The organism is Trinickia sp. LjRoot230, assembly GCF_964253315.1.
Lineage (GTDB): Bacteria > Pseudomonadota > Gammaproteobacteria > Burkholderiales > Burkholderiaceae > Trinickia.
In genome coordinates this window covers 3,646,067-3,703,126 of the sequence record NZ_CAXUQX020000001.1, presented here as the reverse complement: position 1 = coordinate 3,703,126, position 57,060 = coordinate 3,646,067, and the positions used below count along the sequence as shown (strand labels likewise).

The 57,060-nt window shown below is 63.5% G+C and carries 49 protein-coding genes (1 of these 49 running past the window's edge); 23 read left to right on the top strand and 26 right to left on the bottom strand.

Going from position 1 to position 57,060, the window contains the following annotated elements:
- Together ACSQ20_RS16905 and ACSQ20_RS16900 are read right to left on the bottom strand one after the other, a co-directional pair.
- On the bottom strand, window positions 1-647 hold the 5' portion of the coding sequence (locus ACSQ20_RS16905) for an aminoglycoside phosphotransferase family protein (RefSeq protein WP_436021931.1). It extends 391 nt beyond the left edge of the window; the window shows 647 of its 1,038 coding nt (coding positions 1-647); the start codon lies at window positions 645-647; the stop codon falls past the left edge of the window.
- An 82-nt stretch (window positions 648-729) separates the two neighbouring features.
- Window positions 730-918 (bottom strand): hypothetical protein, encoded by a 189-nt coding sequence (locus ACSQ20_RS16900; RefSeq protein WP_436023252.1) that lies wholly within the window; start codon window positions 916-918, stop codon window positions 730-732.
- Here ACSQ20_RS16900 and ACSQ20_RS16895 point away from each other — a divergent pair.
- From ACSQ20_RS16895 to rsmA, 4 genes are all read left to right on the top strand, one after another.
- Window positions 882-3,248, top strand: a complete 2,367-nt coding sequence (locus tag ACSQ20_RS16895) for an LPS-assembly protein LptD (RefSeq protein ID WP_436021929.1) — start codon at window positions 882-884, stop codon at window positions 3,246-3,248. The two genes, ACSQ20_RS16900 and ACSQ20_RS16895, sit on opposite strands and share 37 nt — an antisense overlap.
- 81 nt (window positions 3,249-3,329) lie before the next feature.
- Window positions 3,330-4,727, top strand: a complete 1,398-nt coding sequence (locus ACSQ20_RS16890) for a peptidylprolyl isomerase (RefSeq protein ID WP_436021927.1) — start codon at window positions 3,330-3,332, stop codon at window positions 4,725-4,727.
- 11 nt (window positions 4,728-4,738) lie between these two features.
- Window positions 4,739-5,767 (top strand): 4-hydroxythreonine-4-phosphate dehydrogenase PdxA, encoded by a 1,029-nt coding sequence (gene pdxA / locus ACSQ20_RS16885; protein WP_436021925.1) that lies wholly within the window; start codon window positions 4,739-4,741, stop codon window positions 5,765-5,767.
- A 92-nt stretch (window positions 5,768-5,859) separates the two neighbouring features.
- A complete protein-coding gene (rsmA, locus tag ACSQ20_RS16880) occupies window positions 5,860-6,687 on the top strand; it encodes a 16S rRNA (adenine(1518)-N(6)/adenine(1519)-N(6))-dimethyltransferase RsmA (RefSeq protein ID WP_436021923.1) in 828 nt (275 codons plus the stop codon).
- Window positions 6,688-6,713: 26 nt separating this feature from the next.
- On the opposite strand, the gene ACSQ20_RS16875 is transcribed toward rsmA, so the two are convergent.
- A complete protein-coding gene (locus tag ACSQ20_RS16875; RefSeq protein ID WP_436021921.1) occupies window positions 6,714-7,667 on the bottom strand; it encodes a DMT family transporter in 954 nt (317 codons plus the stop codon).
- Window positions 7,668-7,863: 196 nt separating this feature from the next.
- Between ACSQ20_RS16875 and gloA the strand changes: the two genes are divergently transcribed.
- A complete protein-coding gene (gloA, locus tag ACSQ20_RS16870) occupies window positions 7,864-8,250 on the top strand; it encodes a lactoylglutathione lyase (RefSeq protein WP_436021919.1) in 387 nt (128 codons plus the stop codon).
- 44 nt (window positions 8,251-8,294) lie between these two features.
- On the opposite strand, the gene ACSQ20_RS16865 is transcribed toward gloA, so the two are convergent.
- The 5 genes from ACSQ20_RS16865 to glyQ form a co-directional block, all read right to left on the bottom strand.
- Window positions 8,295-9,176: a M48 family metallopeptidase gene (locus ACSQ20_RS16865; RefSeq protein ID WP_436021917.1), complete on the bottom strand. Its 882-nt coding sequence runs from the start codon at window positions 9,174-9,176 to the stop codon at window positions 8,295-8,297.
- A 58-nt stretch (window positions 9,177-9,234) separates the two neighbouring features.
- Window positions 9,235-10,038, bottom strand: coding sequence for a lysophospholipid acyltransferase family protein (locus ACSQ20_RS16860; protein WP_436021915.1), 804 nt, complete (start codon window positions 10,036-10,038; stop codon window positions 9,235-9,237).
- 22 nt (window positions 10,039-10,060) lie between these two features.
- Window positions 10,061-10,618 (bottom strand): D-glycero-beta-D-manno-heptose 1,7-bisphosphate 7-phosphatase, encoded by a 558-nt coding sequence (gene gmhB / locus ACSQ20_RS16855; protein ID WP_436021913.1) that lies wholly within the window; start codon window positions 10,616-10,618, stop codon window positions 10,061-10,063.
- A gap of 84 nt (window positions 10,619-10,702) precedes the next feature.
- Window positions 10,703-12,832 (bottom strand): glycine--tRNA ligase subunit beta, encoded by a 2,130-nt coding sequence (gene glyS, locus ACSQ20_RS16850; protein ID WP_436021911.1) that lies wholly within the window; start codon window positions 12,830-12,832, stop codon window positions 10,703-10,705.
- Window positions 12,833-12,846: 14 nt separating this feature from the next.
- The gene (gene glyQ / locus ACSQ20_RS16845) at window positions 12,847-13,854 is read right to left on the bottom strand and encodes a glycine--tRNA ligase subunit alpha (protein ID WP_436021909.1); all 1,008 of its coding nucleotides are present in this window, start codon (window positions 13,852-13,854) and stop codon (window positions 12,847-12,849) included.
- 598 nt (window positions 13,855-14,452) lie between these two features.
- Here glyQ and ACSQ20_RS16840 point away from each other — a divergent pair.
- A complete protein-coding gene (locus ACSQ20_RS16840; protein ID WP_436021907.1) occupies window positions 14,453-16,591 on the top strand; it encodes a ShET2/EspL2 family type III secretion system effector toxin in 2,139 nt (712 codons plus the stop codon).
- 82 nt (window positions 16,592-16,673) lie between these two features.
- Here ACSQ20_RS16840 and lnt read toward each other — a convergent pair whose 3' ends face one another.
- Window positions 16,674-18,353, bottom strand: a complete 1,680-nt coding sequence (gene lnt / locus ACSQ20_RS16835) for an apolipoprotein N-acyltransferase (protein ID WP_436021905.1) — start codon at window positions 18,351-18,353, stop codon at window positions 16,674-16,676.
- A 96-nt stretch (window positions 18,354-18,449) separates the two neighbouring features.
- The gene (locus tag ACSQ20_RS16830; protein WP_436021903.1) at window positions 18,450-19,343 is read right to left on the bottom strand and encodes an HlyC/CorC family transporter; all 894 of its coding nucleotides are present in this window, start codon (window positions 19,341-19,343) and stop codon (window positions 18,450-18,452) included.
- A gap of 170 nt (window positions 19,344-19,513) precedes the next feature.
- Between ACSQ20_RS16830 and ACSQ20_RS16825 the strand changes: the two genes are divergently transcribed.
- Entirely contained in the window at window positions 19,514-20,104 is a 591-nt protein-coding gene (locus tag ACSQ20_RS16825) for a DUF4337 domain-containing protein (RefSeq protein ID WP_436021901.1), read from the top strand.
- A gap of 13 nt (window positions 20,105-20,117) precedes the next feature.
- Here ACSQ20_RS16825 and ACSQ20_RS16820 read toward each other — a convergent pair whose 3' ends face one another.
- From ACSQ20_RS16820 to ACSQ20_RS16800, 5 genes are all read right to left on the bottom strand, one after another.
- Window positions 20,118-20,783: a gamma-glutamylcyclotransferase gene (locus ACSQ20_RS16820; protein WP_436021899.1), complete on the bottom strand. Its 666-nt coding sequence runs from the start codon at window positions 20,781-20,783 to the stop codon at window positions 20,118-20,120.
- A gap of 64 nt (window positions 20,784-20,847) precedes the next feature.
- Complete coding sequence (ybeY, locus tag ACSQ20_RS16815; protein WP_436021897.1) at window positions 20,848-21,312, bottom strand: rRNA maturation RNase YbeY; 465 nt, start codon at window positions 21,310-21,312, stop codon at window positions 20,848-20,850.
- Complete coding sequence (locus ACSQ20_RS16810) at window positions 21,312-22,355, bottom strand: PhoH family protein (RefSeq protein WP_436021895.1); 1,044 nt, start codon at window positions 22,353-22,355, stop codon at window positions 21,312-21,314. Before ACSQ20_RS16810 ends, ybeY begins: the two co-directional genes overlap by 1 nt.
- A 31-nt stretch (window positions 22,356-22,386) precedes the next feature.
- Entirely contained in the window at window positions 22,387-23,748 is a 1,362-nt protein-coding gene (miaB, locus tag ACSQ20_RS16805) for a tRNA (N6-isopentenyl adenosine(37)-C2)-methylthiotransferase MiaB (protein ID WP_436021893.1), read from the bottom strand.
- A gap of 105 nt (window positions 23,749-23,853) precedes the next feature.
- Window positions 23,854-24,843, bottom strand: coding sequence for a LysR family transcriptional regulator (locus tag ACSQ20_RS16800; protein WP_436021891.1), 990 nt, complete (start codon window positions 24,841-24,843; stop codon window positions 23,854-23,856).
- Window positions 24,844-24,950: 107 nt separating this feature from the next.
- Between ACSQ20_RS16800 and ACSQ20_RS16795 the strand changes: the two genes are divergently transcribed.
- Window positions 24,951-26,132: an MFS transporter gene (locus tag ACSQ20_RS16795; protein WP_436021889.1), complete on the top strand. Its 1,182-nt coding sequence runs from the start codon at window positions 24,951-24,953 to the stop codon at window positions 26,130-26,132.
- A 108-nt stretch (window positions 26,133-26,240) separates the two neighbouring features.
- On the opposite strand, the gene ACSQ20_RS16790 is transcribed toward ACSQ20_RS16795, so the two are convergent.
- From ACSQ20_RS16790 to glpD, 3 genes are all read right to left on the bottom strand, one after another.
- On the bottom strand, window positions 26,241-26,948 hold the full coding sequence (locus tag ACSQ20_RS16790) for an MIP/aquaporin family protein (RefSeq protein WP_436021887.1): 708 nt from the start codon (window positions 26,946-26,948) through the stop codon (window positions 26,241-26,243).
- A 129-nt stretch (window positions 26,949-27,077) separates the two neighbouring features.
- A complete protein-coding gene (glpK, locus tag ACSQ20_RS16785) occupies window positions 27,078-28,577 on the bottom strand; it encodes a glycerol kinase GlpK (protein ID WP_436021885.1) in 1,500 nt (499 codons plus the stop codon).
- A 236-nt stretch (window positions 28,578-28,813) separates the two neighbouring features.
- Complete coding sequence (gene glpD / locus ACSQ20_RS16780) at window positions 28,814-30,367, bottom strand: glycerol-3-phosphate dehydrogenase (RefSeq protein ID WP_436021883.1); 1,554 nt, start codon at window positions 30,365-30,367, stop codon at window positions 28,814-28,816.
- Window positions 30,368-30,583: 216 nt separating this feature from the next.
- Here glpD and ACSQ20_RS16775 point away from each other — a divergent pair, with 216 nt between their 5' ends.
- The gene (locus ACSQ20_RS16775; protein ID WP_436023190.1) at window positions 30,584-30,934 is read left to right on the top strand and encodes a hypothetical protein; all 351 of its coding nucleotides are present in this window, start codon (window positions 30,584-30,586) and stop codon (window positions 30,932-30,934) included.
- 68 nt (window positions 30,935-31,002) lie between these two features.
- On the opposite strand, the gene ACSQ20_RS16770 is transcribed toward ACSQ20_RS16775, so the two are convergent.
- Window positions 31,003-31,200 carry a hypothetical protein gene (locus ACSQ20_RS16770; protein WP_436021881.1) on the bottom strand — a complete coding sequence of 66 codons (198 nt, stop codon included), beginning with the start codon at window positions 31,198-31,200 and terminating at the stop codon, window positions 31,003-31,005.
- A 299-nt stretch (window positions 31,201-31,499) separates the two neighbouring features.
- Entirely contained in the window at window positions 31,500-32,309 is an 810-nt protein-coding gene (locus tag ACSQ20_RS16765) for a DeoR/GlpR family DNA-binding transcription regulator (RefSeq protein WP_436021879.1), read from the bottom strand.
- Window positions 32,310-32,409: 100 nt separating this feature from the next.
- Here ACSQ20_RS16765 and ACSQ20_RS16760 point away from each other — a divergent pair, with 100 nt between their 5' ends.
- The 3 genes from ACSQ20_RS16760 (at window position 32,410) to ACSQ20_RS16750 (ending at window position 35,739) form a co-directional block, all read left to right on the top strand.
- Window positions 32,410-34,050, top strand: coding sequence for a gamma-glutamyltransferase family protein (locus tag ACSQ20_RS16760; RefSeq protein ID WP_436021877.1), 1,641 nt, complete (start codon window positions 32,410-32,412; stop codon window positions 34,048-34,050).
- A gap of 270 nt (window positions 34,051-34,320) precedes the next feature.
- Window positions 34,321-35,148, top strand: coding sequence for a ferritin-like domain-containing protein (locus ACSQ20_RS16755; protein WP_436023188.1), 828 nt, complete (start codon window positions 34,321-34,323; stop codon window positions 35,146-35,148).
- A 30-nt stretch (window positions 35,149-35,178) separates the two neighbouring features.
- The gene (locus tag ACSQ20_RS16750; RefSeq protein WP_436021875.1) at window positions 35,179-35,739 is read left to right on the top strand and encodes a hypothetical protein; all 561 of its coding nucleotides are present in this window, start codon (window positions 35,179-35,181) and stop codon (window positions 35,737-35,739) included.
- Window positions 35,740-35,788: 49 nt separating this feature from the next.
- Here the strand turns inward: ACSQ20_RS16750 and ACSQ20_RS16745 are convergent, their stop codons facing one another.
- From ACSQ20_RS16745 to ACSQ20_RS16735, 3 genes are all read right to left on the bottom strand, one after another.
- Window positions 35,789-37,474, bottom strand: a complete 1,686-nt coding sequence (locus ACSQ20_RS16745) for a DEAD/DEAH box helicase (protein WP_436021873.1) — start codon at window positions 37,472-37,474, stop codon at window positions 35,789-35,791.
- Window positions 37,475-37,676: 202 nt separating this feature from the next.
- Window positions 37,677-38,972 (bottom strand): c-type cytochrome, encoded by a 1,296-nt coding sequence (locus tag ACSQ20_RS16740; protein WP_436021870.1) that lies wholly within the window; start codon window positions 38,970-38,972, stop codon window positions 37,677-37,679.
- A 20-nt stretch (window positions 38,973-38,992) separates the two neighbouring features.
- Window positions 38,993-39,730 carry a c-type cytochrome gene (locus ACSQ20_RS16735; RefSeq protein WP_436021868.1) on the bottom strand — a complete coding sequence of 246 codons (738 nt, stop codon included), beginning with the start codon at window positions 39,728-39,730 and terminating at the stop codon, window positions 38,993-38,995.
- Between the two features lie 503 nt (window positions 39,731-40,233).
- Between ACSQ20_RS16735 and ACSQ20_RS16730 the strand changes: the two genes are divergently transcribed.
- Window positions 40,234-41,151 carry a CopD family protein gene (locus tag ACSQ20_RS16730; protein WP_436021866.1) on the top strand — a complete coding sequence of 306 codons (918 nt, stop codon included), beginning with the start codon at window positions 40,234-40,236 and terminating at the stop codon, window positions 41,149-41,151.
- Between the two features lie 199 nt (window positions 41,152-41,350).
- Here the strand turns inward: ACSQ20_RS16730 and ACSQ20_RS16725 are convergent, their stop codons facing one another.
- From ACSQ20_RS16725 to dgoD, 3 genes are all read right to left on the bottom strand, one after another.
- Window positions 41,351-42,454: a trypsin-like serine peptidase gene (locus ACSQ20_RS16725; protein WP_436021864.1), complete on the bottom strand. Its 1,104-nt coding sequence runs from the start codon at window positions 42,452-42,454 to the stop codon at window positions 41,351-41,353.
- Between the two features lie 778 nt (window positions 42,455-43,232).
- A complete protein-coding gene (locus tag ACSQ20_RS16720) occupies window positions 43,233-43,607 on the bottom strand; it encodes a DUF7079 family protein (RefSeq protein WP_436021862.1) in 375 nt (124 codons plus the stop codon).
- 372 nt (window positions 43,608-43,979) lie between these two features.
- A complete protein-coding gene (gene dgoD, locus ACSQ20_RS16715) occupies window positions 43,980-45,128 on the bottom strand; it encodes a galactonate dehydratase (protein WP_436021860.1) in 1,149 nt (382 codons plus the stop codon).
- Between the two features lie 231 nt (window positions 45,129-45,359).
- Here dgoD and ACSQ20_RS16710 point away from each other — a divergent pair, with 231 nt between their 5' ends.
- From ACSQ20_RS16710 to ACSQ20_RS16665, 10 genes are all read left to right on the top strand, one after another.
- On the top strand, window positions 45,360-46,040 hold the full coding sequence (locus ACSQ20_RS16710; RefSeq protein WP_436023186.1) for a FadR/GntR family transcriptional regulator: 681 nt from the start codon (window positions 45,360-45,362) through the stop codon (window positions 46,038-46,040).
- A gap of 165 nt (window positions 46,041-46,205) precedes the next feature.
- Complete coding sequence (locus tag ACSQ20_RS16705; protein ID WP_436021858.1) at window positions 46,206-46,358, top strand: DUF6496 domain-containing protein; 153 nt, start codon at window positions 46,206-46,208, stop codon at window positions 46,356-46,358.
- Between the two features lie 246 nt (window positions 46,359-46,604).
- Window positions 46,605-48,149 (top strand): FGGY-family carbohydrate kinase, encoded by a 1,545-nt coding sequence (locus tag ACSQ20_RS16700; protein ID WP_436021856.1) that lies wholly within the window; start codon window positions 46,605-46,607, stop codon window positions 48,147-48,149.
- Between the two features lie 148 nt (window positions 48,150-48,297).
- A complete protein-coding gene (gene deoC, locus ACSQ20_RS16695) occupies window positions 48,298-49,302 on the top strand; it encodes a deoxyribose-phosphate aldolase (RefSeq protein WP_436021854.1) in 1,005 nt (334 codons plus the stop codon).
- Between the two features lie 15 nt (window positions 49,303-49,317).
- Window positions 49,318-51,717 (top strand): aldehyde dehydrogenase family protein, encoded by a 2,400-nt coding sequence (locus tag ACSQ20_RS16690; protein WP_436021852.1) that lies wholly within the window; start codon window positions 49,318-49,320, stop codon window positions 51,715-51,717.
- 61 nt (window positions 51,718-51,778) lie between these two features.
- On the top strand, window positions 51,779-52,276 hold the full coding sequence (locus tag ACSQ20_RS16685; protein ID WP_436021850.1) for an RbsD/FucU family protein: 498 nt from the start codon (window positions 51,779-51,781) through the stop codon (window positions 52,274-52,276).
- Window positions 52,276-53,229 carry a ribokinase gene (rbsK, locus tag ACSQ20_RS16680; protein WP_436021848.1) on the top strand — a complete coding sequence of 318 codons (954 nt, stop codon included), beginning with the start codon at window positions 52,276-52,278 and terminating at the stop codon, window positions 53,227-53,229. Before ACSQ20_RS16685 ends, rbsK begins: the two co-directional genes overlap by 1 nt.
- A gap of 38 nt (window positions 53,230-53,267) precedes the next feature.
- Window positions 53,268-54,311, top strand: a complete 1,044-nt coding sequence (locus ACSQ20_RS16675) for an ABC transporter permease (RefSeq protein WP_436021846.1) — start codon at window positions 53,268-53,270, stop codon at window positions 54,309-54,311.
- A gap of 116 nt (window positions 54,312-54,427) precedes the next feature.
- The gene (locus tag ACSQ20_RS16670) at window positions 54,428-55,429 is read left to right on the top strand and encodes an autoinducer 2 ABC transporter substrate-binding protein (protein ID WP_436021844.1); all 1,002 of its coding nucleotides are present in this window, start codon (window positions 54,428-54,430) and stop codon (window positions 55,427-55,429) included.
- Window positions 55,430-55,526: 97 nt separating this feature from the next.
- Complete coding sequence (locus ACSQ20_RS16665) at window positions 55,527-57,059, top strand: sugar ABC transporter ATP-binding protein (protein ID WP_436021842.1); 1,533 nt, start codon at window positions 55,527-55,529, stop codon at window positions 57,057-57,059.
- Window position 57,060: the final 1 nt, after the last annotated feature.

Here is a 57,060-nt window from a genome sequence, read left to right as displayed (position 1 = left end):
ACGCCGGGGTTGCGCTCGCAAATCATCAGATTGCGCGGCATGAAGTCGCGCAACATGTAGACCTGCGGCTGCGCCCGCGCGCTCGCAATCAACAGCGCATAAGTGCGATCGAGCACGCCGCGTATGCGCTCGTCGACCTCGCGGCCAAGGTGGCGGCCGATATACCACTCGGGCATCAACTCCATCTCGCGACGCAAGAACGCTTCATCGAACACCGGCAACACGCCTTCGCGCGAACTCGCTTGCCAGCGGATCAACGCATCGAGCGCGTCGCGCATTAGCGCGCGTGCCGCTTGCGGGTCGTTCGCGTCGAGCGAGTCGATGTAAGGCCGCGTGCCGAGATCGGTGAGCAGCATGAAACCGCGCTCGAGATCGCATTCGAGCACGCGGGGCACGTGCACGTCAGCGCGTGCCAGCAACTCGGCAATCTGAACGAACTCGCGGCACTTTTCGGGCGGTGGGGCGTCCACGGCAATCAGCGTTGGCCCGTCCGGGCCGGCACTCGCTAGCCGGAAATAGCGACGAAAGCTGGCGTCGGCCGAAGCGGAGCTAAGCGTGGCAAGGTCTAACGCATGGCGCGCCGCGTGAGTGCGCAGCCATTCGCCGAGCAATTCGAGACGGGCGTCGGCGGGGGAAGTGTTCGTCATAAAGGAGGAAGGCAAAACGTCTTGCCATATAATACCCGACGACTTTTACGATGCGCTCCGTGCCAGCTTTTGCACGGTCCTGTCACGGTCCTTTGGACCGCCCGTCGTCCCGTACGCCGAGTGAGCCGAATACCGTTTGCTCGCGCGCGACGAGACCGCCATGCCGCAAGCGGCGGGTGCACTCCGTGCGACCGGCGCCCGTGCCGGTTGCCGGGCCGATTCGCCAATCGATACATGCCGCCCAGACAGCTTCTTCGAACGATTTCCTCATGCGATTGCGCGCCGCGCGTGAGCCGTCTCGCCGCGGCGCTAATCGCCGTGCCGGGCCTGATGCCGGCGGTTTCGCACGCACAATTGACCGGAGCGGCGGCGCTGCCGCAACAGATCGACGCGCCTTGGGGTTTGCGGCTCGCGCCGCAGATCGAAGCGCATCCGCTCGCGCCGGGCACCGCCGCGGCCACATTCGTGCTCGGCGATCACACGAGCGGCACGACCGAACGCGATCTCGCGGCCAAGGGCGCCGCCGAGGTGCGCCGTAACGTATCGGTTGTCAAAGCCGACGCGCTTCATTACGATCAGGACACGGACACCGCCGACGCCTACGGCAACGTGCGCCTCGTCAATAATGGCGTGCTGTTCGCCGGCCCCGAAGCGCATATCAGAGTCGAAGCGAACCAGGGCTACATGCCCGCGCCGAAATATCACTTTGCGATACGCGGCGGCTCCGGCAGCGCGAAACGCGTCGAGCTGCTCGACAGCGAGCGCTCGGTGTTCACGGACGGTACGTACACGGCGTGCCAGTGCGAGACACACCCTGCCTGGTACATTCGCGGTTCGACGTTCGATTTCGATACGGGAGCGGACGAGGGCGTCGCGCACAACGGCGTGCTGTTCTTTCAGGGCGTGCCGATCTTCGCGAGCCCCTGGTTGTCGTTTCCGTTGAGCGGTGAGCGGCGCAGCGGGCTGTTGCCGCCGGTTTTCTCGATGGGCTCGACCAACGGCATCGAATTCGCGCAGCCGTATTACTTCAACATCGCGCCCAATCGCGATTTGACCGTGACACCACGGTATCTCTCGAAGCGCGGCGTGCAAACGCAAGCGACGTTCCGTTATCTTTCGCCGACTTACGCGGGCACGTTCACGGGCGAGTATCTGCCGAACGATGCCATCAAGCATCGTGACCGTTACGCGATCTATTGGCGACACAGCCAGAATCTCGGCAGCGGGTTTGGCGCTTACATCAACTACAACAAGGTGTCGGACGACACCTACTCGCAGGACCTGGCGTCGAGTACCAGCCAGTTCCTCGTGGGTACGCAAATCGTCTATCAGCAAGAAGCCGGCCTCACCTACACGAACGGTCCGTGGTCGGTGCTCGCGCGTGAGCAGCATTGGCAATCGCTCTCGAGCGCATCGACGCCCTATGGGCGCGAGCCGCAGTTGAACGTCAAATACACGAAGTACAACGTCGGCGGCTTCGACTACGGCGTGGAAGGCGATTTCACCCGCTTTCGTATTACGGCCGACAACGCGACGGAAGGCGATCGGGTGATGTTCAACCCGTACGTTTCGTACGGGCTCATCGGTCCGGGTTACTTCGCGGTGCCCAAAGTGCAGATGCACTTCGCGTCGTACAACTTGTCGAATATCGGCGTTGGTGCGCCTGCCGGGCAGCCCAAGAATTTCACCGAATCCGTTCCGACCGTCAGCTTCGACACCGGGCTGATTTTCGAACGTTCGATACGGCTTTTCGGTGAAGACTATATTCAGACGTTGGAGCCGCGGATCTACTACGTCTATACGCCGTACCGCAATCAGAACGCCGCGCCGCTTTTCGATACGGCGGAGTCCGACTTCGGTTTGGCGGAAATCTTTACGCCGAACACGTTCGTCGGCAACGACCGTATCGCGGACGCGAACCGCATCACCGCCGGGCTCACCACGCGCTTCATCAATCCGTCGACGGGCGATGAGCGGGCGCGTTTCGTGATTGCGCAGCAATACTATTTCCGCGATCAGCGTGTTACGCTCGATTCGACCACCGTGCCGTCGGCGGCGAGCCATTCGGACCTGATTGCCGGCGCGGCCATCAAGCTCGGTGCCGGTTTCGCCTCGGAAACGGCGTTCCAATATAATGCGGACCAGAACCAGCTCGTGCGCTCGAGTATCGGTTTTGGCTTCAGCCCGGACGCGCGCAAGGTCATCAACGTGGCCTATCGCTATACACGGGCCAACCCGACGCTCAGCAACCAGCCGATCAACCAGTTCCTGATTTCAGGGGAATGGCCCATCACGCGGCGGCTTTATGGGGTCGGGCGAGCCAACTACGACATGGTCGGACACCGCCTTGTCGACGGGCTCGTAGGCTTACAATACGATGCCGATTGCTGGACGCTCGGCGTCGGTCTGCAGCGCTATGCGAGCGGTTTGACATCGACGAATCAAGCGCACACCGCCACGCGCGTGCTCGCGCAATTGACGTTAAAGGGGCTGTCGAAGGTCGACAACGGACTGACCGCGGCGTTCAGGGCCAGCGTGGCCGGCTATATGCCGCCGCCGCCGCCCGAACCGCCACTTTCCCAGTTTTCCGATTATCAATGAGACACGGCGGGTATGCGCAGCATGCATCCCGCACAACGGGGCAGGGCAGGCGTTAGACGGCCCGATATGAATGGAGTAGCTGTGGCAATCACGAATATGCAACGCTTGGCAATGCTCGCGGCCGGTATCGGCGCCGCTCTCGTCCTCGTGCCGGCGCAGCCGGCCCTGGCTCAGGCGCTGACCGGGCAAGGTGCGCAAGCCGCGCCGCGCGCCCGCAGCGCGCAGGCGGTGGATTCCGTCGCCGCGGTGGTCAACGACGACGTCATCACCGAGCGCGAGTTGCAAACGCGTGTCGATCTGATCACGCGTCGGCTGCGGCAGCAAAACGCGCCCGTGCCGCCGGCGGATCAGCTGACGCGCCAAGTGCTCGATCAAATGGTGCTCGAGCGCGTTCAATTGCAACGTGCGAAGGAAGACGGCATTACGATCGACGACGCCGCCGTGCAGGCCACGCTACAGCGTCTTGCCCAGGCGAACAACATGCCGATCGAGATGTATCGTGCGCGTCTGGAAGCGCAAGGGGTGCCGTGGTCCGTATTTACGAACGACGCGCGCACCGAGCTGACGCTCTCGAAGCTGCGCGAGCGCGAAGTGGACAGCAAGATCACCGTATCCGATGCGGAAGTCGCGAACTACATCGCCAGCCAGCGCGGGCCGGACGCGAAGGCGCAACAGGACCTGCGCATCGAGCACATTCTCGTCAAGGTGCCGGACGATGCCTCGCAAGACGCGCTCGCGGCTGCGCAGAAAAAGGCCCAGGCGATTCTCGATCGCGCCAAAGGTGGCGCGAAGTTCGAGTCGCTCGCGAAGGACGAATCGCAGGCTGACGACGCCAAAAAAGGCGGCGATCTCGGCTTTTTGTCGCCTTCGAAGCTGCCCGAGGAGTTCGTGAAGGCGTCGTCGCAATTGCGCCCGGGCGAGCTGAGTCCCGACCTCATTCGGACGGCGAGCGGTTTTGAGATCGTGCGCCTCGTCGATCGCCGCACCGGCGTGGGTGGCTCGGTCGGCGACGCCCCCAAGCTCGTGCAGACGCACGTGCGCCATATCCTGCTGCGCGTTGGCCAGGGTGGCGTGTCCGAGCTGCAGGCCCGCGAGGAAGCGCTCAAGATCCGTCAGCAGGTCGAAGCCGGCGGGGATTTCGCGAAGTTTGCCCGTTCCTATTCACAAGACGGCTCGGCCTCGCAAGGCGGCGACCTCGGCTGGATCAGCCCCGGCGAGACAGTGCCCGAGTTCGAGCGGGCAATGAACAATCTGAAAGACGGCGAAGTGAGCATGCCGGTGCGTACCGAATACGGGTATCACGTCGTCCAGGTGCTGGGGCGGCGCGACGCGACTGGCTCGATTCAGCAGCAGATGGACCTCGCTCGGCAGGCGATCGGCCAGCGCAAGGCCGAGCAAGCCTACGCCGACTGGCTGCGCCAGTTGCGCGACTCGGCCTACGTCGAATACAAAGCGGGCGGCTCGCTCGCGCAGCAATGAGCCGATAAGCCATGACAAGCGCGTCGCGCCCCCCGCTGCAGATCGCGATCACGACCGGCGAGCCCGCCGGCGTTGGTCCGGAACTGACGGCGATGGCGCTCGCGGGTGCCGCGGCGCACTGGCCCGACGCGCGATTCACGGTGTTCGGCGATGCGGCGCTGATGGCGGCGCGCGCGCGAGTGGTGGGCGTCGATTGGGCCGTGCTTGCTACGGGTGTGGTAGGTACGGCGGGTGCAGGCAGTGCCGCACGCGTGCAAGTGGTCCATTGCCCGCTGGCTGCCGCAGCGGTCGCAGGCAGGTTGGATCCGGCGAACGGACGCTATGTCCTCGGCCTGCTCGATGGTGCGATCGACGGCGCGCTGGCGGGCTCGTTCGATGCGATCGTCACTGCGCCGCTGCAAAAGAGCACGATCAACGACGCCGGCGTGCCCTTCACCGGTCACACCGAGTACTTGGCGGCGCGCACCGGTGCGCCGCGCGTCGTGATGATGCTCGCGGGCACCGGCACGCGCCCGCTGCGCGTGGCGCTCGCAACGACGCACGTGCCGCTCAAGGACGTGCCGGCAGCGCTGAGTATCGACGGCCTCGTCGAGACGCTTGCGATCATCGACCACGATTTGCGGCGCGATTTCGGCTTGCCGGTGCCGCGCATTCTCGTCACGGGCCTCAATCCTCATGCGGGCGAAAATGGCTATCTCGGCCGCGAGGAAATCGACGTGATTACTCCCGCGTTGACGCTGGCGGACAAGCGCGGAATCGATGCGCGCGGCCCCTATCCGGCCGATACGCTGTTTCAGCCGCGCTATCTCGACCAAGCGGATTGTGTGCTGGCGATGTTTCATGATCAGGGCTTGCCGGTGCTCAAATATGCGACGTTCGGCACCGGCGTGAACGTGACGCTCGGCTTGCCGATTATCCGCACTTCGGTCGATCATGGAACGGCGCTCGACTTGGCCGGCACAGGCCGCGCCGATGCCGGCAGCCTGATCGCCGCCATCGATACGGCGGTGTCGATGGCACGAAACCGGCGGGGCGGCTGAGCCTGAGCCCAAGCCTCACTTCAAGTTACGCCGCCGCTCGTTTCCGTTTGGTTCGATTTTCCTTTCCGCGCTTTTTTACGTTTTACGACGCAATGTCCACCAGCAGACAGCACCAGGGCCATTTCGCGCGCAAGCGCTTCGGTCAGAACTTCCTCGTCGATATGGGCATCATCGATTCGATCATCAGCGCGATTCGCCCCGTGCGCGGCGAACGCATGGTCGAGATCGGCCCGGGCCTCGGCGCGCTGACCGGGCCGTTGATCGAGCACATTGCGGCGCCGGGCTCGCCGCTGCACGCAGTGGAGCTCGATCGCGACCTGATCGCCCGGTTGCATGAGACCTTTGGCGAGCGCCTGGCGCTGCACGCGGCCGATGCACTGGCGTTCGATTTCGCTTCGCTCGTCGAGACAGCCGAGCGGCCCACACTGCGGATCGTCGGCAATCTGCCTTACAACATCTCGAGCCCGCTGCTTTTTCACCTGATGGCCTGCGCGCCGATCGTCGTCGATCAGCACTTCATGCTGCAAAACGAAGTCGTCGAGCGGATGGTGGCCGAGCCCGGTACGAAGGCGTTCGGACGCTTGTCAGTCATGCTCCAGCATCGCTATTCAATGGACAAGCTGCTGGACGTGCCGCCCGAGTCGTTTCAGCCGCCGCCGAAGGTCGATTCGGCGATCGTGCGGATGATTCCCTATGCGCCCAGCGAACGTCCGTCAGTCGACGAACGGGTATTCGGCGAACTCGTGACGGCCGCGTTTTCCCAGCGCCGCAAGATGCTGCGCAACACGCTTGCGGCTTATCGCGACCGGGTCGACTTCGACGCGCTCGGTTTCGACTTGGCGCGTCGCGCCGAAGATGTGCCGGTCGATGAATACGTGCGCGTGGCGCAGTTGGTGGTGCCGGCGGGCGATGCGGGATGACGTGAGGTCAGTCAGCGGGCTGGGGCTCAATTGCGGCGCGCCGGCACGTTGACGAGTACGATGCCCGCCAACACAAGCATCGACGCGATCAAAAAGCGCACGCTGAAAGATTCTGCAAGCAGCAGCACGCCGAAACCCACACCGAAAAGCGGCGTGAGAAACGAAAACACCGACAACTTGGACGCCGTATAGCGCGTGAGCAGCCAGAACCAGGTCAAGTAGCTGACGAAGGCGACGATCACCGCCTGATAGGCGAGGCTGGCCACGACGAGCGGCGTCACTTGCGCAGCATGCCCTTCGCCCCGTATCAGCGCGAGGGCGACAAGCACCGCGGCTGAAACGGCCAATTGATAAAAAAGTGTCTTGCTGGCGCTGGCATGCGAGAGCGAGGTCGCGCGCACGACCACGGTTGTCGCGGCCCATAGCGCACCGGCCAACACGCCCAGCGCGTCGCCGGCCACGCCCGCGAGCATCGATGTTCCGGGGGCCGGCGGGCGTGTGAAGCCGTCTGCGAATGCGAGGGCAATGCCGCCGAACGCAGCCGTCACGCCGAGCCACTGCAGGGCCCTCATCCGCTCGCCCGGCACAAATACGTGCAGGCCGAGCGCCGTGAAACAGGGCGCTGTGTAGAGGAACACCGCCATGCGCGAAGCGCTCGTCAACGTGAGTCCGAGGAAAATGCAGACGAACTCGCCGGCGAACAGCAGGCCGGCGAGCAAGCCGGCCCCAAGCGTGCCGTCCGCGCGAAAGAGCGGCGTGCCGCGGGCGCGCGCCCAGCCCCAGACAAGCACCGTTGCGATGGCCGAGCGCACGCCCGCTTGCAGCAACGGGCCTACGAGGCCGTTCGTCGATTTGATGGCGACTTGCTGGAAGCCCCAGATCGCGCATAGCACGAGCATCACGACCATGGCGAAACCGTCCGGCGCGCGGCGTATAGAGGGCGCTGACGGGGCAGAGATAGGAGCGGTCGAGGTGTTCATCGTTGGATCGGCAAAAGGCGCGGCGTCGTGAGCGGGGACGGCGGCTGGCGCAAGGTGCGCAGGCCGGATGCCGCGTAACATATCAAAATGTTGTGTTTCGCGCTGGCCATTGCGCGAAACCGCTGCTAGCGAGGCGATAAGCGCAGTCAGCGCTGATCTGGCCGGTTCACTTTTCTCAAAAAACGGGAGGCTAATAATGCGTTTATTGCATACGATGCTGCGAGTCGGCGATCTCGATCGTTCGATCGCTTTTTACACGCAATTGCTGGGCATGAAGGTGCTTCGCCGGCAAGACTATCCCGAAGGGCGTTTCACACTGGCATTCGTCGGCTACACGGACGAAAGCGCAGGAACCGTGCTCGAACTCACCCACAATTGGGACACGAGGGCCTACGAGCTCGGCAACGCATTCGGCCATCTCGCAATCGAGGTCGATGACGCCTATGCGGCTTGCGAAAAGATCAAGGCGCAAGGCGGTACGGTCGTGCGCGAGCCGGGTCCGATGAAGCATGGTACGACCGTGATTGCATTCATCGTCGACCCGGACGGCTACAAGATCGAGTTCATTCAGCACAAGCGCTGAGTGCGTGTTTCGGTGTGTTGTTTGAACCGCGCCGATGACGCCGTTCAGAGCGCGGGCAGCAGTTCCGGCGGATGATGCTTGAGTGTGTGTCGTGCTTCGCGAAATTCGGGGAAGATCGATTCGACGGTCTGCCAAAAGCGCGGGCTGTGATTCATTTCGCGCAAATGGGCGAGTTCGTGGGCGACTACGTAATCGAGCACGCCGAGAGGAAAGTGAATGAGCCGCCAGTTGAGCCGGATACGTCCGTCGCTCGAACAGCTGCCCCAGCGCGTCGCGGCCGACGATAACGCGTAGCCCGCGAACGCCACCCCGAGTTTTTGGGCGTAGACCTCGAGCCGTTCCCCGAAGACGCGCCGCGCTTCGTGTTGCAGCCAACTTTGCACGCGGTCTTTGATCTGCTGGGCGTCGGCGTGTGCAGGTAAGGGAAGCGAGAGCGACGCCGCGTCGGCGTCAAACAACAGCGCCGCATGTGGCGATGCGAGTGTGACCGTCACCGGTTTGCCGAGGTAAGGAATCTGCGCGCCCTCGCACCACTCGATGCGCGGCAGCGCGCGCTGTTCGGTGCGCGTTTGCCATTCGGCCAGTTTTGCCAGAATCCAACGTTCCTTGCCGGCGATGGCCGCTTCGATATCGGCTAACGTGACCCACCGCGGGGCGGTGATCGTCAGGCCGCTGCCATCGATCGCGAAGCCGATCGTGCGCCGCGCCGAGCGCCTGAGACCATATTCGAGCGTGTGCCCGTTCAATGTCAGGCGGCGCGGCTTGGCGCCGGGCGCGAGCCGCGTGGCGTCGGGAGGCACGGGTGCCGCCGTCGGCGTCTGCGTCGGCGTGGCGACATCGCTCGGCGGCTCGGCAAAAAGCGGCAAATCGAGCTGCCGGTTATCGAGCGCTTTGGTAAAACGCGGCGTGGCAGGCTGCTTGGGCATCGGGTTCTGTCGATCGATAACGCGTCTACTGCTTAGGCGAGCACGTGCGGCCCACTGATCAAATAGGTGCTGCTTTTGCGGAGCGGGCCGGCTTCGGCTGTTTTGCGCCGGCGTCGCCACCGCTATTGCCGCCGGTCCCGCCATATGCATCGGGATCGATGCGGCGCATCTCGGCTTCGATCCATGTCTCGACACGCGTATTCACTTCCTCCGGGGAAAGCCCCGCTGTTTCGATCGGCTTGCCGATCGAAACCGTCACGACACCCGCATACTTGAAGAACGAATTGCGCGGCCAGACATGACCCGCATTGTGCGCGATCGGCACGACACTTGCACCTGCGTCGATCGCGAAACGGGCGCCACCGGTCTTGTACTTGCCTTGCTTGCCGACCGGTGTGCGGGTGCCTTCGGGGAACATGATGACCCAGGCGCCTTCGGCCATGCGGCGACGCCCTTGCTGCACCACGGAGGCGAACGCGTATTTACCTTCCTTGCGGTTGATGTGCACCATTTTCAGCATGCCGAGTGCCCAGCCGAAGAACGGCACGTACAGCAACTCACGCTTGAAGACGAAGCAAAGGGGGCGCGGCATCAAGGCCGGCAGAGCGATGGTCTCCCACGCCGACTGATGCTTCGACAGCAGCACGGCCGGGCCGTCCGGCAGATTCTCGCGCCCCTCGACGCGATAGCGGATGCCGTTCAGATACCGCGCGACGGCGAGCGTCGAACGGCACCAGCCGACGGCCATCCAGTAACGCTTGTCGGCCCGCATAAACGGAAAAGCGATGAAGCAGGCCGTCGCGTAGGGCGCCGTGAAGACGATCAGGAAGGCGAGAAGCAAAAGCGAACGAAGAAAGCGCATCGGGATGGTAATTCGGTTGGACTTACTCGTCGCGTTCGGCGAGGAACGTGAGCGCAAAGGCTCTCAGGTCGTCATGAACGCGAGTGCCCTCGGGCAGCGCGCCGGCGGCCAGCGTCTTTTGGCCCTTGCCCGTCAAAACCAGATGCACGGGAAAGCCGAGGGCTGCACCCGCTTGCAGATCGCGCAACGAATCACCGACGACGGGGGTGGCAGCCGGATCGACCTCGAAGCGCTCCGCTATCATCTTCAGCAGGCCGGGCTTCGGTTTTCGGCATTCGCATTGGTCCTCGGCCGTGTGCGGGCAGAAGAACACGGCGTCGATGCGCCCCCCGACGGCAGCGGCCGCTCGCTGCATCTTTGCTTGCATGGCGTTCAGGGCGGCCATGTCGAACAGGCCTCGCCCGATACCCGACTGGTTCGATGCGACAACCACTCGATAACCCGCATGATTGAGCCGCGCAATGGCCTCGAGACTGCCGGGAATCGGGATCCATTCGTCGGCCGACTTGATAAACGAATCGGAATCGACGTTGATGACCCCGTCGCGATCGAGGATGACGAGTTTTTTTGCGGAGGTCATGTCAGCCTCCCGCCGGGCCGCCCCAAGGGGGGGCTGAGGCCCCCTCGGGGGGCAGTGAACGTAAGTGAACGTGGGGGTAGTTCATCAGCCTGCCAGCTTCGAAATATCGGCGACGCAATTCATCTGCGCATGCAACGCGGCCAACAGCGCGAGCCGATTATTGCGCAGCGCCTCGTCCTCGGCATTCACCATCACGTCGTTGAAAAAAGTGTCCACCGGTTCGCGCAGCGCGGCAAGTGCGGACAGCGCACGCGTGTAATCGCGCTTCGCAAGCTGAGACTGAACTGCCGGCGCCACCTTGTCGAGTTGCATGTTCAGCGCTTTTTCAGCGTCCTCCACCAAGAGCCGAGCTTCGACCTTCGATTTGACGCCGGCGTGCGCAGGCGTCACGACGCGCTCCGACTTCCTGAGGATGTTCGAAATCCGTTTGTTGGCGGCCGCCAGCGCTTCGGCTTCGGGCAAGGCCGTGAACTCGCGCACGGCATCCAGACGCGCAACGATGTCGTCCAGCCGCTTCGGCTCGAGGCTCAACACGGCGTCGATTTCGCCGGCCGCATAGCCGCGCTCGCGCAAGAGCCCGCGCAAGCGGTCCATGAAGAACGCGTAGAGCGCGCCGGTCGAGTCGGCCACCGGCTGGTTGGCCGCGCAGGCCGCAAATGTCCCGCACGCAGCCCGCAGCAGTTCGATCAGATCGATCGGCAGTTCGTTTTCAATCAGGATGCGCAGCGTGCCCAGCGCGTGGCGGCGCAGCGCGAATGGGTCTTTCTCGCCGGTCGGCACGAGCCCGATGCCCCAGATGCCGGCCAACGTCTCGAGTTTGTCCGCCAGCGCGACGGTCGTCCCCACGCGCGTGGAGGGCAGCGCATCGCCAGAAAAGCGCGGCCGATAATGCTCGCTGCAGGCAAGCGCGACGTCCTCGTCCTCGCCGTCGTGGCGCGCATAGTACGTGCCCATCGTGCCTTGCAGTTCCGGAAATTCGCCGACCATCTCGGTCAGCAAATCCGCTTTTGCGAGATAAGCGGCGCGCTCGGCTTTGACCGGGTTCGCACCGACCAGCGGCGCAATCAGGCCCGCCAGCGCCACCAGGCGCTCGACGCGTGCGAGCTGCGAGCCGAGCTTGTTGTGATAGACGACGTTCGCAAGCAGTGGAACGCGCGCGTCGAGCGGCTTTTTCTTGTCCTGCTCGAAGAAGAACTTGGCGTCAGCCAGGCGCGGCCGCACCACGCGCTCGTTGCCTTCGACGATCTCGCCGGGCGTAGCGGTCTCGATGTTCGAGACGATCAGAAAGCGCGAGCGCAGCTTGCCTTCCGAATCGGTCAACGCGAAGTACTTCTGATTCGTCTGCATCGTCAGAATCAGGCACTCTTGCGGCACTTGCAGAAACTCGTCCTCGAACCGGCATGCGTAGATGGCCGGCCATTCCACGAGTGCGGTCACTTCGTCGAGCAGCGCATCGGGCATGACGATTTCATCGCCTCCCGCCTGCGCGGCTAACTGGGTGACGATGCGCTCGCGGCGTTCGGCAAAGTTCGCGATCACGTGGCCCTTGGCCTTAAGCGTGGCCGCGTAGTCGTCGGCGTGGAGTATCGCGACGAGCCCATCGGACAGGAACCGGTGGCCGAGTGTCGTATCGGCGGCGTCGATACCGAACGCGGTGACCGGAACGACGGCCTCGCCGTGCAACACGGTGAGCCGCTGAACCGGGCGCACGAACTGCACCGGCGTGCCGTCCGGGCGCTGGTATGACATCACTTTCGGAATCGGCAGCTTGGCGAGCGCCTCGTCGAGCGCGGCTTGCAAGCCCTCGGCAAGCGTTGCGCCCGGGGCCGAATAGCGCAGAAAGAACGACTCGGCTTTACCGTCTTGCGTGCGCTCGAGTTGATCGATCGTCATATCGGGAAAGCCGAGCGCCGCGAGCTTCTTGGCAAGCGGCGCGGTGGGCCGGCCGTTTTCATCGAGCGCGACCGAGACCGGCAGCACTTTTTCGCGCACCTGCTTTTGCGGTGCGACCGCGCGCACATGCTTGATGACGACGGCCAGGCGGCGCGGCGTGGCAAAGCGCTCGAACGACGGTTCGCCGTCGATCAGCTCGCGCGCGGCGAGCCGTTCGACGAGGCCGGTGGCAAAAGCGTCGCCGAGCCGCGCAAGCGCTTTGGGCGGCAATTCTTCGGTCAGCAGTTCGACGAGCAGGGTGGCGTGTGCGGTTTGATTCATCTTGTCGTGTCTCGTCATTTCTCGTCGATCGCGCGCTCGACCTTGAGCGGCGGCGCCCATGCGGGCTGCGCGGCATCCTGCTCGTCGGTCGTGAGGCCGCGCATGCCATGCACGGGATTGCCGAGCATCGGGAAGCCGAGCTTTTCGCGCGATTCGTAATAGGCTTGCGCGACGAGACGCGACAGCGCGCGAATGCGGCCGATGTAGGCGGCACGCTCGGTCACCGAGATGGCGCCGCGCGCATCGAGCAGGTTGAACGTGTGAGCCGCTTTGAGCACGAGTTCGTAGCCGGGTAGCGCGAGTTGCGTGTCGATCATGCGCTTGGCTTCCGCTTCGTAGCTTGCAAAGAGCGTGAAGAGCAGATCGACGTTGGCATGCTCGAAATTGTAGGTCGATTGCTCGACTTCGTTTTGATGATAGACATCGCCATACGTCAGGCGGCGCAGTTCGGGGCCGCTCGGGCCGGCTTCTTCCCATTCGGTCCAGACGAGGTCGTAGACGTTCTCGACCTTTTGCAGGTACATCGCGAGCCGCTCCAGCCCATAGGTGATTTCGCCGAGCACGGGTTTGCAGTCGAGGCCGCCGACTTGTTGAAAGTAGGTGAACTGCGTGACTTCCATGCCGTTTAGCCAGACCTCCCAGCCGAGGCCCCAGGCGCCGAGCGTCGGGTTTTCCCAATCGTCTTCGACGAAGCGCACGTCGTTTTGCTTCAGATCGAAACCGAGCGCCTCGAGCGAGCCGAGATAGAGGTCGAGGATGTTTTCGGGGGCCGGCTTGAGCACGGCCTGATACTGGTAGTAGTGCTGCAGGCGATTGGGGTTGTTGCCGTAGCGGCCATCCTTCGGGCGACGCGACGGTTGGACGTACGCGGCGCGCCACGGCTCCGGGCCGACGGCGCGCAAGAACGTGTGGACGTGCGACGTGCCGGCGCCCACTTCCATGTCGATCGGCTGAAGGAGCGCGCAACCCTGTTGGTCCCAATAGGATTGCAGCGTCAGAATGATTTGCTGAAACGTGAGCATGTCGTGCCTTTTGCGGCGGGGCAGCTAAGGGAGCCGGATATCGGTTCCGGGGTTCTCGGTTTCGGCCGCGCCGATGGCGCCTTTCGTGGCGCGAACGCGGGCGGCCGGCGCGAAGCACCAGCCGTCGGCTGCTAAAACGATGAATTTTACCGGATTGGGGCGCGCTCGGGCTTTTTGCGAACGGCAACTCGGGCTTCGACATCAACCCGCTGACAACCTGAGCCGAGCTCGGCGTCACGCATGACGGTATCCCAAGCGCTGCGATAACGAAGTTCGCTTCTGCGGCGAGTTCGTCGCGCACATATCACGTGTGTGCGATCGGAATGGTAGGTTTCGCGCTAGATCGCGTTTTTTCCACGCGAGTACCAGGTTGCATATGGCGGATATCTCACGGCGCTTGCCACCCACGGCGCAGCCCATACAAGCGCGAAACTCCGAGCCCGGGGATATTGATGCCGCGTTGCCATCTCCTTCGCGGCTCGAGCCTCGAGAGGATCTGCGCGAATTGCGAGGCCTCGAAGGTGCACCGTTGTCTCAATCACGCCCGCGCGCTCGCTTCAGCGCCAGGGATCCTGAATCAACGGAGGGCGCTGCGCGCGTGTCGCCGCCACACCAGCGTCCAGCGCCGCCGTCGGATGCGCCTGCCGAGGGCCGCTCACCACTGGGTGCCGAGCGGCGTGAACTCGATTTGAGCGTGCTTTCAGCCGATGCTTGTTTTGCGTCTCCTCCCGAAATCGACGGCGCGTCGGCCTCGGCCATCACATCGCTGCGCTTGCCTGAGGGATTGCGTAATTTGCCCCACTGGGTATCGTCGCTGCAGAACTTGACGCATCTCTATGTGGGCGTATTTCTGGGAAACACGCTCGCGACCGACAACTGCCGACTAGAGCAGATCCACCTGGACGCAAGTGCGGGGCGCGTTCGCACGGTTCAGACGCAATCCCCTACGGCCACGGTGTACCACCGGCGCGATGGACCTAGTTTGGTCAAGGTTACGGCGCGCTACCTGAATCCGCAAACGGGTGAGACGACGACGGAAGCTGCCATCGGGCACACCTATCGCGCCGCGGGGCCCGACGGCAGGATCGACGAGCGAAATCTGAACTTGCAGGCCATGTTTCCAGGGGGAGAAGAGCGGATCTCGTGCATGGAGTTGGCGACGCACCAAGTCCACCGCTTGATGGCACATCGCGCGGCGCCCAATGGCTCAGAGTCATATGCTGATGAATGGGCACGCACGATGGGTACGGCGCAAGCGATTGCCGCAGCGGTTGATCCTGCGGCGCGAAAGCGTTTCGTCGAGATAACGACGAAGGCTCCCGAAGCCGCTATTGTTGCCCATGCGATGTGGGGGCGGTTCATGAAGGACCAGTTTGAGAGCCTCTCATCCGGGCGGCAGAGACATTTTCTGATCAGCAGCGATCGGCACGTGATGTCGTTGGAGCTTGCTGTCAGGCAGACGCCAGGCGGCCAGCGTTACATTGCTTCGCTCTATGATCCCAACGAGACGTCGACGCGTCGCCGGATCATCGAGGACGACTTGGAGCAAGTCGGGCGGTGGAGCATCGAGACCCTGATGTCGACGGGGCAAGTGGCCGATTCTTTTGGCCCGAGCTTTTATGCGGGTCAAGAATTGATGAGCCACGGAGTCGCTCATTTCATTGCCGTGCCCGAAAGTTTTCATGAACGCCCCATGACGGAGCCGATCTTCAGCGACGACCCTGGCCCCCGGGTATTGCGCGAGTACATCGGTGCGGACGATATCGCCGATCCCTATCGGATACATTTGTTGTCCGACCATGGGGCGCTGACGGCTGCAACGTTACGAGAAGCCGTCGCTCGGTGCCCCAGCAAGTATGAAAAGCAGCAAATGCTCAGATGTTGGAGCATGTCCGGGCCCGGTCTTTTGCTCGCGATGGCAGGGGGGCATGTTGGGACAGTCGAGGCGTATGGAGAGGTAGCGCTCGAGGGGCTCGAAGCGGGCTGGCTGACGGGCAAGACGTTCATCGAACTGCTGACTGCGCGCAATCCTGCTGAGATCAAATCTCTTACCTTGGCGGCTGACGCGGGTCATGCGGCGGTGATCGATGCCTGGGGCAGGATTTTCTTCGATGCTTGGCGGACAGGACGAATCAGCGCGACGGATGCGAGGGCTGTGTTGGTTCAAACATACGAGGGCTTCTCGGCCTTGTATTGTGCAATGGATTCCGATCGCGCCGGTGCGATACGCGCATTGTGCGAGATAGCGATAAAAGCACGAGAAGAGGGCGCCCTGACGCACGGCGAGTACATCAATTTCCTCACCGCGATTGCTGACGACGGTACGCCCGGTTTCTCCGCCATGATGCAGTTTGCCTCCGCGGACTCCATCGAGGCCTGGGAGGCGACGCTCGGCGATCCGCGGCACGCCGATGAGGCGACGCCCGATGAACTGATGCGGTTGTTGGAAGCGAAAGACGCCGACCACATTCCGGCGGCGCATTATGCGTTGACGGGGGGCAACGCCGAGCGATTTCGCGCGCTTGGCAAGTTGCTCTTAGGCGTACCCGGCCAACGTTTGTCGCAAGAACAAATTGGGCATCTGCTTAAAGCAAAAAATGGCGACGGCGTCACTGGCATCGAGGCAGCAAAAGCGGCCGGGCATGGGCCAGTGCAAGCGGCATTCAATGATGTCGTTCGGGCTATGCAGGAACGAGAGCGGCTCGGCGAAGACTTGGCACGTGAGCTTTTAAGCTAGCGACGCGCCGCGAAGGCTTCGCTACCGAAGCGAACCGACAAGTCCACGAGCACGATGAGTGCGATCTATGCAGTCGCTGTACTCAGCGAATACCATCGCCGCCGCGCCGATGGCGTCGGCGCACAAACCCAAGCGCCAGCAACACGAGCGACCCGATCAACACCGCGCTGTTGCCGGCCGTGATGTAAGGCGTGCGGCCGGTCATCCCTTGTACTGCGACATCGAGCGATCCAAGCGTCAATGCAGGCAGCCGTGCCGTGATGCGGCCCCTTGCATCGATGGCCGCCGTCGTGCCGGTATTCGTCGCGGCGACGAGCGGCCGACCGGTCTCCAGCGTGCGCATGCGTGCCATTTGCAGATGCTGATCGAGCGCGATCGTATTGCCGAACCATGCCAGGTTCGAGACGTTGACGAGCATGCTCGCAGGCCTGGCCGCCTCGCGCAGATTGCGGGCGATTTCCTCGCCGAAGATGTCCTCGTAGCAGATATCGACATCGACACGCTGGTTGCGGACCTGGAACGCGGGCTGCACCGGCTTGCCGCGCGCGAGATCGCCGAGCGGGATATTCATCAGTTGTACGAACCAATGAAAGCCCCAAGGGACGAATTCGCCGAACGGCACGAGGTGGTGTTTGTCGTAGCGGTATAGCAGGTTGACCTTCGGGGTGATGCCGAAGAGGCTGTTGGTCGGATCGATCATTCGGCCGTCGGGCGTAATGGTGGCGCCAAACCCGCCCAGCAGAATCGACGAGCCGGTGCTGTCGGCGAATGTGCGCACCGCTCGGCCGAACGGCTCGGGAAACTGCTGCGGCAACAGCGGCACGGCGGTCTCCGGCGTGATGATCAGATCGGCCGGTTTTTCCGTAATCATTCGTTGATAAAGCGCGACGGCCGCCGTGACGCCGGCCTCGTCGAACTTCATCTCCTGCTTCACGTTGCCCTGGAGGATGCGCACCGACAGCGGCCCATCGGCCGGCGTTGTCCAACTCACGCCCGCGAGCGCGATGCCGCACGCGAGCAGCGCGCACGCGGCCAGCGCCGGCAGCAGAGCCGGCCGGCGTCGCCCCTGACCCATCATCAGCGCATGCAGTGCCTGCACGACGAGTGCGGCAGCCAACGCCGCCATCCAAGCTACGCCGTACACGCCGCCCAGCGCCGCAAAGCCTGCGAGTGGCCCGTCGACTTGCGCGTAGCCGCTCGCCAGCCACGGAAAGCCGGTGAAAACGGTGCCGCGTAGCCATTCGCCGAGCGCCCAGGCGCTGGCGAATGCGAGCGCGCTGTACCAGCCCGCCATCACTCGCTGTGCCGCGTCCCCGCTCCCGCTATCGGCGCGTGCGGCGCATCGCGACCACAGCCCCGCGGCCAGCGCCGGATACAGCGCGAGATAGAGCGAGAACAGCACGAGGGCGGCGCCGGCCAGCGGCGCGGCCATGCCGCCGTAATCGTGCATGCTGACGTAAAGCCACCAGACACCCGTCACGAAGTTGCCGAAGCCGAATGCGCCGCCCGTCAGCGCAGCGCTTTTCCAGCCCGTCGTGCGCGTGAGCCAAGCGTAAAGAAAGGCGAGCAGCGCGAGTGCGAGCCAGCCGCCGTGCGGTGTCGGCGCGAACGAAAGCGTGTTCAGCGCGCCGGCGGCCAGCGCGACCAGATAGTGCCAGCGCGGCAGCGCGCGCGCGTCAAACAACGTGGGGCGTGCCGCGTGGGTGGCGCCAGGCGCCGCGCGCGCGTGGCGCCGCGCGCGGGAGGAAATCGATTCGACCATGAGTGACGCGACGATGGCGGTTAAAAGCAAGACGGATCATTGATGCGGGCCAGCGCTTGGGCGTATAAGCTGCTACCAGCAGCCGATGTAACGCGCTCAAGTCTGAATGTGCAGCGCTTCGCGTTCGCGCTGCCCGGCGAGCGGATCGCGGCGCACGAGCAGCACGTGAATCTGGCGCGCATCGCCGCGCAGGATCTCGAATATCAGATCGTCGATGCGTACATGCTCACCGCGATGCGGCACGCGCCCGAAGTGATGCGTGACGAGCCCGCCGATCGTATCGACTTCGTCATCGGGGAACGCGGTGCCGAACGTCTCGTTGAATTGCGCGATCTCGGTGAGCGCCCGGACCCGGTAGCGTCCGTCCGGCGACGCGATGATGTTGCCGCTTTCCTCGTCGAAGTCGAACTCGTCTTCGATGTCGCCGACGATCTGCTCGAGCACGTCTTCGATCGTGATGAGCCCCGCCACGCCGCCGTACTCGTCGACGACGATCGCGAGATGATTGTGGTTCACCCGAAAGTCGTTCAGCAGCACGTTCAGACGCTTTGCCTCGGGAATGAACACGGCCGGCCGCAGCATGCCGCGCACGTCGAACTCCTCTTCGGCGTAATAGCGCAGTAAATCCTTCGCGAGCAGCACGCCGATCACGTTGTCCCGATTACCCTCAAACACCGGATAGCGCGAGTGAGCCTTTTCCAGTACGGTTGGAATGAACTGCTCGGGGGGCTCGGCGATGTTGATCGCATCCATTTGTGCGCGCGGAATCATGATGTCGCGTGCGCAGAGGTCGGAGACCTGGAAAACGCCTTCGATCATCGACAGGGAATCGGCGTCGATCAGATTGCGTTCGTGAGCGTCCTGGAGGATGTCGAGCAACTCGGCGCGCGTGTCAGGTTCAGGCGAGATGAAGTCAGTCAATCGCTCGAGCAGCGAGCGTTTTTCGTGCGGCTTGTCGGGATGTCGGCGACTGGGATAGGAGTCGTTCATGGCGATGCGCCCGCGACGGCCGGGCGCGTGGTAAACGGAAAGTCAAGGATACACTAGCGACGTGATGCCCCTACGCGCCAGCTCCATTACAGTCGCGCCACGCGACGCCTTTTTTTGAGATGGGCGCGCTGTAACTGCATCGATTTTCTACCTTTTTACACGAAGAAATTATGTCGGAAGAATTCGAAGTCCGCGGGCCGCACGAGGAAGCCGTCGAACATGTGGCGCACGGTCATCATCAGCCGGCGCTGGACCCGTTCGCCGGACGCGTCGCCGTGATGACCGCGATCCTGGCGACGATCGGTGCGGTCTTTTCGTATCAGGGTGGGTCCACCGAGGGGCTCGCGCTTTTTTACAAGAATGAGGCGGCCATTCGAAAGACGGAAGCTGCTAACCAATGGAGTTACTACCAGGCCAAGGGCGAAAAGCAGAACCTCGCCGAGCTTGGTGCCGCGCTGAGCCCGGCGGATGCGAAGGTCAGCGCGAAATTCGCGGCCGATGTCGCGAAATACGCGCAACAGAAGACCGCCATTCGCGAACACGCCGAAACGCTCGAAAAAGGTGTGCTCGAAGCCGATGCGGCCAGCGAGCGGCAACTGCATTTGCACCACCGTTGGGCGCAGGCGACGACGCTCACGCAAGTGGCCATCTCGCTCGCCGCGATTACGCTGCTGACGCGCCGCCGCTGGCTGTTGGCTGGCGCGTTTGCGGTGGCGGGCGCGGGTGCGCTCGTCGGCGTGGCCGCTGTAATGGGTGTTTGAGTGCGCTCGGGCGCTATTCGTCGAGGCAGCGTTTGAGCAACGCTTCCAGCGCGCGGTCCGGCATCCCGCTTTCGCGCAACGCGTCGACGGTGCGGCTCACATACTCGAGCGTCGTGCCATAGCGGCCGCGCGCGCAGCCGAAGACGGTTTTCACGATCGAATCGGGCAGCTTGCCGGTGTAGGTCGGCACGTCGCGGCGCATGACGAACGCGAGCGCGTCGACGCTGCGCCCATCGGCGAGCGCGCACGGCAGCCAGGCCGGCCGATACGAGCCCATCATCATCTCGCGTTGCCACAGCGCGCGCAGATGCGGCATCGCACTCGCGCCATCGAGGCGAAACGCAATGCCGGTACACGAGCCGCCGCGATCGAGCGCCAGCACGAGGCCCGGCTCCTCGGGCGTGCCGCGGTTCACGCGTGACCACAGATAAAGCCCGCGGTGATACCCGCGCACCCGCCCGCGAATCGTTTCCGCAGCTGGCATGCCAGGGTTCCAGATCAGCGAGCCATAGCCGAATAGCCAAAGATCGCTGGTGCCGTCCCAAGCGCTAAGCGTGCGGGCGAGCGAGGCGGCCAGTTCTTCGTCGGAAAGCAGGCGCGCTTCGCCGAGCGCAGGCGGGTAACCGTCGCATGAAGGCGGCGTATCGTCGTCGGGATCGGGGCGGGCGGCGAAGGACATGGTGGCGGCGCAGCGCGATGAAAAGAGAGCGAGAGGAAAAAAGGACGTTGTCAGCGGGACGCTTTCAGCGCTCGAGATAGGGGGCTGCGTAGCCGAGCGCACCGAGGACCTCGGTTTCGATCGCTTCCATTTCCCGCGCTTCGTCTTCATCCTCGTGATCGTAACCCTGCGCGTGCAGCGTGCCGTGCACGATCATGTGCGCGTAATGGGCTTCGAGCAGCTTGCCTTGTTCGGCCGCTTCGCGCTCGATCACGGGGCAACAGACGACGATGTCGCCCGTGACCGGTTCGTCGGGCGACTCGCTGTAAGCGAACGTCAGCACGTTCGTCGCGTAGTCTTTGCCACGATAGGTGCGGTTGAGCAGGCGGCCCTCGTCGGCATCGACGAAACGCAGTGTCAGCGCACCATCGGCGAACAGCGCCGCCTTGACCCAGCGGGTGACGCGCGCGCGCGTGAGCAGCGCCTTGTGGTCTGGATGAGCCTTGGCTGCCGGAAATTGCAGCGTCAGTGTCAGGCGGGCTGCCGGCATCAGCGGCTGTCGGACGGGCGAGCGTCCTGGTTGTTCGTGTGCGCGTCGTACGCTTCGACGATGCGGGCCACCAGCGGATGACGCACCACGTCGGCACTCGTAAAGCGGGTGAGCGCGATGCCGCGCACATTCGCCAGCACCTGCTGCGCTTCGATCAAGCCGCTTTTCGCGCCGCGCGGCAAATCGACCTGCGTCGTATCGCCGGTCACCACCGCTTTCGATCCGAAACCGATGCGCGTGAGGAACATCTTCATCTGCTCGGGCGTGGTGTTTTGCGCCTCGTCGAGGATGATGAACGCGTGGTTCAGCGTGCGCCCGCGCATGTACGCAAGCGGAGCGATTTCGATCATCTGCCGCTCGAACATTTTGGCCGTCTTGTCGAAGCCGAGCAGATCGTAGAGCGCGTCGTAAAGCGGGCGCAGGTAAGGGTCGACTTTCTGGGCGAGGTCCCCCGGCAGGAAGCCGAGCCGCTCGCCGGCTTCGACGGCCGGCCGCGTCAGCACGATCCGCTTGACCTGATCGCGCTCCAGCGCATCGACGGCGCAGGCCACGGCCAGATAGGTCTTACCCGTGCCGGCTGGCCCGACGCCGAACGTCACGTCGTGCGAGACGATTTGCTTGAGGTAGTCGCGCTGCGCCGGCGTGCGCCCGCGTAAATCCGCGCGGCGCGTATAGAGCTTCGGGCCGAGTTCTTCCGCGTCTTCCTCGTCGAGGCCCGCGGGTTCGTCGAACGGGTGATCGGGGTCGTAGCGCATGGCCGTTTCGCGTCGCTCGCCGCCGGCATGACGCGCTTCGACGAGCGCGAGTTGGATGTCATCCACCGAAAGCGGCTCGCCTGCCCGGTTGTAAAACGTTTCGAGCGCACCGAGTGCGAGTTTGGCGCCGCGCCCGCGAATCGCGATGCGATTGCCGCGCCGCTGCAGCGTGACGTCGAGCGCTTGCTCGATTTGGCGCAAGTTCTCGTCGACGGGGCCACACAGGTTGGCAAGGCGTGCGTTGTCGTCGCGCGGCGCGGTGAATTCCAGCGGTTGGGCAGTCTTCAAGGCCAATGGCGGTCCCAGTCGGAGTGAAAGCTCAGTGCGCCGTCGCGTCGGCGAGCACGAGCTCGCCACGCAGCGAATGCGGATAAGCGTGGTTGATGCGTACGTCGATCATCTGGCCGATCAGCCGAGCGTGGGCCGCGACAGGCGCCGGAAAGTTCACGACACGGTTGTTGCCGGTGCGGCCCGCGAGCTCGGTCGGGTCCTTGCGCGAAGGCCCTTCGACGAGAATCCGCTCGATGTTGCCGACCATCGCCTCGCTGATGCGCACGACATTGGCTTCGATCGTCGCTTGCAGGTGCTGCAGACGTTCGAGCTTGACCTCGCGCGGGGTGTCGTCGTGCAGGTTTGCCGCCGGCGTGCCGGGACGTGGGCTGTAAATGAACGAGAAACTCGTGTCGTATTGCATTTCGTCGACGAGTGCCATCGTCTTGGCGAAGTCGTCTTCGGTTTCGCCGGGAAAGCCGACGATGATGTCGGTCGATAGCGACAAGTCCGGCCGGATCGCGCGCAGGCGGCGAATGACCGATTTATATTCGAGCACTGTATAGCCGCGCTTCATGGCCATCAGGATGCGGTCCGAGCCGTGCTGCACCGGCAGATGCAGGTGCGAGACGAGCTTGTCGACCTTGGCGTAGGTATCGATCAGGCGCTGCGTGAATTCCTTCGGATGCGAAGTGGTATAGCGGATGCGCTCGATGCCCGGCACGTCGGCCACATATTCGATCAGCGTCGCGAAATCGGCGATCTCGGCGGCGCCCGACGTCAGCGGGCCGCGGTAAGCGTTCACGTTTTGGCCGAGCAGCGTCACTTCGCGCACGCCCTGGTCGGCCAAGCCGGCGATTTCAGTCAGGACGTCGTCGAGCGGGCGCGACACTTCGTCGCCGCGCGTATAGGGCACGACGCAGTAGCTGCAGTACTTGCTGCAGCCTTCCATGATCGAAACGAACGCGCTCGGCCCTTCGACGCGCGCAGGCGGCAAGTGATCGAATTTCTCGATTTCCGGAAACGAGATGTCGACCTGCGGGCGGCCGCTCGCGCGGCGTGCATCGATCATCTGCGGCAGGCGATGCAGCGTTTGCGGCCCGAATACCAGATCGACATAAGGCGCGCGCGCGATAATCGATGCGCCCTCCTGGCTCGCGACACAGCCGCCGACGCCGATCAGCACGTCAGGCCGCGCTTGCTTGAGCTCGCGTACGCGACCGAGATCGGAGAACACTTTCTCCTGTGCTTTTTCGCGCACCGAGCAGGTGTTGAAAAGGATGACGTCGGCGTCGTTGGGGTTGTCCGTTTTGACGAGACCTTCGGCTTGTCCGAGCACATCGACCATCTTGTCGGAGTCGTACTCGTTCATCTGGCAGCCGAACGTCTTTACATACACTTTCTTGGTCATGAAGTTCGCCGTTCGCAGTGGTTGACCTGGGGGCGTTAAAAAGAGTGAAGGAATAAGGGCGCGGACGCGGTCGACTAGGGCGGGCGCAATCCGCATAACCGGGAATTATAGCCCCTCGGGGCTACCGGCTCCGGCGGGCGCTGCGGCTGCTCCCGCGCCCGTTCCGATCGTCGGCAGGTCGGCCCAGTTCCTTTCGGTGCGCTCGAATTGCTCGATCAGGAACGCGAGCAGCGCGCCCACGCGCGGCGGGCGATAACGGTTGCGATGAAAGAGCGCGGTAATCGGCGAGTCGGCGGCGTAGCGCCACTCGGGCAGCACGACTTGCAGCCGGCCCGCGCGCAGGTCGGCGTCGATGTCCCAAAGCGACTTCAGCACGATGCCGTAGCCGTCGAGTGCCCACACGCGCGTCACGGCGCCGTCGTTCGTCTCGCGCGACGACTCGAGCGGCACGGTATAGGTGCGCGTTTGCGCGCCGCGCACGAATCGCCATTCGTTGAGCGGGCCGGAGGCAATCGTCAACACGAGGCAGTCGAAACGCGCCAGGTCGGCGGGCGTGGCGGGCGAGCCGCGCCGCGCGAGGTACTCGGGCGAGGCGACGAGCACCCGCCGGTTCGACGCCAGCCGTCGCGCCACGAGCGAGCTGTCCTCGCGCGGCGTGCCGAAGCGGATCGCGATGTCGATATCGTCTTGAAGCAGGTTCGACACCGAATCGGCCAGCGAAAGGGCGAACGTCACGTCAGGGTGGCGCGCGTTGAATTCGTCGAGCCAGCCTATCAGCAGATTCCGGCCGAAATCGGAGGTCGTTGCAATGCGTATCTTGCCGCTGACGACGTTGCGCCCGGCCTGTAGTGCGGTTTGCGCGTCGTCGAGCGCCTGCAGCGCCTGCGTGGCGTGGCGCAAATAGAGCCGCCCTTCGTCGGTCAGGCGCAATTGGCGCGTCGTGCGTTCGAACAAGCGCGTGGCAAGCGCGGCCTCCAGCTTGGCAAGCCGGGCGCTCGCGGCGGCTGGCGTCAGGCCGAGCCGGCGCCCCGCCGCCGAAATACTGCCCGCGTGCGCCGCCTCCACAAAAAGCCGGATATCGCCTAGTCGGTCCATCGATTCTTCAATTTCAGTTGAAAATCATTCAAACAATAGACCAATTATCAAATCGCTGAATGGTTCCGACAATACGGCGTTCCTATTACTTCTCCCTGTGAATCGCCATGCCTATCCCGTTGCTCGCGCTCGCGTTGAGCGCCTTTGCCATCGGCACGACCGAGTTCGTCATCATGGGCCTGTTGCCCGAGGTCGCGCGCGACTTGGCCGTGTCCATTCCGTCCGCCGGCCTGCTGGTCTCCGGCTACGCGCTCGGCGTCGCCGTGGGCGCGCCGTTGCTGGCCGTCCTCACTAGCAAGCTGCCCGGAAAAGCCGCGTTGCAAGGGCTCATGGGTGTGTTTATCGTCGGCAACGCGCTGTGTGCGATGGCGGGCGATTACCGCATGCTGATGATTGCGCGTGTCGTTACATCATTTGCTCATGGGTCGTTCTTCGGTATCGGTGCCGTCGTCGCGGCATCGCTGGTGCCGCGCGAGAAGCAGGCGAGCGCCATCGCGTTGATGTTCGTCGGGCTGACGCTCGCCAATGTGCTCGGTGTGCCGTTCGGCACGTTCGTCGGGCAGAACTTCGGCTGGCGGACGTCGTTTTGGATTGTGGCCGGCCTCGGCGTGGCGGCGCTGGCCGGTATCGCCGCGCTCGTGCCGGATCGTCGCGATGTCAAGCCCGTCGGGCTCGCGCGCGAGGTGCGCGTGCTCAGGGAGCCGCAAGTCTGGCTCGCGCTCGCGATGACGGTGCTGGGCTTCGGGGGCGTATTCGTCGTTTTCACTTACATTGCGCCGTTGCTGGAAGAAGTGACCGGCTTTTCGCCGCATGCCGTGACGCTGATTCTCGTGCTGTTCGGCGCCGGTCTCACGTTGGGCAACGTCGTGGGCGGCAAGCTTGCCGATCGTGCGTTGATGCCGTCGCTGATGGGTATTCTCGTGGCGCTCGCGCTCGTCATGGCGGTGTTCGCAAAGACGAGCCACTCACCGGTGCTCGCGGCCGTCACCGTTTTCGTTTGGGGCGTCGCCGCGTTTGCGACCGTGCCGCCGTTGCAGATGCGTGTCGTGCAGAAGGCGAGCCATGCGCCGCATCTGGCATCGACACTCAACATCGGTGCGTTCAACGTGGGCAACGCGGGTGGCGCGTGGCTTGGCGGGCTCGCGCTGTCGCACGGGTTCGCACTCGACACGCTGCCGTGGGTTGCCGCGATGGTGACGCTCGCGGCGCTTGCACTGACTTACGTGGCTGCACGTCTCGACGTGCGGCGCGGCGGGCAGCCGCGCGGTGCGGCCGAAGGCGCCTGCTGAGCGTTGCGCTCGGCCAAGCGTATCCGGGATGCAGCAAGCGCTTGGCCCTGTCGCGCATCGCCTTTTAGGCGCGTGCGGGGGCGAGATGTCGCCCCGGTGGAATGCCTTTTAGTGCGCGTGCATATAAACGAACGACGCCATTGCACCGCCCGCGAGCGGCCCGCATACCGGAATCCAGGCGTAGCGCCAGTCGCTGTTGCGCTTGCCCGGGATTGGCAACAGCGCGTGCATCAGGCGCGGCGCAAGATCGCGGGCCGGGCTCATCGCGTAGCCGGTCGGCCCGCCCAACGAGATGCCGATGCCGAGCACGAGCAAGCCGACCGGCAGCGCATCGAGCGCACCGAGCCCCACTTGCGGTGAAGCCAGATAGAGCACGCCAAGGATCAGCACGAAGGTGCAGATCATTTCCGTCAGCACGTTGTGCGGCACGCTGCGGATGGCCGGTGCGGTGCAAAAGCAGGCTAGCTTGGTGTCCGCGTCGTCGGTCTTCGAAAAATGCTGGCGGTAGGCGAGCCAGACCAGAAAAGCGCCCGCCATGCCGCCCAGCATTTGCGCGGCGACGTAGCCCGCGACCTTGCTCCAGGCGAACTTGCCCGCAAGCGCCAGGCTGAGCGTGACGACGGGGTTCAGATGCGCGCCGCTGAACGACGCGGTGACATAGACGGCGACGAACACGGCCATCGCCCAGCCCCAGACGATGACGATCAGGTCGGCGCCTTTGCCTTTCGTGCGCGCGAGCAGCACGTTGGCAACGGCGCCGTTGCCGAGCAGCACGAGCAAAGCTGTGCCGAGGAATTCCGCGATAAGAGGCGACATGATTGTCTCCACAATGGCATCAGTTCGACCACGCGCGGGCCGGCGTTTAGGCCGTCCGCGTTGGAAGGAGCAACGGGGAAGCGTTCCGGGTGCGGCGCGCAGTGTGCGGGGCCGTTGCTACGCCTTCGTTCAGCCGGCGTCGGCCCAGGCAATGGCTGCCGTCACGGCGCGTTGCCAGCCGGCCAGGCACGCATCGACATCGTGTTGCGGCATGGCAGGCGTAAAGCGCCGATCGAGCTGCCATTGGCGCTCGAGTTCGCCGATGTCGCTCCAGTAGCCGACCGCGAGCCCCGCGAGATAGGCGGCCCCGAGCGCCGTCGTCTCGCTGATGCGCGGGCGCACGGCCGCGACGCCGAGCACGTCAGCCTGAAACTGCATGAGCAGGTTGTTGGCGCAGGCGCCGCCGTCCACGCGCAGCTCGCCGATGCGCATGCCCGAGTCGGCTTCCATTGCCTTGAGCACGTCGACGGATTGATAGGCGATCGAATCGAGCGCGGCCCGCGCGAGGTGCGCATGGGTGGTTCCGCGCGTGAGGCCGAAGACGGTGCCGCGCGCCCGCGGGTTCCAGTGCGGCGCGCCGAGCCCCGCGAAGGCCGGCACGACATAGACGCCGTCGCAATGCGGCACGCTCGCCGCGAGCGTTTCGATTTCGGCCGCGTGCTTGATGATGCCGAGCCCATCGCGCAACCACTGCACGAGCGCGCCGCCGATGAAGATGCTGCCTTCGAGCGCGTAGTTGACCTTGTCGCCGATTTTCCAGGCGAGCGTCGTTACCAGGTTATTGCGCGACTCGATCGGCTTTTCGCCGGTGTTCATGACGAGAAAGCAGCCCGTGCCGTAAGTGTTCTTGACCATGCCCGAGTTCGTGCACATCTGGCCGAAGAGGGCCGCGTGCTGATCGCCGGCGATACCGGCGAGCGGAATCTTCGATGCGAACACGGTCGTGACGGTCGACCCATAGACCTCCGACGACGCGCGCACCTCGGGCAGCATGTTGCGCGGAATGTCGAGCGCTTCGAGCAGGTCGATGTCCCATTGCAGCGTATGGATATTGAACAGCATCGTGCGCGACGCATTCGTCACATCGGTGATGTGCAGCGCCTGCTTCGTGAAGTTCCAGACGAGCCAACTGTCGACCGTGCCGAACGCAAGCTTGCCTTGCCGCGCTTTTTCGCGCGCGCCTTCGACGTTGTCGAGAATCCAGCGAATCTTGGTTGCCGAGAAGTAGGCATCGATCGGCAGGCCCGTCTTCGCGCGCACGGTTGCTTCGAGGCCCTGCGCCTTGAGCGTGTCGCACAATTCGGCCGTGCGGCGGTCTTGCCAGACGATGGCGTTGTAGATCGGCTGCCCGGTTTCGCGATCCCAGACGATTGTCGTCTCGCGCTGATTCGTAATGCCGATCGCCGCGATCGACGTGCCGTTCACGCCGGCCCGCGTGACGGCTTCGGCGGCGACGCCGGCCTGCGTCGACCAGATTTCCTGCGGATCGTGTTCGACCCAGCCCGGCCGCGGGTAGATCTGGCTGAATTCCTTTTGCGCGACCGAGACGACGTTGCCTGTGCGATCAAAGAGCATGGCGCGCGAACTGGTGGTGCCTTGATCGAGTGCTAGAACGTATTGATCCTGCATTGTCTCTTCTCCATGTTTTGTCACGTGTTGTCTTGTTTGCCGCGCGTGGCTTCGCGCAGCGCTTCCTGCTGTGCAATGCATTTGTGCCGCTACCGCCTGGGCCGCTCAAGGTGCTCAAGACTTAAGGCACATTAAGCCGCATAAGCCGCACGAGTGCGGACCCGATTCCCCGGTTGGCCGTTTATGGTTTGATCTTTGATCGTTGCGCTGTGCCGCTCGATAAGCGGCCTGTGACATCAACCCGGCAGCACCGACGTCGCGCGCTGCACGATGTGCGCGGGCGCGCGGGCGAACCATGCATCGATCGCCGCGCTTGCCGACGCGAGCGCATCGGGCGCGAGATGCAGGCCGAGCTTGGAGCGGCGCCAGAGGACGTCATCGGACGAACGCGCCCACTCGGTCTCGCACAGGTAGCGCAACTCCTGCTCGTAAAGCCCCGGCGCCAGCGTCGGTCCGAGTTCGGCCAGCGAGCGAGCGCCGCCGATCACGCGCGTTGCCCGCGTGCCATAGGCGCGCGCGTAGCGGCGCGCGAGTTCGGCAGGCAGCCACGGATGTTCGCCCGCGAAACGCGCCGCGAACGGCTCGAACCGGGCGCCGGCGATGTCGCCGCCCGGCAGCGGCACCTGCGCGGTCCATGCATGCGCTTGGCGGCCGAGGGCGGCATCGAGCAGATCGAGCGCCTCCTCGGCCAGCTTGCGGAACGTCGTGATTTTGCCGCCGAACACGGACAGCAGCGGGGCCTCGCCTGGTTGTGCGTCGAGTTCGAGTTGGTAATCGCGGGTGACAGCGGACGGGTTGTCGGCGCTTTCTTCTTCGAGCAGCGGCCGCACGCCCGAGTAGCTCCAGCGCACGTCGGCGGGCGCGATCTTGCGCTTGAAATAGCGGTTGATCGATTCGCACAGGTAGCGCGTCTCGTCTTCGTCGATGGCAACGTGGGACGGGTCGCCATGGTATTCGACGTCCGTGGTGCCGATCAGCGTGAATTCGCGCTCATAGGGAATAGCGAAAATGATTCGCTTATCCGGGTTCTGAAAGATGTAGGCGTGATCGTGTTCGAAAAGCCGTGACGTGACGATGTGGCTGCCTTTGACGAGCCGCACCGCATGGCGCGCCGGGCGGCCGAGCGCGTCATGCAGCAGTTGGCCGACCCAGGGCCCCGCCGCGTTGGCGAGCGAGCGCGCTTGAACCGAAACACGGGAGCCGTCGCTTCGCTCGAGTTCGGCTTGCCATTCGCCGCCGCTGCGCACCGCGCTCACGAGCTTCGTGCGCGTGGCCACGGTAGCGCCGCGCTCGGCCGCGTCGAGCGCATTGAGAACCACTAGCCGGGCGTCGTCGACCCAGCCGTCGGAATAAACGAAGCCTCGCTCGATCGAATCGACTAGCGGTGCGCCCGCGGGATGACGGCGCATGTCGATACCGTGCGAGCCCGGCAGCAATTCACGTCGGGCGAGGTGATCGTACAGGAACAGCCCGGCGCGGATCAGCCACGCTGGACGCAAGTTCGGCATATGCGGCATGACGAAGCGCAGCGGCCAAATGATGTGCGGCGCGGCGCGCAGCAGCGTCTCACGCTCCTGCAGCGCTTTGCGCACGAGCCTGAATTCCTTGTATTCGAGATAGCGCAGCCCGCCGTGGATCAGCTTGGTGCTCGACGACGAGGTGTGCGCCGCGAGATCGTCCTGTTCGACGAGCAGCACGGACAGGCCGCGCCCCGCCGCATCACGTGCGATGCCCGCCCCGTTGATCCCGCCCCCCACGACGAGCAGATCGAATCGGCTCCCTTGCGTCACGTGTGTCACTCCTCTTTGATCTGTCGAGCTCGGCGAATATGAAATGAATCTTCCGTGTTCGTATTCGAAATTTATCGAACATTTTCGAAAAAGTAAAGCCGGCGCGTTTGGATTCGAACTCGAACATTCGCTTAAAGCGGCTGCCGGCGCCGCGCGCGGGCGCTACCATCACGGGAACGCGAGAAGCGCGAGACGAGGTGAGCGATGGGTGAAGGAATGAGGTGGCGTGCCGCGGCGATAAGCGCCGTGTTGCTCGCCGGCTGCGCGGGCATGCTTGACGCGGGCGCGCCGCCGCTATCGGCGCTCGAGCAGGTATGCGGCACCGTGACCGACTACGGGGCCGATTCGCCTGCGGTCTATTCCGCCTACCTCGATGCGTATGTCGCATACCGACATGGGCGCCTGACGCAGGCCGATTATTGCGCGTTCCAGACATCGGTTGCGCGGCGGCATGCGGCGAGTACTGCAAGTACCGCGGGCAGCGGTTGGGCGGATTTTTTGAACGATGCGCGGGCGCGCGCGCTCAGTTGGCGCGCGTCTGTAGATCCAACGCTGCGTGGTGGATAAGCGCGGCGGCCCAGCGCCGCGCTGCGCCGCTGGACGAAAAAACTAAGGAGAGAAGTGCCGCTCGTCAGCTACGAGAAGCGTTTGATCGCCTTGATAGCCGAATCGCCCGATTCGGTCAGGCGCCATTCCTGGTGACCTGAGGCGAGATTTTCGAGCTGCACGAGTTGTTGTTCGAGCAGGGCGTCGAGTTCTTCCCGGTCCATATCGGATTGGTTGGGAGCATCCTTCACGAGCAGAAGCGTGGCAAATTCATGCGGACTCAGCATTGTTCTCTCCATGGGCGATCGAATTGCCTCGGCGATCGGCGCCGGCTACCGGGGTGCTCAAACTTTCGGGAGCCGGGAAGTAACTCAACACGCATGAAGCCGATAGGGCGAATCAGCAGACTAGCGCGTCGGGGAACTGGAGTGTAGTCAAGCGCCCGTTTTTATCCAAACTCTCCCCTGAAAATTTTCTGTTTGACAATTACCAAGCGCATAAGCGGTTCGTCGAGTGCTCGCGTTTCGCGAATTCACTTCAACTTTCGCGTGCGGTGCAGCACGAGACAGACGAAGCCGCGCCGGCCTCATTCACGCGCAGTGGCAGCGGCGGCGTTAAGTGGCGCGACATAGACCTGCGTGCCCGAGGCGGCAATCGTCTCGCTCATCTCGGCGGGCAGCGGCGCGTCGGTGAAAATCGCGTGGATTTGATTCAGATGCCCTTGACGCACGAGGGCCGGGCGGCCGAATTTGGAATGGTCCGCTGCCAGAAAGACCGTGCGCGCATGTTCGATGATGGCTTCGGCAACACGCACTTCGCGCGTGTCGAAGTCGCGCAGTGTGCCATCGGGCTCGATGCTGGACGTGCCGATGATCGCGAAGTCCACTTTGAACTGGCGGATGAAATCGATTGCGAGTTCGCCGACGATGCCCTTGTCCCATGGGCGAACGATGCCGCCCGTCACGAGCACTTCGCAATCCGGGTAGCCGCTCATCATGCTGGCGACGTTCAGATTATTGGTGATGACGCGCAACCCGCGATGACGGTTCAGCGCACGCGCGACCTCTTCGGTCGTCGTGCCGAGGTTGATGAAAAGCGACGCTTGATCGGGGATATGCGTGGCGAGCAGCGTGGCGATGCGGCGCTTTTCGTCGTGAAACATCCGTTGGCGCGCCGTGTACGAGACGTTTTCCGAACTGGTCGGCAAGCTGGCGCCGCCGTGATAGCGGCGCAGCAAGTTCATGTCGGAAAGCCAGTTCACGTCGCGGCGAATAGTCTGCGGCGTCACTTCGAAATGCGCGGCGAGATCTTCGACCGTGACGAAGCCATCGCGCTGGACCCATTCGAGCAACGCCTGTTGGCGCACGTTCAGGCTGAGGCGAGGGTCTCGAGTCATGGCGAAAGCGGCGGGCGCGACGGTGAAAGAGCGGGTATTGTAAGGCTTTCGCAGGCCCGCTTTCTTGCCGGCACGCACCTTCGCACAGCACGAATACCACATGACCGATTTCGATTGGCACAACCCGTACCCCACGCTGCGCTTGCCTGTGTTCGCACGCAATGTGGTCGCCACCTCGCACCCGCTTGCCGCGCAGGCCGGTTTGCGCATGCTCTGGCAAGGGGGTAACGCGCTCGATGCGGCGCTTGCCGCGGCCGCCGCGTTGACGGTTGTCGAGCCCGTATCATGCGGGTTGGGCGGCGACGCGTTTGCACTCGTCTGGAGCGGCGATAAGCTCCATGGGCTCAACGCGTCGGGCGTCGCGCCCGCCGCGTGGAGCGTCGATTACTTCTTGCGCCGCCATGGCGAGGCTGCATCAGGCCTGGCACGCCAACCCAGGCGCGGTTGGGACACTGTCACCGTCCCCGGCGTGGTGGCCGGCTGGGAGGCGCTGCACGCCCGGTTCGGCTCGCTGCCGTTCGCCGACCTGATGGCGCCCGCCATCGATATCGCCGAACGCGGGCACGCCGTCGCGAGTATCGTCGCGCGAAAATGGGCGGCCGCCGTGCCGGAGCTCGCGAGCCAACCGGGTTTCGCCGAAACCTTCATGCCGTATGGGCGCGCGCCGCACGTGAGCGAGCTCGTGCGCTTTCCCGCGCACGCCAGCACGTTGCGCACGCTCGCCGAGGCGGGCCCGCGTGCATTCTACGAGGGCGAGCTTGCCGAACAAATTGCCGCGTTCGCACGCACGGGCGGCGCGGCGCTTACCGCGGCCGATTTGCGTGAATATCGCGCCGAATGGGTCGAGCCGATCGCAAAAGATTATCGCGGCTACACCGTGCATGAAATTCCGCCGAACGGCCAAGGCATCGCGGCGCTGATCGCGCTCGGCATTCTCGAGCGCTTCGACCTTGCTGCGCTCGCACGCGACGGCGTCGATTCGCAGCATCTGCAGATCGAAGCCATGAAGCTCGCGTTCGCCGACGTCTATCGCTACGTTGCCGACCCGCGCGCAATGGAGGTGACGCCGCAGCAAATGCTCGACGATGCCTACCTCGATGCGCGCGCGGCTGCTATCGATATGCGCCAGGCGACCCAACATTCGTTCGGCATGCCGCAAGCCGGCGGCACGATTTACCTGTCGGCCGCCGACGAGCGCGGCATGATGGTCAGTTTTATCCAATCGAACTATATGGGCTTCGGCTCGGGCATCGTTGTGCCTGACACGGGCATCGCTCTGCAAAATCGCGGCTGCGGTTTTTCGATGGACCCGCGCTCGCCGAATGTGGTCGCGGGCGGCAAGCGTCCGTTCCACACGATCATCCCGGCGTTCGTGTCGCAACGCGCTGACTCTCGGCAATGGCCGGTGATGAGCTTCGGCGTGATGGGCGGAGACATGCAACCGCAGGGCCATCTGCAGTCCATCGTGCGTATGCTCGACTACGGCCAGCAGCCGCAGGCGGCCTGCGATGCGCCGCGCTGGAAGGTGAATCGCGATTTCTCGCTCGATTTGGAGTCAACTTTCGAGCCGGAGGTCGCGCGCGCATTGCAAGCGCGCGGCCATGTCATCCAGGCCATTGACGATCCGTATATGGATTTTGGCTCGGGCCAGTACATCTGGAAGCTGGATCGCGACAATGCCGAGCATGGCTATGCGGCTGCGAGCGACAGCCGGCGCGACGGTCTGGCCGCCGGCTTTTGATGGCAGCAATTTTGTGTGCTCCGGGTTGATGCGGGCTCGACGCGAAAGCGGCATGTTTTACGGGCATTTTGTAATTTGCCGAAATACGCATGAATCGTCTAACGGTTGCCGTGTGCGGATCGAGCGGAACCGTGCGCTCAAGATAAGGTCCTTGTCTGTGTCGAGCAACTTTGGCGTGCTGCGGCTAACATGATTGAATATAAGCCTTAACAAAGCTAAATGCCCTATTCGATGGATGGAATGTGGCTTTGGGAGCACAACGTAATGTATATGCATACGGATTGCCCACGACCGATGCCGTGGCGCATCGAAGACATCGATCTCACTCGGATTGACCTTCGGCAGGCGGCCGGTAATGAAGACCTGTTGTTGCTTTTATGCGCTTCGTCGTTCATCGAAAGCGGCACGGATCTTTACACCAAAAATCTCACATCTTATTTCGACGACGATCCCGAGGTCTCCGCTTGGCTCAATACCGAGTGGGAGCCCGAGGAATTGCAACACGGCCGCGCGCTCAGGGCCTATATCAATTACGTCTGGCCAGAGTTCGATTGGGACACGGCCTTTCGCAATTTCTTCGACGAATATTCAAAAACCTGTTCGGTGGACGAATTCGAGAAAACGCGTGCGCTCGAAATGGTGGCGCGATGCGTCGTCGAAACGGGCACGGCTACGTTGTATCGCGCGATCAACGAGTGTTCTGACGAGCCCGTGCTCAAGGAGATTACCGATCACATTCGCACGGACGAGGTCCGTCACTACAAGCATTTTTTCAAATACTTCAAGAAGTACAACCTGATCGAAGGCAACGGGCGGTTCGCCGTATTGGGCGCGCTGATGCGGCGCGTGGCGGAAATCAAGAGCGAGGATTCGGAGATCGCGCTGCGCCATGTGTTTGCCATGCGCTATCCCGAGCGTATTCACGACACGGCCTATAACCGCGAGCGGACTGCGCGCATCAGCGCACTCGTGCGGCGCAATCTGTCAGCCGATATGTGCGTGAAGATGTTGCTCAAGCCGCTCGGCATTCCCGCGCGCATCCAACCCGGCGTGCACTATCCACTCGCGAAGATCACGCAGCACGTGTTCTTTCGCTAAAGCAGGCTTCACACCCTCGTACAGGCATCCATGAACGATGATTCGGCTTGTTCCAAGCGCGCACTCGATACGCGCTTATTCGCGGAGTGGCCAGCCGAGCTCGTCTCGTACTTCGACGGCACGGGGCTTGCCGCCAAAGCGGGCTTTACCGCGTCGCTCGTGGTCGTCGATGCGCGTGCCGGCGGCCACGCGCAGACCTCGCTGCTGAGCGTGGGTGAACTGTATGTACCCGATGCACGCACGCTGGCGTTCGTGCTGTGGCCCGCGGCCCGCGCGGCGAGGGCGCTGCGCGATGCGGCCGCCAAGCGATGTGCGCGTGCCGTCCTGACGTTCGTGCACGACGCCGCGTTCTATCAAGTGCAATTGAATGTCGATGTGCTGCCCGATGAAGGGCTGGCGGATCAAGGCGAGCAGGGCGGACTGGCCCGCTTCGTGGCGTCGGTGGAGTCAATGGAGCGGCAGCGGGTGCCGTACGCGGAACTGACGAGCGGCATCGCTTTCGAACTGTCGCATGATCAAAGGGCGGACGTGCTCGAGCGCTGGGAGCGACAAATCGAGTCCCTGCGCCGCGCGGTTCTGGCGAGAACGTAGCCCGCGCGGCTTTCGGCAAATCCCGACACGGGCAATCAGTCAGGGGCGATCAGCGGCGCCGCGGCGGTGCACCAGTCGCGGTGCCTGGCCGTTTGGGCTTGCTGCCGCCCAGCAGCGCACCCGGGTCGCCCGAGCGCGTGCGCGGGCTGCGCGCTTCCTCGCGGCGCGGCTCGGCCGCTGGCGCATTGTGTGCAGGCTCGCGTCGGGCTTGCTCCGGCTTGGCTGAATGGCTGCGCTCGCGCGGCGCGTTCGGCTGCGCTTTGGCAGCGGTACCGGCGCCGGAACTTGCACCTGCACCTGCACCTCGCGCTTCGCCCGTGTTCGGCCCACGCGAGTGGCCGCGAGCCGGGGCGGCGTCATGGTCGGTGCGGGCCGTGCGACGGCTATTTTGCTGCGCATCGCGTGCGGTGCCGCCACCGGCATTGCCGGCGCTGCCGCGTTTCGTGCCGTCCTTCGCGCCGCGCTCGGCGGGTGCGGGCTGCGACGCGCGCGGCGCAGCGGGCTTGGCTGCGCGCGCCGGCGCGCGTGCGGCGCCGCCTTGGCCGCTGCGCAGCTGGATCGGCTGCGGCTTCGCGTGCGGGTCGGGTTCGAACCCGGGGATCACTTGTTGCGGCAGCGTCTGCTTGATCAGCTTTTCGATGTCCTTCAACAACTGCCATTCGTCGACGCACACAAGCGAAACCGCTTCACCCAATGCGCCTGCGCGGCCGGTGCGGCCTATTCGATGGACGTAATCCTCGGGCACGTTCGGCAAATCGAAGTTCACGACGTGCGGTAGCTGGTCGATGTCGATGCCGCGCGCGGCGATATCGGTGGCGACGAGCACTTGCAGCGTGCCGACCTTGAACTCTGCGAGAGCACGCGTGCGCGCGGACTGGCTTTTATTGCCGTGGATCGCGAGCGCGCTGATGCCGTCCTTCGTCAGCTGTTCCGCGAGCCGGTTGGCGCCATGTTTGGTCCGCGTGAAGACGAGCACCTGGAACCATGCGTTATCGCGAATCAGATGCGTGAGCAGCTCACGCTTGCGGTCGCGATCGACGGGATAGACCTTTTGCGTGACAAGCTCGGTCGTCGTATTGCGGCGCGCGACTTCGATCAGTGCCGGCGCATCGAGCAAGCCGTCGGCGAGCGTCTTGATTTCGTCGGAGAACGTGGCCGAAAACAGCAGGTTCTGGCGCTTGGGCGGCAGTTTTGCCAGCACGCGCTTGATATCGTGGATGAAGCCCATATCGAGCATGCGGTCGGCTTCATCCAATACGAGGATTTCGAGGCGCGAGAGGTCGATCGTCTTTTGCTGCATGTGATCGAGCAGGCGGCCTGGCGTTGCGACGACGATATCGACCCCGCGTTTGAGCGCGTCGATCTGCGGATTGATGCCGACGCCGCCGAAGAGCACCGTCGATTTCAGCTTCACGTACTTGCCGTAGGCACGCACGCTTTCTTCGACTTGCGCGGCCAGCTCGCGCGTCGGCGTGAGAATCAGCGCGCGCACGACATGCTTGGCCGCAGCGGCGCCCGTGCCGGCGTGCGCCGGGCGCGACGAGGCGAGCCGCTCGAGAATCGGCAGCGTGAAGCCGGCCGTTTTGCCCGTGCCCGTCTGGGCGCCCGCGAGCAAGTCGCCGCCGGCCAGCACGGCGGGAATGGCTTGTTTCTGGATGGGCGTCGGCGTGCTGTAGCCGAGTTCGTGGACAGCCCGCACCAGCGGTTCTGACAAGCCTAGAGATTCAAAAGACATAGTGTTTCTTCAAATGCGGATGGAAGCGGCCCGTCTTGCACGCTGCGTACCGCGAAACGACGCGATGCGGCAGACCTGTGGCGCGACGTTTGTGACGCCGTCGAACCGCCTGGGTCCGGACGCGGCTGGGTTTGCCGTGCCGGAAATGCGAAGGGCGCGGCCGCGGTTATCCGCTTGGCCGCGCCCCTCGTACGTCATATGCTCAATCGAGCGGCGCCGAGCGCAAGTCGGTGGCTTGCTGAGGCGATATTGCCGTGCCTTTGTTGCCCCACGACTGACGGATGTAGGTCACGACTGCTGCGACTTCCTGATTCGTCAGTGATTGCGCGAACGGCGGCATGCCGTACGGCTTCGGGTTGGCCGTGGTGCTCGGCGGATAACCACCGTTCAGGACCATCCGGATCGGGTTGACCGCCGAAGGCATCTGGATCGACGGATTGTTCGCGAGCGGCGGGTAGGCCGGCGGCTTGCCGAGCCCGTTGACGGCATGGCAGCTCGCGCATTTGTCGCCATAGATCTTCTTGCCTTGCTCGAACAATTCGCCGCCGAATTTCTCCGACGTCTCGTACTGCATCGTTTCCGGCGCTTCTTGCTTTTGCGGGATCGTCTTCAGATACGTGGACATCGCGCGAACGTCGTCGTCGGACAGATACTGCAAGCTGTTGTGGACGACTTCGGCCATCGGCCCGAACACGGCCCCGCGCTGCGAGACGCCGTTTTTGAGCAGATCGGAAATATCCTTGATGTCCCAATCGCCGAGGCCGGCTTCCTTGTTCGACGTCAGTGACGGAGCATACCAGTTCTGCAGCGGGATCAGTCCGCCCGCAAACGCCGCCGAATTGACAGGGCCGCCCATCAGGTTGATCGAGGTGTGGCACATCGCGCAGTGGCCGAGGCCTTCAACCAGATACGCGCCCCGATTCCACTCGACGGACTTCGTCGGATCGTCCTTATAGCCGCCTTCGCGGAAAAAGAGCGTGCGCCAGCCGATCAACAAATTGCGGTTGTTGAACGGAAAGCGCAGTTCGTGTGGGCGGCTCGGTACGCTGACGGGCGCAATGGAGCGCATATATGCGTAGATCGCATCCGAATCTTCGCGCGACACCTTTGTGTAGCTCGTGAACGGGAATGCCGGGTAGAGCAGGCTGCCGTCTTTCGAGCGGCCGGTGTGCATCGCGCGGTAAAAGTCGTCCGACGACCACTTGCCGATACCGTATTGGTCGTCAGGCGTGATGTTCGGCGTGTAAAGCGTACCGAAGGGCGTCGCCATCGGCAGGCCGCCCGCGAACTGCTTGCCGCCGCGCACCGTGTGGCAGGCGATGCAATCGCCCGCGCGGGCAAGATACTCGCCGCGCTTGATCTGCGCGGCTTGATCGGCTGGTGTGGCGGCTTGTGCCGTGCCGTTGTGAAGATTGTCGCCGCCCGACCAGAGGACGGAACCGAGTGCTGCAACCGCGAGGACGACAGCCGACAGCGCGAACAGGGACTTGCGTTTCATTTGAATGTCTCTCCTCGCGCTTATTGCGGTTCGCTGCCGCAGGCAAGCGGAGTCTTCATCGAGCGGGCCGGAGCCGGCACGGGGTTTTGCGGAGCAGGTTGCGTCGACAGCCACGCGGCGACGGCGTTCACGTCGTCGTCGGTAAGGCGCGTGGCGATGTCATGCATGCAATCGGGCGCCTTCGCGTGGCGGGTGCCCGAGCGCCAGGCGCCAAGCTGCGCACTGATGTAGTCCTGATGCAGGCCGACGAGGCCAGGAATGGCCGGTTCCATACCAGTGAGCGCCTTGCCGTGACAGGCGGCGCAAGCGGGAATGTTCTTCGACGCATCGCCCTTCAAGACGATATCGTGGCCGCGCGCGAGTATGTCCGCGCCGACCGTCGCCTTCGTCGGCGGCGGGTACGGCGGGCGCTGTTTCGAGAAGTACTCGGCGATATCGTGCAAATACTCGTCCGAAAGATACGTGACGAGGTAGTTCATCGGCGGATACTTGCGTCGGCCTTCGCGGAAATTTTGCAACTGGTTGAAGAGATACTCGGCCGGCTTGCCCGCGAGGCGCGGGAAGTAGTCGTTGTCGGTACCCTGACCGCGGCTGCCGTGACAGGCTGTACAGCCCTGCACCCGGGCTTCCATCGTATCGGGGGCCTTGGGCTGGGTCTGCGCAAGCGCAGCCGCAGTAAAGAAGACGCCGGCGCTACCAATCAACAGAAGGGCGAGTAGCGGGCGGAAAATGCGTCTTGAAGACACGCGTAACTCCATCGTTATTCGGGACCTGCCGGACTTCGATCGGCCTGGCATGGCGCTGTGACCTGGTTTTTACATCTTGGATGTACTGCCGATGTACTTGTATGCGTCGCAGGTGCGCGGGCGCGTTGCGACGCAGCATTCTATCATCGATGCCCGTCACGAGCCATTTGGAGAGCCGGCGCGGATTCATTCAAAATGCGACGGCGCGACAATTTGACGCGTGCTCAGGCTCAAAACTGCGCCCGGTGCATGCCGCGCTTCGGCGTTGCGCGCGCCGCAGCGTACACTCTCGGCTGCGCCAAGCGAGGGCTCGCCTGGTACGGGCGGCTCGTCCCGCTTTTGCACACCCGCCTCGCAAGTCCGCTTTACGTGCTGTCTATTCCTTTGTTCTTATCTCCATTGCCCGCTTATTTGCCGATGAAGCTTCTTGCTCCCCGCCGCGTCCCTCGTCACTTTTCTTGCGCGTCGCGCTCGCTGTTCAACGTCAACGTCAACGTTATCGGGGGTTGCGCGCGATGAACGTCGACGGACTGTTGGTGGGACAAGTCGCGCTCGGTGCGCTGATGAACGTGGCTTTCGCTTTCGTCGTGGGGTCGGCTTTGTTCGAGCGATGGCTCGCCGTTGACGGCGCACGGGTGCCGAACGCGCCGTCGCACCTGGCCTGGCAGCGCGCCCGCTCTTCGCTCATTGCGGCGGCGTTCGCGCTCGTGCTTGCCGATGGCGGTTGGTTGTTCTACGAGGCTGCGTCGATAAGCGGGGCGGGACTTGCCGGAGCGCTGCCGGCCCTGCCCGACGTGATCGGTTCGACGCATGTCGGCCATGCTTGGAGCGTCGCGTTCGGCGGGGCCGCGTTATTGCTGGTGTCCGCGCTGTTGTACGGCGGCGGGCGTTTGGGCCAGTGCTTCGTCGGGCTTGCGGCGCTCATATGCGCGGCGGGCATGGCTTCGCTCGGCCATGCGGCCGATGCTGGCGTCGTTTCGCTTGCCTATCAGACGCAGATTGTTCACGCGTTGTTTACCGCTGTATGGAGCGGGATCGTGCTGGCCGGGGCGTTCGTCGTGCTGCCGGCACTCGATACGTCCATCACGCGTGGCGCGTTGATTCGTCTTGCCGAGCGTATCTCGAGTGTCTCGCTGTTGGCGTTTTGCGTGGTGGTTCTGACTGGCGTGGTCGAAGCCGGGCATGGGCTGCATGGCGATGTCGGCGCGTTGCGTTCGAGTACCTGGGGGCATGTGCTGACGCTCAAGCTGGCGCTCGTGCTGCTGGCCGTCGTGTTGGGTGGGCTCAATCGCACGTCGGTGCTCCCGCGGCTGCGGCGCACGGCGTCCACCGTGGATGCTTATACGTTCAAGAACATGCTCCATCTGGAAGCGTTTGTGATGGTAGGCGTGTTTCTCGTCGCCGCTGTGCTTGTGCAGTCGCCGCCGCCTTGAGTGGGCGCGTGTTGTGGTGATCGTGGTGATTGTGGTGCGTGACAAGGCGGTGCTGCGGCCGGTTCGTGTCGCGCGTTGAACAGAGGGTGCGCTCATCGGCACTTGCTGGAGGGGAGACTTAGCGGCAAGTTTGCGCGCACAAGCGCGAAGGACGGCCCGATCCGCGGCCGTCCCTCATCGTTTCGATCGCACGCGAGCGTCAGCAGGCCGCGGGACTTGCCGTGCAAGCGTAGTTCACGAGTGGCACGACATTGGCGCTCGTGAACGGCGACGCGCCTTGCTGCTTCACGGTCGTATCGGTGTAACCCCAGCTCGTGACTCCGACGACGGTATTGCGTGCCGCGGCGTTGCCGAAACTCGTGCCGGCCAGGATAGGTGCAACGCCAAGATTGACGTGCCACGGTCCGCCGCTGGAGCCGCCTGTCATCAGTGATCCGATGATCGTGTTGTTAGAGAAGCTTGGCGCTCCGTAGCCTTGTGAATCGTTGCGCTCCATCAACGCGCCACTGTCCAACGCCACCGGATAGCCGAGCTGGTTGATCAGCGCCTGTGCAGATCCATTGAAACCGTAGCCGTTCCACCCATAGCCGTACCACCCTGTGCGGTTGCCGGCGTACACCCCGCTTTGCGGGTTGAGGATCAATACCGCAACGTCGTCTTGACAAACGACGCCGCTGACCGCGCACGGATCGGAGCCCGTGTAGTAGGCGCTCAGGACAGCCGCCGAGGCGGTAGGCCAAACGCCATACGGCGCGGAACCGTTGCTATACGCGGGTACGAATACCCAGTTCGAGTAGAACTGTTGCCGGCCGAAATTGGCTACGCAATGGGCGGCTGTGACAACGACCCCGGGTTTGAGGAGCGACGCGGAGCACACGTAAGTCGCCGTTCCGATGTTGAAGAACAGCTTACCGGTCGGCCGAAACGCATAATAAAACTGAGTGTTGTCTCCGAGCGCATCGACGCGGTTGGTCGTGAAGAGTTGGGACGACGTTCCGAATTCCTGCGAGCCGACCCCTCCATCCTGCGTGCTCAGCTGGCTGGGTGCGGCGAGTTGGATGGATGTGCGCGTGCCGTTTCCGACGCCTCCGATCGCATGGCCCGGTGCGCCAAGCGATGCGGGCGCGAACAACGCCGATTCCCCCAGCGACGGCGGTAGTAAACCGGGATTGGGGAGCGGCATCGGTAGCGCATGGGCAAAGTCGATCGTGCTTGCGGCCTGCGTGCTCTGCGCTGGCAGCACGAGCTCAGTGATCGCGCCTACCGTTTTGACGTGTTGCGCGAGAGCGCCGGTGGCGATCATAGAGCCGATCAATGAAATGCCTGTATACAGGATGAGCTTTTTCACTTTTAATCCCCTAATTCATATTGCTTCGATTAATTGCGAGGTTTTTACAGAAGCGATTAATCGACGCGCGTTGGGCCAGCCCGATCGCTTTGCGTGATTGGACTAGGGCGGCGCCGATAGGGCGACGAGGGTTTATCCGAACCCAATTCAGACGAGCCCTCTTTCGAGGCGCCAGCAAGGCAAAAAGAAGACAGTAGCCACGTCAAAGCACTCGGCCTCGGGCCGAGCCCACGCGCATAGCGTGCGCACGCGGGAAAAGGTTCTAGGAATGTTTCGTTGGTCGAGCGATCGACTACTTGCTAACGTCCGACTCCGGTCAATAATGTGGCATGCAAGTCCAATTTTCGAGGCGTCAAAGGAAAACGGCTGTTTCGATTTTATTATTATTTTATGATTGACAGTAAATCACTCGAATTGACATTCGACAACTGTGAAAAATGTCAGCGTCAGGACGTTTCGATAACCAGGTATTGATTGTTGTGGCAGCAATCTCGATGCGGTGTCTGATGCGACGTAGCGGAGCCGGTGCCGGCGGCGCCGCTGTGCTTGGCGCGTTATGCCATAACGATTGAGGCAGCGAACGCGCGAACCGGGGGCAGCCCTGCAGATGCTCGCCCTGAGGGGGCCTCTCGGATTTGTTGTTTTGTCAAAGAGGTGCAAAACGCGGGCCAGGGGCGGCGGGCACATGATGACGACGCGGCGGCCGATTCGTGCGGCTGTTGGCTGTCGCTGATTATGAGACGAGCGGCCTGATCCGCTGCCATCGGTCACTTACAACCTTGGGCAGCGCCTTGGATGCGCTCAACCGCATCAGCAATCGCGATAGCCCTGTTCGCTCTCGCATGAGGTAAGCCTGGATGTCCCTAACGATTGCGTCTCGTGCCCAGCCTTCCATTTCCGGAACGGCAAGCGCAGAGAGGTTGCCGCGGAAAACCGGCGCGACTTCTGTGTGAAGCATCTTGTCGAGTTCGTCGAGCGAATACCGGGACTGGCGCAGCGTCTCGGCGATTGCCGCGTAGTCGTAGTCCTGTAATTCTTTGCCGACGAACAGTTCCGAGAGCGCTTCCCAGACCGGGGCCCGGCGTTCGATGTCGAGGGGTTCCGTCACTGGGCTCACCTGATGGCGCGTGGATATAGAGAGCCGAAGCTCGCGTCCGCTCCATATGCCGCCAGCAAACCGCCGGCGAACACCATCGCCCCTACGCATACTAGTGCAGTCGCCGCGCATACGCCTGCCGCAACCGCTGCACTACCGGCGGCCCACCCGCCGCTTGGATGATTTTTCTCACCGGAGATTGGCGAGGTTGTATGAGTGCTGGTCATTGTGATTGCAATCGCGCGATAAACGCCGCGACCTTTCGGAGTCCCATTTTCATTTCCCGTCGATGCGATTGGCGCTCACTCTCTCACAGTGATTCGCCAATCATTTTTTGTCGGCTGATGATAGTTGGGTTTGGGGCCCGCGCTACCTAACTACCCGCTACCACTCCGCGACACTCCCATCTTCATGCCGCCAAACCGGGTTACGCCACCGGTGCCCGATCTTCGTCATCTCGCGCACCTTCGCCTCATCAACGTCAACACCAAGCCCTGGCCCTTGCGGTATCGAAACAAAGCCGTCTTCATACTTGAAGACTTCGGGATTGCGGATGTAATCCAGCAGATCGTTGCCCTGGTTGTAATGAATGCCGAGGCTTTGTTCTTGAATGAACGCGTTGTAACTCACTGCATCGATTTGCAGACATGCCGCAAGCGCAATCGGCCCGAGCGGGCAATGCAGCGCGATCGCAACGTCATAAGCCTCTGCCATCGTCGCGATTTTCCGGCATTCGCTGATGCCGCCCGCGTGCGACGCATCAGGCTGCAAAATATCGACGTAACCTCCCGCGAGGATTTGTTTGAAATCCCACCGCGAGTAAAGACGCTCACCCAGCGCAATCGGCGTATTCGTCTGGTTGACGATGTCGCGCAACGCCTCGGCGTTTTCCGACAGCACGGGCTCTTCGATAAACAGCAGCTTGTAAGGATCGAGCTCCTTCGCGAGCACTTTGGCCATCGGCTTGTGAATGCGGCCATGGAAATCAACGCCAATGCCGACGTGCGGGCCCACCGCCTCACGTACCGCGGCCACGTTAGCAATCACACGCTCGACCTTGTCGTACGTATCGACGATCTGCACTTCTTCCGAGCCGTTCATCTTGAGCGCCTTGAAGCCCCGCTCGACGACGGCCCGCGCATTGTTCGCGACGTCGCTCGGGCGGTCGCCGCCGATCCACGAGTAGACCTTGATGCGATCACGCACTTGTCCACCCAACAGCGCATGAACAGGCACGCCATGGTGCTTGCCTTTGATGTCCCACAACGCTTGATCGATGCCGGCAATGGCGCTCATCGAAATCGGCCCGCCACGGTAAAAGCCAGCCCGGTACATGACTTGCCAGTGATCTTCGATGGCAAGCGGGTCTTTGCCGATCAGATAGTCGGCCAATTCCTGAACCGCCGTTTCAACCGTATGCGCGCGCCCTTCGACGACCGGTTCCCCCCATCCGATGATGCCGGCATCGGTCTCGATCTTCAAAAAGAGCCAGCGTGGCGGGACGACGAACGTTTCGAGCTTGGTGATTTTCATGGTGACCTCTCTCCTCCAGCAGCGATGCCTACCGCTCACGCGAGGAACATGCGGCAGCGCCGTATCAAAACGCTAATGGTACATCAATTTCACTGAAAGTACGATTAATAGTACTATTAAAAGCACCCCACGCAGACTAATCGGCTTGCGCTTTCCGCTGCTGTCGCGATAATCGCGATCGGGCGGGGCGTTTGGCGTCGTCGTCATTCGACCGACCATTGAAGGAGAACGATTATTCAGCGCGATTTGCATGGGCGCGTCGCCTATTTGCTGGCCACGGACATCTTGCGCGGCGACTACACGCCAGAATCCACGCTGCCGCGCGAAGCCGAATTGATGGAGCGCTTTCGCGTCAGCCGCACGGTCCTGCGCGAGGCACTGCGCACGCTCACCTCGAAAGGGCTCGTCGAATCGCGACCGAAGGTGGGCACGCGCGTGCGGCCGCGTCATGCGTGGAACCTGCTCGACGCGGACCTGCTCGACTGGTACTCGCAAGTTGCGCCGCCGTTGGCCTTCGCGTTGAAGCTCCAGGAAATGCGCGAGATGGTGGAGCCCTACGCGGCCGAACTGGCGGCCCGCACGCATACGGACGAGACGCTCGCCGCGCTCGCGCACGCGCACGCCGCGATGGTCACGGCGCGCAACGTCGATGAATGGGTACGCGCCGATCTGCGCTTTCATCTGGGCATTCTCGCCGCGTGCAGCAACGAGCTGCTGATGCCGCTCGGGCCCGTCATCGAACGTACCCTCGAGGCGCAATTGCTGCTCAATGCGAAACGCGCGGAGGTATTCAATGTGTCGCTTGCCGAGCACTCGGCCGTCTTTCACGCGATCCGCGCACGTCATCCGTTGGAGGCGCGCGCCGCGATGGCCGGCCTGCTCGGCATGACGCGCAAGCGAATCGAGCAATGACGCCAACGATCGCAATGGTGGGGCGCCCGCCCGCACTTATTGACTCATTGTTCGGAAAGCCAGTACATCCGGCTGATGGCGCGCTGCCGGGAACGCGCGTTGCTCGCATCGTAGGTGTGCCGGGACACCGGCAAACCGGGCGCTATGGCCCACAAGGAGGACATCATGCCACTGCGAAAAGGCTCGTCCCGCGAGGACATTTCGAAGAACGTCAAAACCGAAATGAAGCACGGCAAATCGCAAAAGCAGTCTGTGGCGATCGCGCTCAATCAGGCCCGCAAACACGGCGCCAAAATCCCCAAGAAGAACGAAAAGTAACCTGAAAAGCGGTGCGGGAGCCGTCTTCCCGCACCGCTGCCACCCGCCGCCTCTCACCCGCGGCGCACGCCGTACACGCGGCCCAACCCCCGCGACGCCCAGCCGCCCCGGTTGCACGCTACCGACGTTCGGCCTATAAACGCAACTGTTTGCCGATCGCCAATCGCTGTTTGCCCTCAGCGAACGATGCCGCGGCCGGCCCGCCATCACAACACCCACTCGACATGCATTTGGAGACACGCGCCAATGGATTACGTCATCGGTATTGATATCGGCACGCAAAGCACAAAGGCGGTACTCGCCGATGGCAACGGCGCAATCGTCGCGCAGCACGCAAGCAGCTACCGTCCCGATACGCCGAAACCGCTGTGGGCCGAGCAATGGCCGAGCGTGTGGTTCGATGCGGTGCGCGAGTGCATCGCAGCATGTACGCGGGAGGCGCGCGCCAACGGCATCGATGCGCGCGCGATCAAGGGGCTTGCCATCAGCAGTCTCTACGGCGGGTCCGGCGTTCCCGTCGATGAGCAAATGCGCCCGTTGCATCCCTGCCTCATCTGGATGGACCGCCGTGCCACTGAACAAGTCGAATGGGTGCGGCGCAATGTCGATGTCGAGCGGCTCGGGGCCATCACCGGCAACGGCGTCGACAGCTACTACGGCTTCACCAAAATGCTCTGGTTGCGCGATCACGCGCCCGAGGTCTGGGCGAAGACACGCTATTTCGTACCGCCGAACGCCTACGTCGCATTTCGCCTGACGGGCGAGCTGGCAGTCGACCACAGTTCCGCAGGGAACATCGGCGGCGTCTACGATGTCGCGCGTCGCACATGGTCCGACGAAACGCTCTCCATGCTCGGCATCGCGCGCGAGATGATGCCGCAGCGGCTCGTCGAATCGTCCGAGATCGTAGGTGGGCTGCTGGCGGAATGGGCCGATCCGCTTGGCCTCGAAACCGGCATGCCGGTCGTCGCGGGCGGCGTCGATGCGGCGATCGCGACGCTTGCGGCGGGCGTCACTCGGCCCGGTCAACATGTTGCGATGATCGGCACAAGCATGTGTTGGGGTTATATCAATCAAACCGTCGACGCACAGCACGGCTTGGTGAGTATGCCCTACGTGGTCAACGGGCGACGCGATTTGTATGTGTTCGGCGGCGCGAGTTGCGCGGGTGCCTGCGTGGCGTGGTATCGGGATCAATTCTGTCAGGCGGAAATCGAAGCGGCGCGCGGGCTCGCGCACGGCGACGCGCACCGGCTCCTGGAGACGTCCGCCGCGCAAATACCGGCCGGCTGCGACGGCGCACTCTTTTTGCCGTATCTGATGGGCGAACGCAGCCCGATCTGGGACCCGCAGGCAAGCGGCGCGTTCATCGGCCTGAATCTCACGCATACGCGCGCGCATCTGTACCGCGCCGTGCTCGAGGGCGTGGCGCTCGCGTTGCAGCACAACATCGAAGCGGGCCAGCGTGGCGCGAGCTCGCTCGACGAGCGGCTCATCGTCGTCGGCGGCGCGGCGCACTCGGACCTGTGGATGCAGATCATCGCCGACGTCACCGGATACCCGGTCTTTACGATCGAACAAGAGGTCGAGGCCGCCATCGGGGCCGCGCTGCTCGCGGCGCTTGGCGTGGGGCTCGTGAACGAAGACGTAGCCGCACGCGGTTGGGTGACGCTGCGCGAGCATGCTCGGCCGGAGCCGTCGCGCCGGGCCGTCTATGCGCGCCAGTTCGAAGTCTACAAGGGGCTTTATCCGGCGCTGCGTGAGTCGATGCATCAACTGCGAGCGGAGTAGACCACTTTGTAGAGATGATCGTAACAACTACTTGTCATGATCATATCGGCTGCGATAGGATGGCTGCGGCTAAGCGCCGAGCGTTGTGCTCGGTTCCGGCTTTGATTTCGGTTTCATTGTGCGGATGCACCATCCAGGCTCTTTTTCCATGTCCGAAGCTTCTTCTCATTCGGTGGTCGTGCTGCGGGGCGCTTCAGCGTCTACCGCGTCGCGCAATCCGGGCGTGCCGTTCGACGCCGCGTGGTTCGATACGCTGCGCGTCAATCCTTCGGCCGTCGAGCGCCGCACGGCGACGCTCGGCACGCGGCGCGCCGTGAAAAAGGACGCGCAGGCGGCGTGGCTGCTCAAGGCCGTGACCTGCATCGACCTCACGACGCTGAGCGGCGACGACACCGAGGGCCGCGTGCGGCGCTTGTGCGCCAAGGCGCGCCGCCCGGTGCGCGACGATATTCTCGAAGCGCTCGGGCTCGCCGGCGAGCGCATCGCGACGGGCGCGGTGTGCGTCTATCATCGGTTCGTCCCGGCAGCGGTGGATGCGCTTGCCGGTAGCGGCGTGCCTGTGGCCGCCGTGTCGACGGGCTTTCCGGCCGGCCTCAGTCCGCATCCGCTCAAGCTCGAAGAGATCGAGGCATCGGTTGCGGCGGGCGCCGCGGAGATCGACATCGTCGTCACGCGCGAGCACGTGCTCACCGGCAACTGGCGCGCGCTGTATGACGAGGTGGCTGACTTTCGCGCAGCCTGTGGCTCCGCGCATATGAAGGCGATCCTTGCCACGGGCGACATCCGCACGCTGTCGAACGTCGCGAAGGCGTCGATGGTCTGCATGATGGCGGGCGCTGACTTCATCAAGACGTCGACCGGCAAGGAGAGCGCGAACGCCACGCTCGACGTCTCGCTCGTCATGGTGCGCATGATTCGAGAATACGGCGAGCGCACGGGCGCCATGATCGGATTCAAGCCGGCAGGAGGCGTTTCGACGGCCAAGTCGGCGCTGGCCTATCAAATTCTGATGAAGGAAGAGCTTGGGCGCGCCTGGCTCGAACCCGCGCTGTTCCGGATTGGCGCGTCGAGCTTGCTTGCCGATATCGAGCGTCAGCTCGAGCACCACGTAAGCGGCCGTTATTCCGCTTTCAACCGTCACCCCACTGCCTGACCGAGCCGAGAAGCGATGAGCGTAGCCGAGTATTTTTCTTCCATGGAATACGGTCCCGCACCCGAGGACGATCAACCCGCGCGTGCCTGGCTCGCCGGGCATGATGCGTCGTTTACCCATTTCATCGGCGGCGCGTGGCATGCGCGTGCGGCCGGCGAGTCGTTCGATGTGATCGCGCCGGCTACCGGCGAGACGCTTGCCCGGGTAGCGCTTGGCGACACCGCCGATGTCGCGGCCGCAGTGGCCGCCGCGCGTGCCGCGCAGCCCGGCTGGTATGCGCTGGGTGGACCGGCGCGTGCGCGCCATCTGTACGCGCTGGCCAGGATGGTCCAGCGTCACAGCCGCCTGTTCGCCGTGCTCGAAGCGCTCGATAACGGCAAGCCGATTCGCGAGACGCGCGATATCGATGTCCCGCTCGTCGCGCGTCACTTTTTGTATCACGCGGGATGGGCGCAACTGCAGCAGAGCGAGTTCGCGCGATGGACGCCGATCGGCGTCATCGGCCAGATCGTGCCGTGGAATTTTCCGCTCTTGATGCTGGCTTGGAAAATCGCGCCGGCCATTGCGCTCGGCAACTGCGTCGTGCTCAAGCCCGCCGAATACACGCCGCTGACGGCGCTGCTGTTCGCCGAACTTGCGAAACAGGCGGGACTGCCCGACGGTGTGCTCAACGTCGTGACGGGTGACGGGCGCACGGGCGCCGCGCTCGTCGATCATCCCGATGTCGACAAAATCGCCTTTACCGGTTCGACCGAAGTCGGTCGCCTCATTCGCGCGGCCACCGCGGGTTCCGGCAAATCGCTCACGCTCGAACTCGGCGGCAAGTCGCCCTTCATCGTGTTCGATGATGCCGATCTCGACGGCGCCGTCGAGGGCGTGGTCGACGCGATCTGGTTCAACCAAGGGCAGGTTTGCTGCGCAGGCTCGCGGCTGCTCGTGCAAGAAGGCGTCGAGGCGCGCTTCATCGACAAGCTCAAGCGGCGCATGGCCACGCTGCGCGTGGGGCAGTCGCTTGATAAGGGCATCGATATGGGGGCCATCGTCGACGCCGTGCAGCTCGCGCGTATCGAGTCGCTCGTCGAGGCGGGCCGGCGTGAGGGCTGCGCCGTGTGGCAGCCGAGTGAAGTGGCGCTGCCGGCGCGCGGCCTCTTTTACCCGCCGACGCTCGTTACCGGCGTCGCGCCGGCCTCGACGCTCGCGCAAGAGGAAATCTTCGGCCCCGTGCTGGCGGCCATGAGCTTTCGCACGTCCGACGAAGCGGTCGCGCTCGCCAACAATTCTCGTTACGGGCTCGCGGCGAGTGTGTGGAGCGAGACGATTGGCCGCGCACTCGACATCGCGCCGCGTCTGGCCTGCGGTGTGGTCTGGATCAACGCGACGAACCTGTTCGATGCCGCGGTGGGCTTCGGCGGGTATCGCGAATCCGGCTATGGGCGCGAGGGCGGCAAAGAGGGCGTCTACGAATACTTGAAGCCGCCCGGCTGGGCCAAGCTGCCATTGCGTACCTCGGGTAACGCAGGCAATGCCGCCCGCGTCGATACGACGCCAACCAACAGCATCGATGGCGCTGATGCAATTGACCGTACCGCAAAGCTCTACATCGGCGGCAAGCAGGTGCGGCCGGACAGCGGCTACGTGCGTGCGGTCCACTCCCCTGACGGCACGTTCGTCGGCGAAGTGGGCGACGGCAACCGCAAGGACATTCGCGACGCGGTGACGGCCGCCCGGCAAGCGGAGAAGTGGTCGCAAATGAGCGCGCATGGCCGTGCCCAAGTGCTTTACTATCTCGCCGAAAACCTCGCAGCGCGCGCCGACGAGTTCGCGCGTCAACTGGCCCGTCGCACGCAGGTTGCGATGCAGGCGGCCACGCGCGAAGTCGATGCCGCCGTCGTGCGATTGTTCAGCTATGCCGGATGGGCCGACAAGTTCGACGGGGCGGTGCACGCACCGCCGCTGCGCGGCGTGGCGCTGGCGATGAACGAGCCGGTGGGCGTCATCGGCATCGCGTGCCCCGACGAGGCGTCGCTGCTCGCTTTCGTCTCGCTCGTGGCCCCGGCACTTGCACTCGGCAACCGCGTGGTGGTTTTGCCGAGCGTGTCGTGTCCGCTGACGGCGACCGACTTTTACCAGGTCGTCGAGACGTCCGACGTGCCGGCTGGCGCGCTCAACATCGTGACCGGCGCGCGCGCCGCGCTGTTGCCGGCGCTGGCCAAGCATGACGATGTCGATGCGCTCTGGTGCTTCGGCAACGCGGAAGATTCGGCGCTGGCCGAGCGAGAGTCGATTGGCAACCTTAAGCGAACCTTTGTCGATTACGGCCGGCAGTTCGACTGGTTCGACGCCGAAACCGAGGGTTTGCCGTTCTTGCGTCAGGCTGTGCAAGTCAAGAACATTTGGATACCGTATGGCGACTGACGCCGGCCGCATCGCCGATATGCGCTGAGCGGCAAGCCCCTGACAACGGAGGAGACAAAACATGCTGAAAAACCTTGATCCGCTTTTGAACGCCGATGTGCTGTACGCGCTGCGCGCGATGGGGCACGGCGATGAAGTCGTTGTTTGCGACGCGAATTTTCCGGCCGACGCCGTGGCGCGCGACACGACGCTCGGTCGGCTGTTGCGCATCGACGGTACGGATTCGGCGCGTGCCGTTCGCGCGATCTTGTCGGTGCTGCCGCTCGATACCTTTGTCGAAACGCCCGCGATGCGCATGGAAGTCGTCGGCGATCCGCAGGCGCTGCCGGCTGTGCAGCGCGAGGCGCAAATGGAAGTCGATGCCGCCGAAGGCCGCGCCGTGCCGTTCGGGCCGATCGAACGCCATGCTTTTTACGCACGTGCGCGCGGGGCCTATTGCGTGATTGCGACGGGCGAGCAGCGCGGCTATGGCTGTTTCGTTTTCAAAAAAGGCGTAATCCTGGCCCCGGACGTTCCCACGGAAGTCCTCGCGGGGGGCGCCCCGAAGGAGCGCTCCTAATGAGCGGGCGTGTCGTCATCCTTGGCATCTATGTGACGGACCTCGCATTCCGCGCTTCACGCATGCCGCTCATCGGTGAGACGATCGCCGGGTCCACGTTCGCGATGGGGCCGGGCGGCAAGGGCTCCAACCAGGCGGTTGCTGCCGCGCGCGCGGGCGGCGACGTGGTCTTCTGCACCCGCCTGGGCAACGACGCGTTCGGCGAGATCGCCCGCGCGACGTGGCAGGCCGAGGGCATTACCGCACGCGCCAGCACGCTCGACGGCGTCGCCACCGGCGCGGCCCACATTTTTGTGGAAGAGGGCACCGGGCATAACGCGATCATCGTCGCAGCCGGCGCTGCAGGCACCATGGACGCGAGCGATGCCGATGCCATCGAAGCCGACATCGCCGCCGCGCAAGTGTTCGTCACGCAACTCGAGCAGCCTGTCGCCGCTGCGCGCCGTGGGCTCGAAATCGCGCGCCGGCACGGCGTCACGACGGTGCTCAATCCCGCGCCGGCGCTTGCGCTCCCGGACGATATCTTCACGCTGTGCGACTACGTCACGCCGAACGAGACCGAAGCGGCTGCGCTCACCGGCATCGAGATTCGCACAGCCGACGACGCACGGCGAGCGGCCGACGTTCTGCTCGACAAAGGCGCGGGTGCTGTCATTGTCACGCTTGGCGAGGCCGGTGCACTGTTGCATTCGCGTACGCAGTCGGTTTGGGTGCCGGCGTTTCGTTGCGGGCCGGTGGTCGAGACGGCCGGCGCCGGCGACGGCTTCACGGGCGGGTTCGCCGCCGCTCTGGCACGCGGCGACGACCCGCTGCAAGCGCTGCGTTTCGGTTGCGCGCTCGCAGGCATTTCGGTGACGCGCCCGGGAACGGCTCCGTCGATGCCGTATCGCGCCGAGGTCGAGGACGTGCTCGCAGCAGCGGCATCAACGGCACCAACGGCGGCGACGCGCTGATCCTGCGCGCCCTGCGAAAAGAAGGAGTCGATCGCAACATGAAGCCATCGTTCAATCTGCATGCGTATTTCGCGGACCGGCAGCTCAATTTTCTGCTGAGTGTGAATGTGCTCGTCGTACTCGTTGCCGTCTGGTTTTCACGCGGCCAGTTCGTGGGCATCGACAACTTGCAGTCGATGGGCTCGCAGCTGCCCGAGATCGGCCTGCTGGCATTCGGCATCATGTTGTCGATGCTCTCGGGCAACGGTGGCATCGACCTATCGGGCGTCGGGCTCGCGAACCTGTCGGGCATGGTGGCGGCGCTGATCGTGCCGCGCTTCGTCAATGGCGACGAAGCACCGGTACTCTACACGTCGCTCTTTTGCGTGATCGTGGCCTGCATGGGGCTTGCGGGCGGTTTTCTGAACGGCATCGTGATTGCGCGCGTGCGGCTAACGCCGATTCTTTGTACGCTGGGCACGCAATTGGTCTTCACGGGTTTGGCCGTGGCGCTCAGCAACGGTGCGTCGGTGCACGTCGACTACATCGAGCCGCTTTCCGATATCGGCAACGGCACGTTCTTTCAAGTGCCCGTCTCGTTTTGCATCTTCCTCGCGGCCGCGCTGGTGCTCGGATGGCTGCTCAAGCGCACGCCGTTCGGCCTGCGTCTTTTTCTGATGGGCACCAATCAGCGCGCCGCGTTTTATGCAGGCGTGCCGAATGCGCGCATGCTTGTCGGCACTTACACGCTGTGCGGCTTGCTCGCGTCCCTTGCCGGCCTTGTCAGCGTGACGCACACGATGAGCGCGAAATGGGATTACGGCAATTCCTATCTGCTGATCGCGATTCTGATTGCGGTGATGGGCGGCGTGAACCCGGCAGGCGGCTACGGGCGTGTAATCTGTGTCTTCTTCGCGGCGACGGTGCTGCAGTTTCTGTCGAGCCTTTTCAATCTGATGAACGTGTCGCAGTTTTTTGGCGACTGCACGTGGGGTTTTCTGCTGCTGCTTTCGCTTGCCTTTGCGGGCGGCGAACGCGTGCGCGCGATCTTCGGCTTCGTGGCGCCCGGGGGCGCTAGGCCGAAGGGCACAATCAAAACCTGAGCGGTTTTTGAATAGAGCATCGAGTATCGGGTATCGAGCAATCGGCGGACACCATGGCCTCGGGCGTTCGCCGTGTAACAAGGGGCATCAAGCGAACAAGACAGGAGACATAAAGCATGAAACTGACTCGATTGAGCCTCGCGCTCACCGCTTGCGCACTCAGCGCAGGCATCGCTGTTACAGCGTATGCGGCGGCGAATGAAACGATTGTCACGGTCGTCAAGGTGACCGGCATCAGTTGGTTCAACCGCATGGACGAAGGCGTAAAAGATTTCGCGAAGCAAACCGGGGTGAACGCGTACCAGACGGGTCCCGGCCGCGCTGACGCAGCCCAGCAGGCGAAAATCATCGAGGACTTGATTGCGAAGAAGGTCAGTGCGTTGGCCGTGGTGCCTTACGATCCGCCGACGCTCGAGCCCGTGCTGAAAAAGGCGATGGACCGCGGCATCAAGGTCGTCACGCACGAGGCTGACAACGCGAAGAACACGATGGTCGATCTCGAAGCGTTCGACAATTCGGCATACGGCGCCGCGCTCAACGAGCGGCTGGCCAGTTGCATGAAGGACGAGGGCAAATGGGCGACGCTCGTCGGTTCGCTCGGCAGCCGCTCGCAGGTGCAATGGGCCGAAGGGGGCATTTCGAACGCGAAGGCGAAGTATCCGAAGATGGACCTCGTCGAGCACAATCTCGAAACCAACAACGATGGCACGCGTGCCTATGAGGTCGCGAAAGAAGTGCTGCGCAAGCATCCCGATCTGAAGGGCTTCCAAGGATCGTCTTCGCTCGACGTGCTCGGCATCGGCCGCGCGGTGGAAGAGGCCGGGCTGCAAGGCAAGATCTGCGTGTTCGGCACGGGCTTGCCGGGCGAAGCGGGCAAGTATCTCGAGAGCGGCGCGATCAACGGCATTGCATTTTGGGACCCGAAGCTCGCCGGCGAGGCGATGAACAAGATCGCGCAAATGTTGATCGATAACAAGACGGTGAAGACGGGCGACAACCTCGGCTTGCCGGGCTACGAGAACGTGACCGTCAGCAAGGGGCCGGGCAAGGGCATCATCGTGCGCGGCAAGGGCTGGGTCAGCGTCGACAAGTCGAACTACAAGCAGTACAACTTCTGATCGGTGAGCCAACCACGCGCGCCCGGCAGCAGCCAAGCATGAACAATGAAAAGCCGGGCGCGCATCTGCAGTTTTTTATTGCGAGCGGAACGTCACGATGAATCAGAATCGGGCCAGTGAGCCGTTGTTGCAGATTATCGACGTGCATAAACGTTTCACCGGCGTTTATGCACTGCGCGGCGTGACGCTTTCGTTTGCGCGCGGACAAATCTATCACTTGCTCGGCGAGAACGGCTGCGGCAAAAGCACGCTGATCAAAATCATCTCGGGTGCGCAGCCGCCCGACGAGGGCGAGCTCGTCATCGAAGGCGCGCGCTATGCGCAGCTTTCGCCGCTGCAAGCGCTTGCGGCGGGTATCGAAACCGTCTATCAGGACCTCTCGCTGCTGCCGAATATGAGCGTCGTCGAAAACGTCGCGTTGACGGCCGAGCTTGCCGAGCACGGCGGGCGGCTTGCCCGCACGCTCGATCGCCGCGCGTTGGCCGAGCGTGCCGCGCGCGCGCTCGCGGCAGTCGGCTTGGCCGGGGACGACGAATTCCTGTCGACGCTGATCGAACAACTGCCGCTCGCGACACGCCAACTCGTGGCGATCGCGCGGGCCATTGCGAGCGAGGCGAAGTTCGTCATCATGGACGAGCCCACGACGTCGCTCACGCAAAAGGAAGTCGCGAATCTGATCGACGTGCTCAGCGCATTGCGCGCGCAAGGCGTGACCGTGCTGTTCGTGAGCCACAAGCTCGACGAATGTTATGCGATCGGCGGCGAAGTCATCGTGCTGCGCGACGGGCAGAAAGTCGCGCAAGGGCCGATCGCCGACTATACGAAGGCGCAGTTGAGTGAGTTGATGACCGGGCGGCAACTGTCGCAGGAGCGTTATCGCGCGGTGTCCACGAACGAAGGCGTCGTACTGTCGGTGCGCGGTTTGACCCGGCGCGGGCAGTTTCAGGACATCTCGTTCTCGCTCAATCGCGGCGAAATTCTCGGTGTGACGGGGCTGCTCGATTCCGGCCGTAACGAATTGGCGCGCGCGCTTGCCGGCGTGAGTCCGGCCGATGCGGGCACGATCACGCTCGAGGGTGTCACGGTGACGCTCGCAACACCTGCGCACGCGAAGCAGCATCGGATCGGCTACGTGCCCGAAGATCGCTTGAGCGAAGGGTTGTTTCTCGACAAGTCGATTCGCGAGAACGTGATCACGGCGATGATCTCGAGCTTGCGCGACCGCTTCGGGCAGATCGACCGCAAGCGTTCCCGGGCGCTTGCCGAGCATACGGTGAAGGAGTTGCAGATCGCAACCCCCGACATCGACAAGCCGGTGCAGTCGCTCTCGGGCGGCAACCAGCAGCGCGTGCTGATCGGCCGCTGGCTCGCGATCGATCCGCACGTGTTGATCCTGCACGGCCCGACCGTCGGTGTCGATGTGGGATCGAAGGACATCATCTACCGCATCATGCAGCGGCTCTCGCAGCGCGGCATCGGTATCTTGCTGATCAGTGACGATCTGCCCGAGCTGCTGCAGAACTGCGATCGTATTCTGATGATGAAAAAAGGCCGTCTGGCAGGCGAGTATCGCGCCGACGGGCTGACCGAAGCTGCCTTGTATCGGGCGCTGCTGTCCGAAGCGGCATAGA

What these genes read in the sequence shown, in the direction of transcription:
- ACSQ20_RS16760 (WP_436021877.1), top strand. Translation starts at nt 32,410, where the DNA reads ATGACCGATTTCGATTGGCACAACCCGTACCCCACGCTGCGCTTGCCT.
- ACSQ20_RS16790 (WP_436021887.1), bottom strand. Translation starts at nt 26,948, where the DNA reads ATGTCGCCTCTTATCGCGGAATTCCTCGGCACAGCTTTGCTCGTGCTG.
- ACSQ20_RS16800 (WP_436021891.1), bottom strand. Translation starts at nt 24,843, where the DNA reads ATGGACCGACTAGGCGATATCCGGCTTTTTGTGGAGGCGGCGCACGCG.
- gloA (WP_436021919.1), top strand. Translation starts at nt 7,864, where the DNA reads ATGCGTTTATTGCATACGATGCTGCGAGTCGGCGATCTCGATCGTTCG.
- ACSQ20_RS16670 (WP_436021844.1), top strand. Translation starts at nt 54,428, where the DNA reads ATGAAACTGACTCGATTGAGCCTCGCGCTCACCGCTTGCGCACTCAGC.
- ACSQ20_RS16705 (WP_436021858.1), top strand. Translation starts at nt 46,206, where the DNA reads ATGCCACTGCGAAAAGGCTCGTCCCGCGAGGACATTTCGAAGAACGTC.
- ACSQ20_RS16775 (WP_436023190.1), top strand. Translation starts at nt 30,584, where the DNA reads ATGAGGTGGCGTGCCGCGGCGATAAGCGCCGTGTTGCTCGCCGGCTGC.
- rbsK (WP_436021848.1), top strand. Translation starts at nt 52,276, where the DNA reads ATGAGCGGGCGTGTCGTCATCCTTGGCATCTATGTGACGGACCTCGCA.
- ACSQ20_RS16735 (WP_436021868.1), bottom strand. Translation starts at nt 39,730, where the DNA reads ATGGAGTTACGCGTGTCTTCAAGACGCATTTTCCGCCCGCTACTCGCC.
- rsmA (WP_436021923.1), top strand. Translation starts at nt 5,860, where the DNA reads ATGTCCACCAGCAGACAGCACCAGGGCCATTTCGCGCGCAAGCGCTTC.
- ACSQ20_RS16750 (WP_436021875.1), top strand. Translation starts at nt 35,179, where the DNA reads ATGAACGATGATTCGGCTTGTTCCAAGCGCGCACTCGATACGCGCTTA.
- ACSQ20_RS16765 (WP_436021879.1), bottom strand. Translation starts at nt 32,309, where the DNA reads ATGACTCGAGACCCTCGCCTCAGCCTGAACGTGCGCCAACAGGCGTTG.
- glpK (WP_436021885.1), bottom strand. Translation starts at nt 28,577, where the DNA reads ATGCAGGATCAATACGTTCTAGCACTCGATCAAGGCACCACCAGTTCG.
- ACSQ20_RS16875 (WP_436021921.1), bottom strand. Translation starts at nt 7,667, where the DNA reads ATGAACACCTCGACCGCTCCTATCTCTGCCCCGTCAGCGCCCTCTATA.
- ACSQ20_RS16700 (WP_436021856.1), top strand. Translation starts at nt 46,605, where the DNA reads ATGGATTACGTCATCGGTATTGATATCGGCACGCAAAGCACAAAGGCG.
- ACSQ20_RS16690 (WP_436021852.1), top strand. Translation starts at nt 49,318, where the DNA reads ATGAGCGTAGCCGAGTATTTTTCTTCCATGGAATACGGTCCCGCACCC.
- ACSQ20_RS16820 (WP_436021899.1), bottom strand. Translation starts at nt 20,783, where the DNA reads ATGTCCTTCGCCGCCCGCCCCGATCCCGACGACGATACGCCGCCTTCA.
- gmhB (WP_436021913.1), bottom strand. Translation starts at nt 10,618, where the DNA reads ATGACCTCCGCAAAAAAACTCGTCATCCTCGATCGCGACGGGGTCATC.
- lnt (WP_436021905.1), bottom strand. Translation starts at nt 18,353, where the DNA reads ATGGTCGAATCGATTTCCTCCCGCGCGCGGCGCCACGCGCGCGCGGCG.
- dgoD (WP_436021860.1), bottom strand. Translation starts at nt 45,128, where the DNA reads ATGAAAATCACCAAGCTCGAAACGTTCGTCGTCCCGCCACGCTGGCTC.
- pdxA (WP_436021925.1), top strand. Translation starts at nt 4,739, where the DNA reads ATGACAAGCGCGTCGCGCCCCCCGCTGCAGATCGCGATCACGACCGGC.
- ybeY (WP_436021897.1), bottom strand. Translation starts at nt 21,312, where the DNA reads ATGCCGGCAGCCCGCCTGACACTGACGCTGCAATTTCCGGCAGCCAAG.
- ACSQ20_RS16900 (WP_436023252.1), bottom strand. Translation starts at nt 918, where the DNA reads ATGAGGAAATCGTTCGAAGAAGCTGTCTGGGCGGCATGTATCGATTGG.
- ACSQ20_RS16665 (WP_436021842.1), top strand. Translation starts at nt 55,527, where the DNA reads ATGAATCAGAATCGGGCCAGTGAGCCGTTGTTGCAGATTATCGACGTG.
- ACSQ20_RS16825 (WP_436021901.1), top strand. Translation starts at nt 19,514, where the DNA reads ATGTCGGAAGAATTCGAAGTCCGCGGGCCGCACGAGGAAGCCGTCGAA.
- ACSQ20_RS16865 (WP_436021917.1), bottom strand. Translation starts at nt 9,176, where the DNA reads ATGCCCAAGCAGCCTGCCACGCCGCGTTTTACCAAAGCGCTCGATAAC.
- deoC (WP_436021854.1), top strand. Translation starts at nt 48,298, where the DNA reads ATGTCCGAAGCTTCTTCTCATTCGGTGGTCGTGCTGCGGGGCGCTTCA.
- ACSQ20_RS16895 (WP_436021929.1), top strand. Translation starts at nt 882, where the DNA reads ATGCCGCCCAGACAGCTTCTTCGAACGATTTCCTCATGCGATTGCGCG.
- ACSQ20_RS16740 (WP_436021870.1), bottom strand. Translation starts at nt 38,972, where the DNA reads ATGAAACGCAAGTCCCTGTTCGCGCTGTCGGCTGTCGTCCTCGCGGTT.
- ACSQ20_RS16860 (WP_436021915.1), bottom strand. Translation starts at nt 10,038, where the DNA reads ATGCGCTTTCTTCGTTCGCTTTTGCTTCTCGCCTTCCTGATCGTCTTC.
- glyQ (WP_436021909.1), bottom strand. Translation starts at nt 13,854, where the DNA reads ATGCTCACGTTTCAGCAAATCATTCTGACGCTGCAATCCTATTGGGAC.
- ACSQ20_RS16830 (WP_436021903.1), bottom strand. Translation starts at nt 19,343, where the DNA reads ATGAACGACTCCTATCCCAGTCGCCGACATCCCGACAAGCCGCACGAA.
- ACSQ20_RS16730 (WP_436021866.1), top strand. Translation starts at nt 40,234, where the DNA reads ATGAACGTCGACGGACTGTTGGTGGGACAAGTCGCGCTCGGTGCGCTG.
- glyS (WP_436021911.1), bottom strand. Translation starts at nt 12,832, where the DNA reads ATGAATCAAACCGCACACGCCACCCTGCTCGTCGAACTGCTGACCGAA.
- ACSQ20_RS16770 (WP_436021881.1), bottom strand. Translation starts at nt 31,200, where the DNA reads ATGCTGAGTCCGCATGAATTTGCCACGCTTCTGCTCGTGAAGGATGCT.
- ACSQ20_RS16745 (WP_436021873.1), bottom strand. Translation starts at nt 37,474, where the DNA reads ATGTCTTTTGAATCTCTAGGCTTGTCAGAACCGCTGGTGCGGGCTGTC.
- ACSQ20_RS16795 (WP_436021889.1), top strand. Translation starts at nt 24,951, where the DNA reads ATGCCTATCCCGTTGCTCGCGCTCGCGTTGAGCGCCTTTGCCATCGGC.
- ACSQ20_RS16725 (WP_436021864.1), bottom strand. Translation starts at nt 42,454, where the DNA reads ATGATCGCCACCGGCGCTCTCGCGCAACACGTCAAAACGGTAGGCGCG.
- ACSQ20_RS16675 (WP_436021846.1), top strand. Translation starts at nt 53,268, where the DNA reads ATGAAGCCATCGTTCAATCTGCATGCGTATTTCGCGGACCGGCAGCTC.
- ACSQ20_RS16755 (WP_436023188.1), top strand. Translation starts at nt 34,321, where the DNA reads ATGCATACGGATTGCCCACGACCGATGCCGTGGCGCATCGAAGACATC.
- ACSQ20_RS16685 (WP_436021850.1), top strand. Translation starts at nt 51,779, where the DNA reads ATGCTGAAAAACCTTGATCCGCTTTTGAACGCCGATGTGCTGTACGCG.
- miaB (WP_436021893.1), bottom strand. Translation starts at nt 23,748, where the DNA reads ATGACCAAGAAAGTGTATGTAAAGACGTTCGGCTGCCAGATGAACGAG.